Below are 57,671 nucleotides of genomic sequence, written 5' to 3'. Positions count from 1 at the left end.
AATGGAACACGAAGCCGCCGGCAGCTCCATGGAAGCCATCCGGACGCTGACCAATAACTACGAATTACCGGCCGATGCCTGCGCCACTTACCGCGTAGCATTTTCCAAACTTCAGGAGTTCGAGGACGACCTTTTCAACCACATTCACCTGGAAAACAACATTCTCTTTCCGAAAGCAATTGCGCTGGAGAAAGAACTTTTTGTGTAAGGAAAAAAGTAATTGTTTGAGTGAGAGAGAAGTTGGCGGGGCCGGGTGCGGCTGGTCCTGCCTTCTTTCATTACCCGAGTTTTTAACCTGAAAACGATATCGTTATGGAAGCTGCCGTTAAAAAACCTATCAAGCGCGATCCGAACCTGGTACCATTAAGCCGGGAACATCATTTCGGGCTCCTTTTTGCCTGGAAACTGAAACAGGGTTTAGCCAGAAATGCCAGTCCGGAAATCCTGCGCGACTACGTGCTGTATTTCTGGGATGCCGGCTTGCATGAGCATTTCCTGGCCGAAGAAGACCTGCTTTTAAACATTCTGCCCGCTACCGATCTGCACCGGAATAAAGTTCTGAAAGATCATGAAAAAGTGCGCGAACTGATAGACCGGATCGAGACAAAAACCGATTTTTCCGAAGCTGTTTTTAAAACGCTCCAAAGTTATTTAACCGACCATATCCGCTACGAAGAACGCACGTTTTTCCCGTACATGGAGCAGCAAGCCAGTCTGGATCAATTAGCGAAAATCGGCAAGCATTTGGCGGAAGAACACGCCGAAACGGAGGATAATTTTCAGCCGGAATTCTGGGTAACGCCGAAGTAATTATTTGAAGTTTATCAGATAACGCGGTCCTCCCCCTACCCCCTCCAAAGGGGGACTTTTAGCAGATATAATTTTCACATGCCATTGTTGGTGATTTGATCAAAAACTTGAGGCTGCTGAAAAAGGATTGTTGGTGAAGGCGTAAGGCTCAGAAAGTCCCCCTTTGGAGGGGTTAGGGGGAGGTTTTTAGCTGCAGTTCAAAGTTGTTAGTAAAAACACCAACAACGGCGTAAAATGCTGCTCTTCTAATTTACCCGATCAAAATTCAGCGTAACCAAAACAAGAAAACGCTATGAAAATCAGTTCAAAAACGAAGATCTCGGCGCTTATAAAAGAAAACCCGAAAGCCATCGATGCCATTGCGTCCATCAATCCGCATTTTGAAAAATTACGCAACCCTATTCTGCGGAAAGTGCTGGCCAGCCGGGTTACCATTGCCGATGCCGCGCGCATTGGAAATGCCAGCGTTGCCGATTTCTTTGTGAAGCTGCAGCCGCTGGGTTTTGAGCCGGAAAACGATAGTGCTTCGATAGTAAAAATGCAGGAACCAACTCCAGAACCTTCTACCATGAAACCTTCCGATCTGCCGGAGAAGGTAGTGAAACTGGATGTTCGCGAAGATCTCGCAACGGGCAACGATCCGTTCAACCTGATCATGGATGCGCTGGGTAAACTGGAGCCAAACCAGGCGCTGCTCATCCTTAATACCTTCGAGCCAACCCCGCTTTTCAGCATTGTAGCCAAACGCGGTTTTACGCATTACGTGGAAAATTCCGGGCCCGGTTTGGTGCACACGTATTTGTACAAAACGATAAGCAAAACTGAAGAAAAAGTCACAGAAAAACCGGCAGCACCGGCAATTTCAGGTTTAACCTTTCCGGAAGCGTTAGAGCAATTTGAAGGGCGGTTGCAGGAAGTGGATGTACGCGATCTGGAAATGCCCCTGCCCATGATGACTATCCTGGAAACGCTGCCGAAACTTAAGGAAAACGAAGCACTTTTTGTGCATCACCGTCGCGTGCCGCAATACCTGTTGCCGCAGTTAAGCGAACGTGGTTTTGCCTGGTCCGTAAACGAAGCTTCGGCTACCGAGGTGAAACTGCTTATTTATAAAATCTGAAAACACCATGGATACTATCAGCAAAGAACAGCAAACCGGGAAATGGGTAGTGTTGCCGCATTATGCTTTTGCGGCGCTGGCTTTCCTGGCCCTGAACGTGCTTTTGCTGTTTTCTACCGATGCCTTTGGCGGCCATTTTTTCCACCCGAAACTACTTACACTTACGCATTTAGCCGCGCTGGGCTGGGGTACCACCATCATTTTCGGGGCGCTTTACCAACTGCTGCCGGTTATTCTGGAAGTACCGTTGTACAGCAGCAAACTGGCTAAAATTACGTTTGCGTTCCTGAGTTCCGGTACGGTTTTACTTGCCTGGTCTTTCTGGAATTTTCAGGTGGGCTGGCCGCTGCACATTTCGGCGTGTGCATTGGTGCTGGCCTTCCTGCTTTTTAACCTGAACGTAATGCTTACGGTACGACAAGTAAAGAAATGGGCCATCGAATCTGATTTCATTTCCACTTCCGGCATCTGGCTTTTTATAACGGGCCTGATCGGGTTGCTGATGGCAGTAAATTTCCAGTATCCGTTCCTGCCACAAGATCATTTGCACTACTTAAAACTACACGCGCATCTGGGTATGGCCGGCTGGTTTCTGCTGCTCATAATTGGGGTGGGAAGCAAGTTGTTGCCCATGTTTTTGCTGAGTCACCATGTTTCGGTTAAAAAGCTGCATTTCAGTTATTACCTCATTAACGCGGGCCTGCTGCTTTTCGCTGCCGACCATCTTTTCTTCCATTCGCCTTTCCATTATGTATATGGCTTAATGGTGGGCGCCGGCATGCTGCTGTTTGGCCTCTTCGTGCTGGATGCCTACCGGAAACGGGTGCGAAAAAATCAGGATGCCGGCATGCAGCAATCGTTGCTGGCCGTGGTATTAATGGTAGTGCCTATTATACTCGTAGTGGCCGTAAGCGAACTGGTAGATATGCCGGAAAAGCTGCGCCTGCACCTGTACCTGGTTTATGGCATTTCCATATTTATGGGCTTCATTTCGGCCTTAATTCTGGGGCAGACTTTTAAAACCCTTCCTTTCATTATCTGGATGCACAAATACCAGCACCTGGTGGGAAAACAACCGGTACCGCAACCCAAAGACCTTTATTCTGACGGGTTGGTAAAAATGCAGAACTACACGTATCTGGGTGGCTTTACGATCTTGCTGGCTGGTACGGCACTTTTTAACCGGAAACTGATCTTATTTGGCGGCTCGCTGCTGGTCATTACCGCGCTGCTTTATTGTACCCAGGTTTTCCGGCTGCTGTTAATGAGCATTACCAATCAGAACGAAGTAAATAATACACCCGGAACAAACCAGGCGGTAGGTTCTGCAAAAAAGGTTTACCATGAAAAATGAATCTGAAATTTTACAGCAGGTCCACGAACTGCTGAAGCAAATAATTGACCCGGAGATCGGCGTAAATATTGTGGACCTGGGTCTGGTTTACGAACTCAGTTTATCGGAAGATAAAGAGATAAAAGTAACCATGACCCTCACCACGCCCGGCTGCCCCATGAGCAACACCATAACCAACAACGTTACCCAGTTGCTGAACCACCATTTGCCTGAATATTCGGTAAAAGTAAACCTGGTCTGGTTTCCGGCCTGGGAGCCTGAAATGATAACCGAAGAAGGCCAGCGGCAACTGGACGGCGGCTTTTTTGGCAATAAGAAGCAGGATGAAAAACCTACCAGCATCTGGGACCGCTTCTTCAATTAATTTCACCTTAAACCGTAATGCCATGATCCAGATGACCACTCTTACCGAAGTGTTAGACCATTTACAGCGCGAAGGTTACACCACCGATTTCAACCTGAAAGAAAATTGTCTGGAGTGCCACGGCAACCTCCTCCAGATCTTTCCCAACGAGTTTTCGGTAGATAAAACCTATCGTTTCGAAGGCATGACCGACCCCGGCGACGAAGCCATTATTTACGCCGTTTCTTCCTCCAAACACAATATTAAAGGCACGCTGGTAAACGGCTACGGAACCAGCAGCAGTGCGTTAACGCACGAAATGGTGGAAGCGCTGAATAAGAAAACCCTATGATTCTGGGCATAAAAACTCCGTAATCCATTATCTACTGTTTAAGACATCTGTGTCCGGAACTATCCGGTTGCGAACGTCTGTGTCCACAAGAAAGAAAACCGGAACAAAGAATTCCGGAAAATCTTTATAGTTGAGCATTCATGTAATAGTAGATTTTCAGAAATAATCCCGGCTGCATTCCAGAAAAAACGAAGTAATTCCAAACAAAACCCTGCGTAAAATGTCATCTGAGCGGGTGACATTTTGCATTTTCCGCCAACCTGTTTCTCCTGAACTTTGGTAAAGAATAAGCTTACGAAAACAGGTTGGTCTCGCTGAAAACCATGAAAACGCTAGGGTTTCCGGCCACAAAACTCCCGATAAAAAGAAACTGAAGCTTATAAGAAACTGTAGAAAATGCTAACTAAAACCACCGAATATGCCCTTCGCGCCATGATCTACCTTGCGCTGCATGCCTCGCCGGATAAAAAGATCGGCATAAAAGAGGTGGCCCAGGAGCTTGATATTCCCATGGCGTTTATTGGCAAAATTCTGCAGGAACTTGTGCGAAAAGGATTATTGGCCTCCACCAAAGGTCCGCACGGTGGCTTCTTTTTAGAACGCCCGGCCCGCGCCATTACTATTATGGACGTGATCCGGGAAATAGACGGGCTGGAAGCTTTTAAACGCTGTGGCCTTGGTTTGAAAAAATGCTCCGATAACCACCCGTGTCCGCTGCACCAGGATTTTAAAATTTACCGCGATGGCCTGGCCCGGCTTTTCTCCCAGCGCACCATTCAGGACCTCATTGCCAGCATCGAAAACGGCGAAGCCTTCCTGACCAACCTCGATTTTCCCGACTTTAAAAACGCTCCGAAAACTTCTTTATAAAACTACCAATGGCTGAAATCCTTACCGCTACCGAACTCTTCGAAACCAAACTCCGCACCATGCAGGCTCCCGGCGAAGCCGGCCCTTCCGAAGCGCTTTTAACGGCCGTAGAAGAAATTCGCAAACTAAAGAAAGAAAAGAACGCCGTAGTCCTCTCCCACTTTTACATGCCCGCCGAGTTGCAGATAACCGAAGCCGATGGCGGCATTGCCGATTTCGTGGGCGACTCGCTGGGTTTAAGCGTGGCGGCTACCAAAGTGCAGGCCGATAATATCATTTTCTGCGGCGTAAAATTCATGGCTGAAACCGCTAAAATTCTGAACCCAGCCAAGCAGGTATTACTACCCAACATGCTGGCTGGTTGTTCCTTAGCTGAAAGCATTACCGCTGCCGACGTCCGCAAATTGAAAGCCCAATACCCTGGGGTGCCGGTTGTAGCCTACATCAATACTTACGCCGAAACCAAGGCCGAAGTAGATATTTGCTGTACCTCGCGCAACGCCATGGACATTGCCCGCGCCATGGAAGGCGACCAGCTCATTTTCCTGCCGGATGTTTTTATGGGTCGCAATTTACAGGCAAAGATCAAAGCGGAAACCGGCAAGGAACTGATCCTGTGGGATGGTAAATGCGAAGTGCACGAACAATTCAGTCCTCAACGGATCAAAGGCCTGCAGCTCATGTACCCGGAAGCTGATGTTCTAGTGCACTGGGAAGTTCCGGACCAGACTGTTGCCGAAGCCCTGGAGCGTGGCGGCGGCGTGGTAGGCAGCACCTCTGACATTCTCCGCTACGTAGGCGAAAGTAAAAAACGGCAGTTCATTTTAGGGTCCGAATGCGACCTTGGGGCCACCTTGCGCGGCATGTACCCGGAAAAAGAATTCATCGTGCCCTGCATCAAATGCCCGCACATGAAATCGATCACCATCCAGAATACGCTGGAAGCCTTACTTGCCATCGGCAATCCTTCCGAAGCCGCTTACCGCATTGAACTGGAAGAAGAGATCATCCGCAAAGCGTTTACCCCGATAGACCGGATGCTGGCTTTTAGTTAACACATTAAAATCAATTCCTGCGTCAGTAAGATATTTGGTCATTCTGAGCTTGCCGAAGAAACTAACGGGTACTACTATGGCAATTAAGCATTCCTGAGACGAGAGTCGAAAGGACCCAGCGTAGCTGTAAAAATTGCCTATCGTTTGGGCTCGATGTGCGATAGTTTCTTCGGCAAGCTCGGGATGACTTAAACCAAGAAATTCACTTCCCTCTTATCATGCTTTCCTTCGATTTTCTGGTAATTGGCAGCGGCATTGGCGGCCTGGGTTTCGCCCTGAAAGTAGCGGAACACGGCACTGTAGGCGTGATCTGCAAAGGAAAAGCCGACCTGACCAATACCAGCTACGCCCAGGGCGGACTTTCTGCCGTAACTGATCCAAAAGATACGTTCGAAGTTCACGTGCAGGATACTTTAACGGCCGGGGCCGGATTGTGCGATGAAAAAATGGTACGCCTGCTGGCCGAAAAAGCGCCGCTTTGCATCCAGGAATTACAGGAACTGGGCGTAAATTTCACCCGAAGCCCGGAAGGTAATTTAGACTTAGGGCGGGAAGGAGGGCACAGCCAAAACCGCATTGTGCATACCCACGATTACACCGGTTTCAGCATTCAGCAGGCGCTATTAAAAGCAGTTAGTGCAAACAAAAATATTACGCTGCTGGAAGATCATTTTGCCATCGATCTGCTGCTTTCAGAAAATTCAGAAAGTGGTAAAAAATGCATTGGCGTTCAGGCTTTTTCAGCGGAGAAGGAGAGCATTTTCCCCATTTATGCGAAAGCAGTAATGCTGGCCAGCGGCGGTGCCGGTCAGGTTTACCAGCATACCACAAACCCGGAGGTTGCTACCGGCGACGGCCTTGCCATGGCTTACCGGGCTGGGGCAAAAATAAAAGATGTGGAGTTTGTGCAGTTTCACCCTACTTCGCTTTATGACCCCGGCAAACCAACTTTCCTGATCAGCGAAGCAGTGCGGGGTTTTGGCGCCGAGCTGGTGAATGCAGACGGGATTGCCTTCATGAAAAAGCAGCATCCGCTGGGTTCTTTAGCGCCGCGCGATGTGGTTTCCCGGGCTATTCAGAAGGAAATGCAAAAAACCGATTCGCCTTGCGTGTATTTAGACCTCCGGCATTTACCTTCGGAAGAAATAAAAACCCGCTTTCCGAAAATTTATGCGCGTTGCCATGAGAGTAACCTGGACATGGCCACTAACCTGATTCCGGTAGTGCCGGCGGCGCATTATATGTGTGGAGGCGTAGTTACCGATGCTTCAGGAAGAACTTCCATTAAAAACCTCTATTGCTGCGGCGAAACAGCTTGCACGGGCATTCACGGAGCCAACCGGCTGGCCAGCAATTCGCTGCCGGAAGCCTGGATCTTTGCTTCTGCCTCGGCGGAGGCGGCAGTTTTGGAATTCAGGAAGGAAACACTTTCAGATTTTGACAACCCTTTACCGGAAGTACCAGGCCGGGCTACTGATATGCATATTGCCTCAAAAACTCAGGCGCAGAAAGCAGCAATTCAGCAACTGATGTGGGAGCATGTAGGCATTGCGCGAAGCATTCCCGGTTTGCGTTTATGCCTCGGAGAACTGGAACAATTGCTTGCGGAAATCACCCAAACAAAGCAACAGGCTGGTTTTTCATTAGCGCTTCAGGAACTGCAAAACCTGGCCCAGGTAGGATTGCTAATTACCCGGGCAGCTTTAAACAGAAAACAAAATCTGGGTTGTCATTTTATTAATTCCTCCAATCCGAAGTGTTCCGATCTGAACAGTCAGGAACTTGTGGAATACTCATCGAAACACACCTTTAAAAAGGCCGCAAACCACACTGCTTTTCCTATGGCCCACAAATTTTCAAATTGATCCAGTTAAGGCTCGCACTTTCAATTACCATTTCAGCTCCAGCAGCCTGCCACTAATAGTGCCGCTTGAAAATGCTTTTAGTTTCAGGGCTAAAAAGTGCCTTGCTTATTCTTTTCATAAAATAAGCACCAGCGTTCCTGCAATGATCAGTAACGCGCCGATAGCAATCTTCAAGGTTAAGACTTCCTGCAGAAAAACCACCGACAAAACAATGGCAATGGCTACGCTCAGTTTATCTACCGGGGCAACTTGCGAAACCTTGCCGAGTTGCAGGGCTTTAAAATAACAAATCCAGGAAAGGCCGGTGGCAATTCCGGAAAGTACCAGAAAAAGCAGATTTTGCCGCGTGATGGTAGCCAGACCGGTCTGTTCGTTACGGAAGAATACCAGGCCCCAGGCAACAACTAAGATCACCACCGTCCGGATAGCGGTTGCTAAATTTGAATTGACGCCGGTTATGCCAACTTTGGCTAACACTGCGGTAAGGGCTGCAAAAAAAGCTGAAAGTAACGCATAGGTCCACCACATAATTTAATCTTATTAGATTGCTTCAAAATTTTCATTGTCCTATTCCGGAGCTTCCCTTTTCTCCCGGAACAGCAACAGTAAATAAGTAGGATAAACGATCAGCAGTAAGGGCAGGGCAATTACGAAACCGCCGATTACGGCAATGGCTAAAGGCTGGTGCAGCTGCGCGCCGGTTCCAATTTCCAGGGCAATGGGCATAAGCGCGATAATAGCGCCAAAGGCAGTCATTAATTTGGGCCGAAGCCGGGTAGAAATGGCATAAACGATGGAATCGTGCACGTTGCCGGTTTGCTGCGATTTCCGGAACTGAAGAAATGTAAAAATAGCGTTTTCAGCAATGATCCCGATGATCATAATAATGCCGGTGTAACTGCCTACGTTCAGGGCGGTGCCGGTAAAGAACAGCGCCAGCAAACTTCCGGCAATTCCTAAAACGGCAATGCAAATAATGAGGAAGGCAATTCTTATTTCGCGGAACAAAAATAAAATGGAAGCAAAAACCAGCATGGCAGCCGCGATCAGGATCAGGAGGAGTTCGGAAAAAGATTTCTGCTGTTCCTGATAAGCGCCGCCATAAGCAATGTGGTAGCCCTGCGGCAAATGCACCTGCGCATTAATTTTCTGCTGAATTTCGGCAATGGTGCTGCCCAGATCTCTGTTATCGAGGCGGGCCGTTACCGGAATCATCGATTGCAGATTTTCGCGTTCGATTTCGGCGCTGCCGGCTTCAATCTGGATGGAAGCCAATTCGGAAATGGGTTTAAGTTTGCCGTCGGGTAGAAATATTTGTCCGTTCTGCAGGTTATTCAGGGAGGTTCCGGTAGCGTTCGGGTATTTCAGGCGGACATTGGTTTGCTGTTCTTTTTCAAAAATGCTTCCGATCACGTTGCCTTCGAGCTGGGTTTGTAACTGGTACTGAAAATCGGCGGGCGTTAATCTATATTGGGCCAGTCTCTGGTTATCCGGACGCACGTTCACCGACGGCCCGGCAATCACTATGCCGTTGAAAACGTCGGCGGTGCCTTTTACGTGTGAAGTAATGGCGGCTACCTGTTTTGCAATTTTCTGAAGCAGCTGCTGGTTGTTGCCGTAGATCTTTATTTCGATTGGTTGCGTGGAACTCATCAGGTCGCCGAGCATGTCGCCGATCACCTGCCCGAAATCGATTACCAAAGCCGGCTGCGTGCTTTCGATGCCCTTCCTGATCTCGTCGATCACGTCGTTGGTGGTGCGTTGCCGGTCTTTTTTCAGCTGAATCAGATAATCGCCGCTGTTCGGTTCGGTAATAAAAAAGCCCATTTGGGTACCGGTCCGGCGCGAGTAACTCGCTACCTCCGGCACGTTTACAATTATTTTTTCGGCTTCGCGCAGCATGCGGTCCGTTTCGTCCAGAGAAGTTCCCGGTGGTGAGGTATAATCCAGCACGATCGAACCTTCATCCATTTCCGGCAAAAAACCTGTTTCCAATAAAGGCGCTACCAAAACAACCACCACGATCATAATAATAGTAAAGCCGATGCTCAAAATTGGGCGGTGCATGAAAAACGCTATCCAGGCCTCTTTCTTATGACTTTCAGGCGTTTCGGCGGGTTTCACCTTGCCTCTTTTTCCGGATAAAAGCAGGTAAACTACCGGCAGGCCCAGCCAGGTTACCAGGTAAGAACAAACCAGGGTAATGATCATGGTATTGGTCAGAATCTTGAAGTACGCACCCGCCACCCCGGAAAGTAAAACGAAGGGAAAAAAGATGACGATGGTAGTTAAAGAAGAACCCACCATAGCCGGCAGTAAATAACCCACGCTTTTAGAAAGCAGTTCGCGCGTAGGGGTTTCGGGATGTTCTTCGTGCGTGCGGTGAATCTGCTCCACTACCACAATGGCATCGTCTATGATTAAACCAATGGCGGCTGCAATGGCGCCCAAGGTCATGATGTTGAACGTATAGCCAAGCACGAACAGCACGATAAGGGTAAGCGAAAGCGTGAGCGGAATGGTAATAAGAATTACCAGGCTGGCTTTTAGCGAACGAAGGAAAATTACCGTAACGACTATAGCCAGCAGCAAACCGATCAGCAAACTGTCGGTAACGCTCCGGATAGAATCGTGCACAAAATCGGCCTGAATGTAATACGGGGTCAGTTTCACGCCTTTCGGCAAAATGCGGCTGTTCAGGATCTTTACTTTGGCTTCTACCGCATCGGAAATTGCAATCAGGTTAGAGTCCGGCTGTTTTAAGACCGCGATCAGTACCGCTTTTTTCCCGTTGGCATTTATCCGGATGTATTCTACCTGTTCTGCAATTTTCACTTCGCCAATATCTTTCAGCCGAATAATGCGTTTGCCGTCGTTGCTGATCACCAGGTTCTGCAGTTGGTTCAGGTTTTCGATGGCGGCATTGGTGGTAGAAAGGTAGAGCCGGTCGTAGTCCGACAAATAGCCGTTACTGGTCAGGAAATTGGTGGTGCTTAAAGCCGTGGAAATAGCAGCCGGCGTAAGCCCGAGGGCACTCATTTTCTGCTGATCCGGCTCCACTACAAATTCCTTCGTTTTGCCGCCCGTTACCCGTACTTCCGAAACGCCTTCCACCTGCGAGATAAACGGCTTCACGGTATAATTGGCGATCAGGTTCAGGTCGATGTTGCTTCGGCCGGGCCCTTCGATCACGTAACCCATTACCGGCAGAATGCTCGGGTTCATTTTGGCCACCGTAATATCGGTGCCCGGCGGCAGCGCCCCCTTCACTTCCGCAATGGCCGATTCTACCTGTTGCTTGCTCAGGTCCACGTTCACGTTCCAGTCCATAAAGGCGGAAATTTCGCAACTGCCCCGGCTGGTAATGCTCCGGATCTGTTGCAGACCGGGCACCTGTTTAATGGTGTTTTCGAGTGGCTTGGTAACCGTTATCATCATCTTATTTACCGGCTGCAAACCACTGTCGGCAATAATTTTGATCTTCGGAAAGGTAACTTCCGGGAACAGCGACGTTTGCATGCGGACGTAGGCAAATACGCCGCCGGCCAGCAGTATAACCAGGATAACCGTTACCGGATTTTTATACCGAACAAAGAAATCTTTCATGGCTTCGGTTTCAGAACGGTTACCAAAGCGGTATCGGGCAGGCCGTAATTCCCGGTGGTTACCAAGCGGTCGGTGGGTTTAAAACGCGGCGAAAGGATCTCGATTTTTTGTCCTGAAACGATACCCTTTTTTACCGGTACTTTCACGGCCGTAGAATCATTTATGAGCTTCATTACCCAGAAATTTTCCATGGTTTCGTCGGAAAGTACGGCGGCTTTGTCTACCACCTGGCTGTTAGGTTTTTGCTCTTTGGTAAGCTGCACGTTCACTTGTAAATTTTCGGGCAAGCGGCGGTTTGTTAGCGGCACCACCACGTAACGCTGGGTTTGCGAGCCGGTATCTACCACGCCCAGGCTGGACTTTATTTTCCCGGGAATTGAAGTGGAATCAGGCAAAAAAATGGTGCAACCCGTGCCGATGGCGGTATACTTACTGAATTCGAAGGGTACGTTCAGCAGGAATACAAAACTGCTCTCGTCCGCAATTATCGCCAGCTTGTCGCCTTCGTTCACGTAATCGTTCTGCTGAAAATTAATTTGCTGCACGTTGCCCGATGCCGGCGCTTTCACCGTAATGCCGCCGCTGAAAGGAGCCAGAGCCGGATCTTTTTTGGCCAGGTCGCCCAGCACTTCCGCTTCTTTGGTATGAAGCAGGAACATCGGTTTTCCGGCCGTTACAAAATCGCCCAGATTCACGTAAATCTTTTTGATATAGCCTTGTACGTTTGCGTTCAGGATGTTCTTTTTCTGGTAAACAGAAGTGGCAGATAAGGTTAAGGTTTCCGCGATAGGCGCATGCTCCACCGTTATTACCTGCACCGGGGTTTTAACTTTACCGGTCGCCTCTTCCCCTTCTGTACCGGGCGTAGTTTGTTTGCAACCAGCCAGGAAAAACGGTAGTACAAACGAAAAAAAAGTCAGGTATTTTCTCATTTCAGGTAATTGAGTTCGTTTAAGATCTGAAGGCGGTCGTTTTCGGCCTGCACCAGGTTGTTGCGGGTGTTGGTGTAACTGGTAACGTTTATAATGAAGTCGGTAAACCGGACCAGGCCATTTGCAATCTCCACTTTATACATATCCAGCAGCCTTTGCTGGGCGGCAATCTGTTCGCGGATTTCGGCAATCAGTTCATCGGTGGCATTCAGGCGGTCCTGCAACTGGTACAGCCTGGTCTGGTACTGGCTTGAATAAAAATCGCGGTATTTCTGGCGGGTAATTTCCCGAAGCATTAAGCGGTTGTATTCCAGGCGGCGCTGGCGGCCATCGTAAATAACGGCAGTAAAATTTAGGCCGAAACTGGTACCGATATTATGCGGAATGTTGCGCGGATTTATGGCATTTACGCCGGCATCCGCAAAAGCACTCAGCCGGGGCCGGTAATGCAAATCAATCAGTTCGCGGGAGGCGCGCAGCCTCAGACTATCGATCCGGAAACGCTGCATTTGGGGCGAATTCTGAATAAAGAAAGCACTTCTGAGCGGTATCTCCGGTTTCAGTAAAATTACTTCTGAACGGTCGTTTATGCCGCACAAAAGATTCAGCGCGTACAGGTCATCCCGGTACTGAATAGCCGCTTTTTTCAGGGCTATCAACTGGGTTTGAATACTCACGTTCAGGTTCAGGTAATCGGTTTGCAGGTACACGCCATTCTCTACCAGTTTCTTTAAAGCCGGCTGTTCGTCCTGCAAAATCTTCAGCAGATTCCGGTTAAATTCCACCTGGTTAAGATCGGAATAAGCGGTAATGTACTGGGCCGTAATACTCTTTTTCAGGTCTATTTCCGAAAGCTGTACATTCAGGCGCAAGGCCTGGTTCAGCAGCGTAATATTCTGAAACTGCACTTTGCGCGGCCGGCCGTTAAAAAGCTGCTGCTCGGCCGTTACCACGCCCGAATAATTACCCCCGTTCGTAATGGCGCTGTCGTAACCGAATTTACCGATAACCGGCGGCACCGTAATATTTCCCGTAGAGGTAACCTGCGGCCGAAAACCGGCTAAGATCTTAAGACTATCGAGCTGATTGGCTTTAAATTGATTGGTACTGTCGAAGAGCATCGGGCTGTTGGCCAGGCCGGCATTCAGGTAATAATCGAGATCCCGCTGTTGCTGCTGGGCCAGTAGTTCCGGGCTGAGGCTTACGAGCAGGCAAAAGAGCCAGGCAAAAATGGCTGGTCTGCAAACCAATAAATGCCCAAAAACCTTCAAACGCATCAGATTAAGGTTAAAAAGAATCCCTAATCCTGATACGCGGCAGAACCTATCTTGTTAAAATAGCATCCCGACGGCACTTAAAGCCTAGATTCAGCCAAAATAAATTCTAAAGGTGTGACCAGGGTTTGTGAATAATAATGCTGCCTATAAATGCTCAAAGCGTTTTTACTGCAAGTCGTCATTCGCTGCCCCGCGCTCCTTTCTGTATTCAATTTACTTCAGAACCTAAACACAAAAGTTGGCTACCATAGTAAGTTTAAAGTCATTTATAAGCGTAGCCTCTCCACTTTGTCATCCTGAAAGGAACTTGTGATTTTTGTGCTTCTAGCTCATAAGTTTTCCTAAGCATGATAATCCGGGTAGCGTAGTTTAAATAAGTTCTGCTACTTAATTAGCAGAACCTAATTAATTTGAACTATTACGATTGTCATTTTGTGAAAATTTATGGGTTCAAAGCTTAGAATTCACAAGATTCTTCCAGAATGACAGAAAAGAAATGGATATAATTGGGTAAACTAATTTTGTCTACCTACTTAACTTTAAACAAAACCGAAAGCCTGTAAACATTGGTCTACAGGCTTTCAGCATTCATTCAGGTTATCAGTTTACCAATTATTCGCGGATTATCTTAATAACTTTTTGGGTAGCTCCCTGTTGGGCCCGCAGGAAATAAATACCAGCTTTAAGTGAAACCGATTTTGGTAAAGTTATTTGGGCTTTGCCATCCGTCATTTCTACTTTCTGCTGGTAACAGGTGCGGCCAAGGGCATCCGTTAAAGTTAAGGTTGCAGGCTCCCGCTGACCGGTTTCCAAGGTAATATTTAACTCATTCCGGAACGGGTTTGGATACGCGACCAAAAGCGGACCAGTAGCGTTTCGTAATTGATCTGCTATTCCCAATACCGGATCAGTTTCCGTATTAGCAACCCTGGTGGCCACCGCCTGATTTACAACGGAGAAACTAATGGTTAACGGAATTCCGGCGGTACCTTTCCCAACCCCCAGGGAATAAGGCGTTGCGGTAAGGGTATACGTGCCGGCCGTCGGGATCCAGGAATAATAATTGCCATTATTATCGCCAAACAACGAGTAAGGCACGCTTTCATCAGACCGCACTTTCGTTTCCTGCCCGCTCAGGTTAAATACTACGCTGCCAACCGTTGGCTGCAGGGTAAGCGCCTGAATGTTCAGCTTTTTCGAGCCCACCGTGGCCAGGTTTATTACATCGCCATTCTGGAGTTGTTTCAAAGGAAGTTCGGTGGTGGCATCGATCAGGTTGAAGCCCGTTACCTGCAACGAGGCTAACGAAAGGAATACCGCTGTAATACTCTTACTGCTGTTCATCGCCAGCGTCAGCGGGTTACTATTGCCGGTGGCGCTTCCGCTCCAGTGGCTGAAGGCAAAGCCCGAAGCCGGCACTGCTGTTAGCGTTACAAGAGCGCCGTCCGTAAAGCTGGTCTGGTTCGGATCGATGTTTACCGTTCCGCTGCCGGAAGTAGAAACGGTAAGCGTATACATTGTCGGTGCCAGCTTAAAGTTCGCAGTTATGTTCTTGTTAGTGTTCATGGAAACACTTAACGGATTCATGTTCCCGGTGGCAGCTCCGCTCCAGTGGCTGAATACAAAACCTGGGTCTGGAGTTGCAGTTAAGGTTACATTGGAACCACTGGTGTAGGAAGCCTGATTTGGGTCCTTGGTTACAGTCCCGGCCCCGACAGTCGAAACGTTCAGATAGTACTGGGCAACTGCCGGCTGGCTCATTAAAGTAAAGGTAATGGTACGCGAAATTCCGGCAGTACCTTTCCCAACTCCCAGGGTATATGGCGTCGCGGTAAGAGTATACGTGCCGGCCGTCGGGATCCAGGAATAATAATTCCCCTGGTTGTCGCCGAACAACGAGTAAGGCACGCTTTCATCAGACCGCACTTTCGTTTCCTGCCCGCTCAGGTTAAATACAACGCTGCCTACGGTTGGCTGCAGGGTAAGCGCCTGAATGTTCAGTTTCTTCGAGCCCACCGTGGCAAGGTTTATTACATCCCCGTCGTTTATTTGCCGCAAGGGAAGTTCCGTAGTAGCATCGATCAGATTGAAACCGGTAACTTCCAGATTAGAACCAACTACGGTGAAATTAGCAGTAATAAACTTGTCAGCGTTCATGGTAACGGAGAGCGGATTGGTATTGCCACTGGCATCACCTCCCCAGTTGCTGAAAACATAGCCACTGGCCGGAACTGCAGTTATCGTTACCTGAGAGCCATCCGTAAAGCTGCTCTGGTTAGGATCGATGGTAACCGAGCCGTTTCCTGAAGAGGTAACACTCAAATTATAAAGAACCGGAACCGCCGTGAAGTTTGCAGTAATGTTCTTGTCCCCATCCATAGTAATAGTAAGTGGGTTGGCGCTGCCGCTTGCATCGCCGCTCCAGTGGCTGAACATAAAGCCATTAGTTGGTACAGCAGTTAAAGTTGCATTGGAACCACTCTCAAAACTGGTTTGGTTCGGATCCACGGTTACATTTCCGTTGCCGGAAGAAGTAGCGTTCAGGGTATAAACCGTTGGAACAGCTACGAAATTAGCCGCAATGGTTTTGTTGCCGTTCATGATCACTTTCAACGGATTACTGCTACCGGTAGCGTCGCCGCTCCAGTGGCTGAATACATAACCGTTGTCCGGAACTGCTGTTAACATCACGCTATCGCCGCTAATAAAGCTGGATTGATTTGGATTGACCGTTACGCTTCCGTTCACCGGAGCAGTCACAAGCAGACTGTACTGAACCGGATTCACCGTAACCGTAATTTCTTCTTCATCCGAGAGCGCAGGAATTCCGTTGTCCGTTACCTTCACTTTAAAGGTATGCGCCCCGATATCCCCCGAACCTGGCATCCAGCTGAATTCGCCGGAAGAAGCATTGATCGTAGCCGCAGCCGGTGCATTTTCCACCGAATACGTTAAGGTCTGACTACTATCGTTATCAGTGGCTGTGGCTGTGAAAAGGAGTGCCTGCCCCACTGTAACGGATTTGTTGCCGATGGCTGCCAGTTCCGGAGCCTGATTGGCCGGGTTAACCGAAAGGGTGTAAAAGGCAGAATCTGAACAAGCTCCCTGGGTAGCAATAACCTTTATGCTGGCATTAGTAAGTGCAGCTGAAGGCGTTCCGCTGATCGCTCCGGAAACAGCATCCATGGCTAGTCCTGCCGGCAAGCCGGTAGCGGTAAAGCTGTAACCGGAAGGATCACTGCTGATGGTTTGCGAATAAGCTGTTCCTTCTGTAGCAACTGGTAAAACAGTATTGGTTACCGGCGTAAAAGTAACGGCAGGGCAAGTAAAGGTTTCACAACCGATATTGACTTTCTGCAGCTCCGGCGTTACACTGGTATTAGTAGTAGTTAAATCAGCGCGGTACTGGATGTAGCGTGAAGTCCCTCCTACGTTGGTTCCGCTGGCTGGAATGGCTGTGAAAGCCGTCCAGGTGCCGTCCGGCGTGGCGGTATTTCCCTGGCGCTGGAATAACTGAATAGCTGTTCCGGCCGGTAAAGCAGCTTGCCAGCTAGCTTCCTGCCAGTTTTTCTGGCTGCCGCCATCGTAAACGCGGGAAGTATAACTACCGGATGCGGCGTAAGGCGTGATCAGCATTCGGTCTAAACTTACACTCTGACCGCCTACTGCAAAATCACTCATACCTACCCGCATTGGGGTAGTTAAAGTAGCATTTTGCGTGTGTACCAGATTTCCGTCTACATAAAACTCGATGCTGCCAGCTTTCCAGTTGATCTGGTAGCGGTGCGGCGTTCCCAGTAAGTTACCGGCAATGGGTACATCTACCGAAGGACCGCCATTGGCAACGCGGGCCAGCAAACCAGTTCCGGCAGAACCCGTGCTGAACATGGCCCAGGTGCTGGTATTATTGTACATGTCCACGTTATTTCCGGCACCTAATCCGATGTGCTGAAAAGGGGCAGTTCCAAACGTACCGACAAAGTCAATGGAAGTTCCCGGACCGTAAGTGGTTCCAACGGGTTCGGTATTGTAACGGGCTCCGTCCACCACTACCTGGCCATTCACCAGGGTACTTCCTCCGCCGGTTGCCCAGGGGAAGCTTTGCCATTGCGTAGTTGGTGGCAGCACATCAAATTCTTCCGTTAAGAGTGGTTTCAACGTAATGCCATTTGCATTAGCAGCAGTGCTGGCATCCAACGTGCCTGCATTGAAACTGGCAGCGGTTTCATCACTGAAGCAGGCCGGAACCGGAGCTTGCACTGAAAGCGTGTAAGTAGCCGTCTCTGTACAACCTCCCTGAGAAGCCGTTACCGTTATGGCAGCATTTGCTACAGCATTTGTAGGAATACCGCTTATCACCCCGGAAACTGCATCTATGGTAAGCCCCGCCGGCAAACCGGTGGCGGTAAAGCTGTACCCAACCGGATTGGTGCTGATGGTTTGCGAATAAGCAGTTCCCTGGGTAGCGTCCGGTAAAACGCTGGCAGAAACAGGAGAAAAAGTCAGGGTCGGGCAGGTTGGCGAAGCACAACCGAAATTCACTTTTTCCAGAACCGGCGAAACGCTGGCATCCGAAGTAGTCAGGTCAGCCTGGTACTGAATATAACGGGAAGTTCCTCCTACGTTGGTTCCGCTGGCTGGAATGGCGGTGAAAGCCGTCCAGGTGCCGTCCGGCGTGGCGGTATTTCCCTGGCGCTGGAATAACTGAATAGCTGTTCCGGCCGGTAAAGCAGCTTGCCAGCTAGCTTCCTGCCAGTTTTTCTGGCTGCCGCCATCGTAAACGCGGGAAGTGTAACTGCCGGAAGAAGCGTACGGCGAAGCGGTGATCCAGTCAAGCGCAATGCTCGGGCCACCTACCGTAAAGTCGCTCATACCCACCCGCATTGGCGCCGTTAAGGTTGAGTTTTGGGTATGAACCAAAGCACAATCTACATAAAATTCAATTGCATTGGCTTTCCAGCTGATCTTATACCGGTGAGGACTTCCCAGCAGGTTACTGCCAACCGGTATATCCACGGAAGGACCGTTATTGGCAACGCGAGCCAATAATCCGCTTCCGCTAGATCCGGTACTGAACATCGCCCAGGTAGATACGGTATTAAACATGGCTGCATCATCGCCGGAACCGAAACCGATGTGCTGAAAAGGCGCATTGCCGAATGTGCCAACAAACTCGATGGTTGTTCCCGGACCGAAAGCAGCATTTACCGGTTCGGTATTATAACGCGCACCATCTACTACCACTTGTCCGTTGGTAATGGTGCTTGTTCCGCCAGAAGTCCACGGGAAGCTTTGCCATTGCGAAGTTGCTGGTAAGGTGGTAAATTCTTCCGCCAGCTGAGGTTTCAGGGTAACCCCGTTAGGGCTCACAAAAGTACTGGTTCCAATAGTTCCGGCGTTAAAGCTGGCCACTGTTTCGTCGCTGAAGCAGGCTGCTGCCGGTGTAGTAAAGCTTAAAGGTGCCGCTGCTGCATCCGGTTCGGTAAGGTTGTTGCCGGAACTGGTGGCCGAAGTAACCCGGTAGTAATAAGTAGTGGCGGGAGTCAGACCGGTTAAAGTTAAACTGTGAGCTGTAACCGGGTTGGCATCTGCTACATTCAGGTTCAGCTGGTTTGCAGCAGTGCCATACGCTACTTTAGAATCAGCAAGCACGTTGGTGTTCCAGGTAACGGTAGCCGAACCCGGTGCCGTTTGCGAAACATTTACCGCCGAAATTTGCAGCGGGGTAGTGCTGTTGCTGTACGTTGCTGCATAATTACCGCTGTTGGCCGGGAAGAACGCATAGGCCATGCCTTTAATGGTTTCCGTGGTATAGGAAACCGGCTCGCCATTTACGGTAATGCCGGTTAACTGACCGCCGTTGCCATCTATCGGGAGCATGCCTCTTAAATTATGCGAGCCGTCGGCAGCTGTAACCGTAAAATTCAGTACGCCGTTGTTCCAGCTCATCGCCCCGAATGAAGAATTGTTGCGGCCATCCAGCCAGGTCAACATTTGTTTGGCCGAAATAACCGGAACCTGTCTTTGCTGCGCTGCGGCCACAATAATGTTCGATCCGTTGGAGCTGTTGCCGCCGTTTACATCGGTATGCATATTTGCCGTGAAAACGCCATAATATCCGTTCGCCCCAAGCGCATTATCAAGCAAGGAATTAATATGGGTAGAATAAGTGATGTTGGATTCATCGGTCAGTTGGGTAGCCGCCTGGTAGCAATCGATCAGCGTGCCATCCAGATCGGCAAACCGCATCGGAATTCCGGAACCGGTAAACATACCCGGACGGTCGTTTATCCAGGCGCCCGGCCAATAGTAATAATTGGCGTCCAACCGGATACCGCGTTCAGCTTCCGCTTTGGCTTTTGTTGCCCAATCGCTCCACGAAATACAGTGGGTGCGGTGCGTAACGGGCGTTGAAATGCCGGGAAGCTGGGCCGCCAGACTGGCCAGCTGATCGTCGAACATGGTTCTTACCGAGGTCGGGGTCCAGGTAGCGCAATTGGTATTCAGGTGCAGCGAAATTTCGAAGCCCTGCGCCTCGTAAGACATTGCCTGCGCATTGGTAATATTGGTGCCCGGGTAAATGTAGGAGGTGCCCCGGATAGCCGTCCACTCGGCAACCGCCTGTGGCGTATTGGAAGCGCTTTTCGCAACGTAATCGTTGAAGCGCCCTACAGTTCCGCCGCCGGCATGGTCATCGCCGGTCATTACAACGGCCGCTTTTAAACCGCGCGGTAAATACCAGAAACGGGGCAGCGGCTTCTTGTGCAGGTTCGCCTGAATAATGATGTTTGCCAGTAAGCGTTGCTGCTCATCGGCCTGCGGAATGGCTACTTTATTAAAATCGATCCAATCCGGGAAGAACATATCATCTGAACGGATCGGGCCACTTTGGCCATCCCGTTTCTGACCAGCCCAGGCCGGATTTCCCTGGCGGGTGTAAACAATTGAACGCGCCAGATCATAGGCAAAAGCCACTGCCTTGCCGCCGTTACTGCCAACGTTTCGCATGGTTACCGCCGGATTCGTGGTAGCCGTAGTAGCATTGGAATACAAAGTAGCTAAGCTGGCGGCGCCGTTCAGCGCGTACAAATTCGCTGCTCCGTGGTATTGAATGGTCTGGTTCACGATGCCAACGCCTGGTCCGCTGGTAGTATTCACCAGCAGGTAGCGGTCGGAAAGTGTGCCGGTGGCAGCGGAAAGCCCTAGCAGTGAAGCAAGCTGCGGGTCGGGTTTAAACGCGATCAGGGTGCCGCCGGCTTCTACCCAGTTGGTGAGAGAAGTAACGTTGGCTGCGGAAAGCGAAATTTCACCCAGTAAAATAACGTCATAGCTGTTCAGTAAGGCAGTATTTGCCGTTATTTCTGAAATATCTTTGGCTGCAAATTCATTAAAGCCTTCTGCCCTTAAAATTTCCACCGGGTACCGGCTGAACGGATTGGCTGAAGAACTGATCACCAGGATCGGCCCGCCCGGTCCGTCATTCGCGGAAGGCGGTGGCGGCGGAGGTGTAGGTCTCGTAGTAAATGCAAAGGTGTAATCGGCTGCCAGGGCATTCCCGGCGACATCTTTAATTCTCGGATCGGCAGTGCCGCCTCTTACAATTACAGAATAATTAGCATTGAAATTCAGGTTCGAAAGCGGATCGAGGGTAACGGTACGGTTTAGCGCGTCAAAAGTCACGGTGGCCGGTACCGGGGAACTGCCGCTCATTAACGAAATGGTAGCGCTGGAAACCGTGGACGGATCGAGGGCTTCATTGAAGGTAATGCTGATATTCGCCGCTTCATTTACGCCTATGGCATTGCTGACCGGAATGGTGGCAAGTACCACCGGCGGATTGGTATCCGGGCCAACAATAGTATTGAAAACCACATCCACGTAATAATTACTGGCTTGGAAATTGGTAGTCGGGAAGGTAGGCGTAGCGGAGTATTGATACACGCCGTTCGGGCCATTTTCGCCGTTTGCCAACCCTTTTAAAGGACCATTAACCAAAGCCGTGGCAAAACCGATATCATTTACCGAATAAAAGCCGGCGCTGCTGTGGTAAGATATGATGTAAGTAGTATTGGCGTTAATGGCTACCGGATTCGCAAAAGCTTGTTCCTGCCAGCCGGAAGCCGTTTCGTTCGTGAAAGTTGCCTGGGCCAGTAAAGTACCGGTGCTACTGTATAATTGCCCGGTATGCGTGCCGGTATTGCCGCTGTTCTTATAAAAACGCACCCCGGTAATAAATCCATTGGTCGTGGAAGTGAATTTCATTCCCAACTGGATCGGCTGGTTATTATCGTTCTCAAGGCTGGCGCCGGGATTATCGGTAGGCAGAAAAACAGTACAAGGACAATTGGGATTACCCGTGCTGCCAACCGTTACATTTACCGCAACCACGCCACTCAGATTTCCGGAATCGTCAAAAGCCCGGCAACGAATGGTAGCCGGGCCGGTTGCCGAAGGAATCCAGGAAAAAGTCCAGTTCGTAGTTCCGCTTGCCTGTCGCCAGGTTGTTCCGCCATCCACAGAAACTTCAATTCCTGCCACGGTATTGGCGTCCGAAGCGGTGCCGCTGATCGTAACGGCTGCGCCGCTCGGTACATTGGCGCCGTTCGTCGGGGAAGTTACAGCTACCGTTGGGGCAAGATTATCGGCGGAAGCAGTTGCGGCGGTAAGATCGGCCTGTTTGCTCCCCGGTTGCGCAGCCATGTCGGCCAGCAGGTTTAAGGTAGCTTGCTGCATATCGCGGCTTGGGGCATCGCTGCCGCGGTCGTGGTTGCCGTCTAAGCCCCAGGACCACTGCACGGTACCGGCACCGAAAACAAGAGCGCCGCTGTTGTGTTTGTAAAGCGAAGCATTATGCGTTTTGCCGCCGATTACGGTTCGGGAAAGCAAAACCCGGCCGGCCGGATAAGAGGAACGGTAGACTTCCTGGTCGGAATTCCATTCGTAACCCACGGTATTCGGGGTGAAAGTGGCCGTTTGGTTGGTTCCTAAACCAGCAACGCTGGTGTTGCGCCAGAAACGTAAGTTCTGAAAAGTAGCCGGCACCTGCAGGGCACCGTTGGAGTCTTCCCAGCTGATCTGCCCGCTCAGTTCATTTTCGGGCCGGCAACCGTCCGAAGCCGGATATTCGCAACCGCTTCGCCATAGTCCTGTCCATTCAGAACTGGGGTCGCATTTGGTATTACACTGGTTTTCGCCTAAAGTACCTTCCTTGTAGCATACCAGGGTCCGGTGGGTTTTTCCGCTGCCATCGATACTGTTTTCCCAGCGGGTTTTCCAGTAAACTTCGTTGCCGCTGAAAAAAGCCAGGTGCCTACCGGCGTTGCGGGCAGCTTCCACGTTATCGCGCATCCCCTTCGACCAGTATTCATCATGGCCAACCGACAGAAATGCTTTATGATTCTGAATTAAATTCCCTCTGCGATCGGTATCTACATTGGTAGTGTACGTAACATTATAGCCGTTCCTTTCCAGGAAACGGATCATCGGGTATTCGGCATTAAAAAGCCAGTCTTCGGAACCGCCGCCGCCTCCGCCGCTTCGGGTATAGAAAGGCCGGTTGTAACTCACTTTAGAAGCTTTGCCACCGGAGCCGGTGTATAAACTCTTGCCGTTGTTGTTGTCGCCGTAAACATTGTAAGCCTGCCAGGTAGCGTCAGAAGTCTGGAATAGCAGATCGGAAGTACTGGCATCGTCCCTAACCACAAAAGTAATATGGCTCGAACCGCCGGTGTTGGTCCGGGTTAATTTGGCAATGTAAATGCCCGAAACCGCATTGGCCGGAATATTCCAACTCGCCGATTCTGCCCAGTTACCGCAATCAATAAGTCCGGTTGAATTTGTAAGGCAGGTGGGTTGGGTTTGGGGCAAGGTAGCCGTAACGGTAGCGTTGCCCATAAAGCGGGCGCCGTTCCCCTGGTAATACCCTAAGCGGTAGATCCGGATGGTATAGGCGCTGGCATTGGTCTTGATCTTGAAACGGGCCGTTTCGCCTTTATTGTAGCTGATGTCGGTGGCAAAACCCTGTATGGAAAGATCACCGGCACCGGAAATATCCCATTCCGAGGCCGGATTGCCCGGCAGGGCGTTTTCCGTGGCTATAGAATTTTGGGCTGAAGCCGCAAAAAAAAAGAAGCATAATAGCAAAGGCAATAAACCTCTAATTACCTGATCAACAGGCTTAAATCTGTTATAAAAGTACCTGATCTGGTTTTTAGTCCTCTTGCGGGAGGATCGCTGAAAGGGATCTTTATCCACTTTCCTGGGTCTTTGAGCGTAAAGAAGTTCTTTCATGGGATTATGTTTAGATGAGTGATTTTTAAGATTATTGACTTATTCTATTATCAATAAATCCTCGTTCAGGCAAAAGCAGGAAAAAAAAAGGTTTTGCTCTTTATACAAACAGAGCCAAAACCAGGTAACAAATACCAGTCATTCCGTCAATAAGCCTCAACAGCGCGGTAAATTCCTGATTTTTTGATTACTAAAACACTTTTCAGGAATGGAAACAAAAAGCAGTTTATTCTTTTGGGTCTTAAATAATCTGTCTTAAAACAATCCATAGAATATTATTTAAGTATTGGAAACCTTAAAAATCAAGGTCCCATTTATATAATTTTTAAAAGAATACTTAATTAAACTTTGATTTTCTTTTAAGGTTGTTTTATATTATAATATTTAAAGTTTATATTGACCAAAAATAAGAAAACAGCCACGAAAAGATGATTTACATTTAGGGTCCCAAGCGGTTTTATATGGTTAAGTGCTATTGCTTCCCAAATGCATGCCGGTCTGCTAAAACAAAGCTCCCGCTCCATTTAAGAGGAACGGGATCTTTGTTTTAAAGGGAAACTAATTATTTCGGTTGGAATGTCCTTTGAATCCGGAACAAGTACTTCTTAATTTAAGCTGGTTCCTTCGTAGTTCTGCGGCTGAGCGATTGCAATTACCGGATTTCCCCGCCTCAGGTTAGTATCCCTTAAAAAAACTTTCCAGCCTTACCCCCACTTAAATTTCTGGTACTGCTCCATAAAGAAAGCTTCCAGGCCTTTGGCTTGTTCGGCATTGTTCAGGTTGTAAGCGCTCCTGATCAGGTTTTGCAGCAGTAGCATATTCAGCTGAATTTCCCGGTCGAAAAGCTGACTTTTCTCTAAACCCGCATAGTAAGTTACCGACTTTTTTGCCCGCTCGCCTACCGTTTTTATAAGCTGATCCGCTTTTTCCTGCTGACCGGTCCGGGCCAGTAATTCCACGTAAAGCGGTGCGTAAAGGTCGTAGGGATGGGCGGCGTCGGGCAATACTTTCAGGGCCAGAGCGGTTACTGTTTTTGCCTTAGCAGTTTCGCCGTGTTTCAGGAATTCCAGGGCCAGCAAACCGAATTTTTCACGCATGTTCGTTACAAGCTGGGACTGGTAAACGTTGTCGTAATGGATGTCCGGGTTATGGAGGTTGCGGAACTGAAATTTTTGCGTCAGGTTTTGGTACATCAGGTTTCTGGCAATGGCGGTTTCGGCTTGAGGATCCGGATTAAGGGCAGGCAGTACGCGGTAGGTCAGGCCTTCGAGCTGCAGGTAGGGTTTCAGGAATTTCACGTCTTCGGCGTTGGCCGAAGTGGAAAAATAAATGGGCTGCTGCCAGTTATTGGTCGCCAGGATATCGGCAATAAGGAGCTGCTTTTTCTCCATGCCCGAGCCGGAAAAACTCCAGCGCATCTGACTTACCACCTCTTTTCCCCGTTCCTTCGGAATAATTCCGCTTTGCAACACGACTGCTTTGTTTACCTCTAAAAAGAAATTCTTGGTAGGCATCGAAAGAAAGGTGCGGCCATCGTTGGCGGTAACCTGGAGCGCTTCGTGGTTTTGTTTTACCAGCTTTATAAATTGCTTCAGGTCTATGCCGTTTGCCACCTGCGGCCGGGCCACGTAAGGCAGATAATTATTGGCGCTGAATTTAAAGTCTTCTTCTTCCAGCGAAATAGGCAATGGCGCCGATTCATAAGCCGGCCGCTTCATTTGTTCGATGTACCAATCGGTATTCAGGTAACTCAGTACCACTACCCGCACATCGCGACGCAAGCCTTCCACTTCCTGGGCATACCAGAGCGGAAACGTATCATTGTCGCCGTTGGTAAAAAGGATGGCGTTGGGCGCGCAGGATTCGAGCATGTTCCGGGCAAAATCGACAGCATAATAACGGTCCGAACGGTCGTGGTCGTCCCAGCCCTGCTGCGCCATGAGCATAGGCACCGCCAGGCAACAGGCAGCTGCAGAAACGGTTAGAAAAGGATTCTGGAAGTACTTTTTTAACAAGGCCGCAAGAGCCATTACACCTAGTCCGATCCAGATAGCAAAGGCATAAAAAGAACCGGCAAAAGCATAGTCGCGCTCCCGGGGTTCTGCCGGCGGCTGGTTCAGGTAAAAGGCTATGGCCACGCCGGTGAAAAGGAACAACAGGCTCACTACTACGGCATCGGGCTTCCGCTGGCGGAACTGGTAAACTGCGCCGGCCAACCCCAGCAGCAGCGGCAGCAGGTAATAGTTATTGCGCGCCTTATTCGTTTGAATTTCATGAGGCAGATCGTCCGGTTTTTCCCAGGGCCAAAGTACCCCGGCGTGCTGCACATCGCTTTCGCGGCCCGCAAAGTTCCAAAGAAAATAACGCCCGTACATGTGCCCCAACTGGTAGCGAAAAAGAAAGGAAAGGTTCTGGCTCATGGTGGGCTTCTCCCCTTCCCGGATATTCACCCACTTTTTATATTCGTACAGGTGCAGCGGGGAATTACTGTAAAGGCGCGGCAGCAAACTCAGGTCTTTCGGCTTGTAAACCGGTTCAACTTTGTGGTCTACCACTTCGTAGCGGTCTTTTACTCTGGCATATTGGGGCGCACCGCGCTGCTGATCGATCAATTCAGCAGAAAACTGCGGACCGTAAAGCAAGGGCCTTTCGCCGTATTGCTCCCGCCGCAGGTACGAAACAAAACTCAATATTTCCTCGGGGTTATTCTCATCTACCGGTGGGTTGTAGGCTGAACGGATCGGAATAATTAAATAAGAGGAATAACCGATCAGGATATAGACCAGTCCCAGCAAAGCCGTTTGCCACAAGGCGTTCCGTTTAGTTATACTTCGCTTTAAGGCATAAACCAGGAACGCTATAAAAAGCAGCAAAAAAACCAAGATGCCGCTGCCGAAAGGCAAACCGAAGGCATTCACAAAAAACACTTCCAAACTGCCGGCCACTGCCGGTAAACCCGGAATAATGCCCCACATAATCAGGCCGATTATACCTAAGCTGATAAGCAAAGTGAGCAGGGCGCCTTTGTAAGTAAACCTGAAATTCCGGTGGAAATAAATCAAGGCCATGGCGGGAATTGCCAGCAAATTCAGCAGGTGCACCCCGATGGAAAGACCCAGTAAATACGCGATCAGGAGGAGCCAGCGGGAACCGGTTTCCTTTTTTTCGGCGGTTTCCCATTTCAGCATGGCCCAAAAAACGATGGCCGTAAAAAACGAAGACAATGCATACACTTCTGCTTCCACCGTCGAAAACCAGAACGAATCGGAGAACGTGAAACTCAGCGCCCCGACTACCCCGCTGCTCAGGATCAGGATGGTTTGCAGAGGGCTTACTTTTTCAGCCTTCTCCTCTACCAGTTTCCGGGCTAGTAAGGTAATGGTCCAGAACAGGAAAAGTACGGTAAAGGCGCTCGACAAGGCCGACACCATGTTCACCCAATAAGCTACCTGTTTTACGTCGCCCAAAGCCAGCAGCGAAAACATGCGGCCGACCAGCAGAAACAGCGGCGCTCCGGGCGGGTGCGGCACCTGTAATTTATACGCCGACGCAATGAATTCCCCGCAATCCCAGAAACTGGTGGTGGGCTCCAGGGTAAACACGTAAACCGTTAAAGCCAGCGTAAAAACCAGCCAGCCCGTTAGGCGGTTCAGCTTCTGAAATCCGGTCTGGTTTCTGAAATTAATTCCGGAAGAAAAAATAGAGAAAAAAGGCAGGATCAGGCCGAGCAACACGAGGGCCGGCCCTAAGGTTAAGCCTAAAAAACCGAAACCATGGTCTTCTTGGTCGAGAGTCATGGTGAAGAAGCCGGAGGCTAATACCAGCAGGCTTATGCCTAAAAGAAAGAAGTTTCGTTTACCTAAAATGGGTGCCGTTGTTTTCATAAGCGGGAGTTTTTAGCAAACCTACGCCGGAAAGAAAAGCCGCCTGGTTAATGAAATGTTAAAAAAGGTTAAGTGTTTGTAAAAGGATGTTAATGAAATGTTAAATTCCTTTTAGCCTTTGCAAAAAACCTTAATTTTGGATTATGAGCCGTAAAAAGATCCGCATGATTATCGTGCTGGCCACGCTGTCGCTGGCCGGTTTGCTGGGCGTACAGTTAACCTGGCTGCAGAAGGCGTATTCGCTGGAAGAAAAAGAATTTAACCTGGCGGTGAACGTCGCGCTGCAACATATTTCACAGAAGATCCTGGCCGATTCCGGCCTTACTGCGGCCACGCCACCGGTGCAGCAATTATCGTCGAGCTTTTTCCTGGCCCAGGTAAACGCCCCCATCGAAGCAAAGGAATTGGATACCCTGCTGAAAAAGGAATTTTCGAAGCGGCGCCTGGAAGTGAATTATGAATACGGCATTTTAAACGCCTCCGACGACACCCTGGTTTTCGGGAACTATGTACCGGCCACCCACCCAAAAAAAGAAGCGGATAATGCCCCGGAAAGCAGCGCGGAAAACGGTATGGTTACGGGTAAAAAAGCTGCCGGCCGCTATAATTTTGCCGTAGTATTCCCGGGTAAAACCACCTACATTTTCAGCGAAATGACTCTCTGGCTGTATTCCACACTGGCTTTGCTGGTGGTGGTGATCTTTTTTGCCTATACGCTTCTTTCCATTCTGAAAGAAAAAAAGCTTTCAGAAATGAAAGAGAACTTCATCAACAACATGACCCATGAGCTGCAAACCCCGATCACCAACATTGCCATTGCCAGCGAAATGCTGCGCACCCAGGGCAACAGTTTGCCGCCCCACAAAACCGAACGTTACCACCAGATCATTTACCAGGAAAACGAACGCCTGAAAGCCCAGGTGGAACGAGTACTGCAAATGGCGGTGCTGGAAAAAAAAGAACTCGCCCTGCGTAAAACCAGCACCAACGTGCACCAGGTAATTCAGGATACCATGCAAAGCCTGCACCTTCGTTTACAGAAACGTGCCGGCCAGGTTCATTTCAATCTGCAGGCGGAAAATGCCGAGATCCTGGCCGACAGCCTGCACCTGACCAACGTAGTTTATAACCTGCTCGATAACGCCGAAAAGTATTCGCCGCAGGCCCCGGAAATTGAAGTGAGCACCCGTAACCACCAGAACGGCATTCTCATTTCCATTGCCGACAAAGGCCTGGGCATCAGCAAAGAAGTACAGCAGTATGTATTCGATAAATTCTACCGCGTACCTACTGGCAACCTGCACAACGTGAAGGGCTTCGGCCTCGGCTTGAGCTACGTTAAAACCATCATGGAGGCTCACCAGGGAACCATTCAGCTCAACAGCCGGGAAAACCAGGGCAGCCGCTTCGAATTGTATTTTCCGTTTGCGTCCTGAAACCAAAAAGCCTTAAAACAGCAATGCCTTAAAACAGCAATTCTTTTAATAGCAGGCGGAAATGTAATTGTAAAGATCAGAAAAACGCTATTCCTTGCTGCTAAAAAGTAAACCGAATATTCATTCTTAAAGCCACCACAATGTTCCGGATATTACTGGTTGAAGACGACCCGAACTTAGGTTTTCTGGTGCAGGACAGCCTGGAAGCGAAAGGTTATCAGGTAGTTTTATGCGAAGACGGGGCAACCGGCCTGGAAACCTCCGCCCAGGAAACCTTTGACCTCTGTATTCTGGATGTGATGCTGCCGGCGCTGGACGGGTTTACCCTGGCAAAAGAGATCCGGATAAAGAACGCCGTGCTTCCCATCATTTTCCTGACGGCCAAAGCCCGGCAGGAAGACCGCATTTTGGGCCTGACCATCGGCGCCGACGATTACCTGACCAAGCCCTTCAGCCTCGAAGAGCTGCACCTCCGCCTCAAAGCCATTCTGAAACGGGTACAACCCAACGTTCCGCTTCCGGCAGTTAATAATGATCAACAGTTAGTTTTCGGGCAGTCGTCCCTCGACATTGCCAACCAGTTATTAACGGTAAAGGGCGTTTCCCAGACCCTCACGCTGAAGGAAACGGAAGTACTCCGCCTGCTTGCCCAACACAAGAATGCCATTGTAAAACGCGATACCATTTTAAAAACCGTATGGGAAGACAACGGCTATTTCGTAGCCCGTAGCATGGATGTTTTCATTTCCCGCCTCCGCAAATATTTAAAACCCGACGAAAGCCTCCGGATCGCCAGCGTACACGGGGTGGGTTATAAGTTAGAAATTACGCTGAATCGGTGATACACTCCTTCAAATTGCCAGGATTCCTGCAGCTCAATAATCGGAGCTTTCTTCGATTCCATTATGGTGCGATTAAGAGGGCAACCCATTCACCGATACAAACCTGTTGTCTTGTTTTGTTAGGAACAAAAATATCTTTGCTAAGTACTGGAATAAGGATGTGGCGAATGAAATTAAGAGGATTGCCTGTCAGGCTATTAACCGGGATCAGGCATCAAATAAAAAGGCTACTTGTGCAAGTTATTTCTTCCTTTGGGAAAATTCATTGCCGTCTGCTTTAGCTGACGGACTTCAGGCTTTATCCATGATTTTGGCCTAAATCCTTTTCTATAAATGCATTGTTTGGCTAAAGCCGGATTTGCTTTCTTCTTAACCGTCAGCTAAAGCAGACGGCAATGAAATCGAAATGAATCGAATTTTAATAGTGCTTTTTCAAATCTGAAAAGTGCTGGGAGAAAGGATTAGGCCTGAAGGCTGATCATAACGGGCAAAAGTTGCGGACTAATTACTCCGGAATTTCATGGCAACCAAAGCTAAACTTGCAGGATAGTTAAAACTAACCCTGGAAGGTCAGTTACTGTTTACTTTTATCGAACCTGATATTGATGAGTGATTGGTATTCTGGGTGCTTTTTCAGGTAAGATTGCATGTAAGGACAAATGGGGATGAGCTCTAATCTTTCCGCTGCGATCTGCTGGAGCACTTGCCTGGTCATGGAGCTGGCGATGCCGCGGCCTTCGAGCTCTTTGGGCACTTCGGTGTGCATTACTTTTATTACGCCGGGCTTTCGCCGGTAATCGACGAAGGCCGTTTTTCCTTCTACCGTGGCTTCGAAGCGGTGTCTGGCGGGATTATCTTTTACGTTTAGCTCCATTTGCTTATTGGGTTACGTTTTTCTTATCGCCGGGAGGTGCGAGGATCTGGCAGGCCAGGGTTATTTCTTCCTGCAAAATGGTGTGTGGCCTGCCCGGATAGATCTTTTTGGTTACCGATGCGCCCAACCCTTCCATGATTTGCACGGTTTCTTCTACCCGGCTTACCGGTACATGAGCGTCTGGATCGCCGGTGGTAATGAGCACGGGCGTGCCCTGGAAATTCCCTTTATACTTGTCCCGGTTTATATGCTGACCAATGAGCCCTCCCGTGAAAATGCAGAGGCCTCCATATTGCCGGGCATGGCGGGTAGCGTATTCGGCTGTCAGGCAGGCACCCTGGGAAAAGCCGGCCAGGTAGATTTTATCGGCTGAAATCCCCTGTCCGGTAATGCTTTTTACCAGGCCGTTCAATACCGCCAACGCATTATCCAGGTGCGGCTGGTTTTGCGATTCGGGCGCCATAAAGCTGTACGGGTACCAGGTATGGTTGGCAGCCTGCGGGGCAAAAAGGGTAAATTCTGCCACGGGTAAATGCCTGGCTAAGTCCAGAATACTTTCCGCAGATGCGCCCCGGCCGTGCACCAGAATCAGGGCTTTACCGGTTTCGGATAAGGGTTTGCCCTGGGTAATGACCTGCTTTTGAGTTGCGTTCATAATGCTGCTTTATGAAGAATTAAAAACCATTTCTGGTAGACTGTCAAATTAATTTTTAGAAAGTGGGATTACAAATCCCACGGCTCGGTTAAGACGGGATTACAAATCCCGTCAAGCAAATGCTAGTATATTAACTTGAAAGTGTACTAGTTTCATTTCTACTTTCGGGTTTAATCGGCCAGGGTAACAAAAACGGAATTCCGGACAACCGGCTGCAAATTGCGCGTCCGGTGCCCTTTTCCGCTGGTATTTTCTACGAGTAAAATTTCACCTGCTTTGAATTGCCTTTTGTCACCCCGCGAAGTTTCTATTTCAATTTCGCCGTCCAGCAGCATGATGTATTGCCGTGCCGGAGCCTGGTGAAAATCATAGTCGTAGGTGGGCAGCACTTTACGGAATACAATTTCTTTTACTTCTTCCGGTTCCGAAAGAAAACCCAGTTCCCCCTCCGGAATCAAAGGCCTGGAGATATCTTCAAAATGGCTTTCCCCCTTCTCATCGGCATATACCCGGGTAATTGCAAAAGTTTCCATGCAGGTAAGGCTAAGGCGGTGAAGGATATTTACTGGAATTTTGAATTTGTCTTACACTTCGTTTAATCAAGCTTGGGTAAAACGGCTTCTATTTCGGCACGGCGCGGCTCGTATTGCGGCGGCAACAGCAAACCGGAACCTAACTTATCCCAAGGCTCATCGATGCCAAAGCCGGGGTTATCTGTAGCGATCTCAAACAGGATACCGCCGGGCTCACGGAAGTAAAGCGAGTAAAAGTAATTCCGGTCTATTTTATGCGTGATGTTAAACCCGAGCCGGGCGATCTTATCGTGGAATTCCATCAGTACTTCTTCGTTCTTTACCCGGAAAGCAATGTGGTGGTTCGTGCCGGCACCACCTAGGCCGCGGTCCTGGTTTGGAAGTTCTACCAGGTCTATGATATTGGCAGATGCTACCGCATCGGTTGCGTAGCGATGCTGATTGCCTTTTTGTTCCCGGAGTTTATAGCCGAAAATATCGGTTAAAACTAAAGCCGTTGGCCCCTTCTCTTTCACGGTTAGCGTTACGCCCTGAAAACCTTTCAGCGCTACTTTTGTCTGCACGTCGGCGGTTTCCCAGCCTTTGCGCGTGTCCTGTCCGCCGGTTTCCACCAGCTCCAGCTTCAGCCCGTCCGGATCCTGGAAAGCTAAAACCTGCCGCTCGAATTTTTCGGTTGGCTTGCTGTAACGGACCTGGTGTTTGGCGAAGCGGTCTTCCCAGAAACCAAAGCTTCCTTCGGGAACGGCATAAGCAATATCGGTAGCCATGCCCGTGCCGGGCCGGCCTTGCCGCGCGCCTTCGTAGGGGAAAAAAGTCATGATGGTTCCGGCGCTTCCGCGTTCGTCGCCATAATATAAATGGTAGGTACCCGGATCGTCGAAGTTCACGGTTTTTTTGAGCAGGCGGAGGCCTAACACCCGGGTATAAAATTCGAGGTTTTGTCTGGCCTTACCGGCTAGCGCCGTAATATGATGCAGGCCCAGTATTGTGTTTTCCATGGTTTTACTTTACTGGCTGAGCCAGTTCTTTTCAAGCTTTTATTTTCTTACCTGTAGCTAAATCCTTTACTGAATAATAATTTTCTCCTTTACAAAAATTCTGACTTCAGAAAAATAATGTCAGCCAAGCGCCTGGGAGTCTGGTTTTTCAGTTCAATTCGGTAGCGTTTATTTAAAAACCCTCCGGTTTTCGTGCTAAGGGTTTAACCTTATTTTCCGTGATAAGTTTAGATAACCTGGTTTTCAGGATTGGTTAGCAGCATAACGCGGGGTCTGGCCACATTTTAACGCATAAGAATTCATTGCCGTCTGCTTTAGCCGACGGTTTTAAAAAGCTGTTAATGGGCTTTAGCCAGATTTCTCTCCCAGTCAGAAACAGTCTGCTTTCCATCAGCTAAAGCAGACGGCAATGAATTTGGCTTATTATTTCTGCCAGAAAAGGTGCTTACTGAAAGCCGTGCCGAAAACTTCCTGATTCTGGTTTTGTCGCTTTAGCTGTGATTGCGTATTTTTCCGGAATTACAATTGAAGCTCTAATCTACCGGAGATAGATCAGCCTGAGTACAGTTAAAGGTTTCCTGAAAACTAATTCCTGAATAATAGAAAGCGGCAGAAAAAAGATTAACCAAGACTGAACTGAACCGATAAAGACAAACTGAAACACATGGCCACTTACGAAGAAATTTTTGAGAATAACCGCAAATGGGTCGCACAAAAGACCGGCAGCAACCCCGACTTTTTCGCGCAACTTGCCAAAGAACAAAACCCCGACTACCTCTACATCGGCTGCAGCGACAGCCGGGTTACGGCCGAGGAATTGATGGGATTAGGCCCGGGCGAGGTTTTTGTGCACCGCAACATTGCCAACCTGGTAAACAACGTAGACCTGAACGTTATGGCGGTTATTAATTACGCCGTGCGGCACCTGCAGGTAAAGCATATTATTGTTTGCGGCCATTACGAATGCGGCGGGGTGAAAGCGGCCATGGTGCCCAAAGATTTAGGCCTTTTAAACCCCTGGCTGCGCAATATCCGCGATGTATACCGGTTTCACAAAGCGGAACTGGATGCGATTTCGGATGAGCACGAACGCTATAACCGGCTGGTGGAGCTGAACGTGCGGGAGCAGTGCGTAAACATTCTGAAAACCGCAGCTGTACAACTCAGCTATGAAACCAACGGCTTCCCGGAGGTACACGGCTGGGTGTTCGATATTCACAACGGAAGAATTAAGGATCTGGAGATCAATTTCCGGCAGATCCTGGAGGAGATCAAGGATATTTACAACCTGACTGGCAGCAATCTTAAGAGTTAAACACCAATACCGGATTTATATCCCATCCAGGTAAGTTGCTTTTGACTTAAGCCCTAATTCCGCCGAAGTTTTAAAAAGAAAAACTTCATTGCCGTCTGCTTTAGCTGACGGTTTCGGAAAAACAAATTATTGGCTTTGGCCTAATCTATCGTTCTGCAAATGTATCGTTTGGCTAAAGCCGGATTTAGTAACCTATTCTACCGCCAGCTAAAGCAGACGGCAATGAATTTGCAGCATTAGTATCTGGATTGGTAGCAATTCAGAAGTTTATTTGATTTCTGAATTACCTTACTTTAAATAAAACAAAACCCCAGCTTCAGCAAATGAAGCTGGGGTTCTGTTTTTAATATGCTGGAAGTTAATTCATTTTCCCGGTCCGTACGGTTAACTGAATTTTACCACTAAACCAGAAACTGTTTCATAATTACTATCATTATGCCTGCTCCGGAGCATTTTGAGAAACACAAGTGAAGGGCCTCTTTTACACCTGGTAGCAACGATTCTGCTAAGAGCCGATGAGTTGTTTCGCTAGCGCTCAACATGACAATTGGTTATAATCTAGTTTCCATCGATAACCATTTTACCCGGCAAGGTTAAACCCTCTCAAGGATCATAGCATACCCCTGCCCTACGCCTACGCATAAGGTAGCCAGGGCGTACCTTTTCTTTTGCCGCTGCAAACTTAAGGCGGCGGTGTGTACAATGCGGGTGCCGGAAATGCCCAGCGGGTGACCGAAAGCGATTGCGCCGCCATTCACGTTTATCCGCGGATCGTCGTCTTCCAGCCCAAGCTCGCGGATACAGGCTAAGCTTTGGGCGGCGAAGGCTTCGTTCAGTTCTATAATGTCCATATCATCCAGGGTAAGGCCGGTTTTCTGCAGCACTTTTTTAGTAGCCGGCACCGGTCCGATGCCCATGATGCGGGGCTCTACGCCAACTACCGCTGAGCCCAGGATCCGGGCCAAAGGTTTTAGGTTGTATTCTTTTACGGCATCTTCCGAAACAATAATGGTGGCAGCGGCGCCGTCGTTGAGGCCGGCGGCATTTCCGGCCGTAACCGTACCGTTTTGCTTGAAGACCGGTTTTAGTTTGGCCAGCACTTCCAGCGTAGTATCGGGCTTTACAAATTCATCTTCGGAAAATATCTCCGGATCGCCTTTTTTTTGGGGAATGAGTACCGGCATAATTTCTTCGTCCAGAATTCCGTTTTTCTGTGCTTTAGCAGCTTTCATCTGCGAACGGTAGGCAAACAGATCCTGGTCTTCCCGCGAGATCTGGTACATTTCGGCCAGGTTCTCCGCCGTTACGCCCATGGGGTCTACGCCGTACATTTCCTTCATTTTCGGGTTTACGAATCGCCAGCCAAAACTGGAATCTTCCATTTTCGCATCGTTGCCGAAAGCTTTCGATACCTTGGAAATTACAAACGGTCCCCGGGTCATGTGCTCAATGCCGCCGCTGATGAAAATATCGCCGTCTCCTGCCCTTATGGCCCGCAAAGCATGGACAATGGTAGACATACCCGATGAACAAAGGCGGTTTATGGTTTCGCCGGGTACCGTTACCGGCAAGCCGGCCAATAGCAGCGCCATCCGGGCCACGTTGCGGTTATCTTCGCCGGCCTGATTATGGCAACCCAGCATTACGTCGTCGTAGGCATCCGCGGGAATTTCCGGGTTCCGGCGAACTATTTCCCTGATCACCATAGCCGCCAGATCATCGGCGCGTACCGGTCCGAGTTTGCCGCCAAAACTGCCGATCGGCGTTCTGATGCCGTCGAGGAGATATGCTTCTTTCATAGTGAATTTCTTTATTCAATATTAAGCTTGTCCTTTATAAACCTGATTATAAAACCCGTTACATAGGTTACCGAAAGTCCGATCAGACAACCCAAAGCCACCGAGGCAAAACGTTCTACCGCCACCCAGTACGACAATTCGGACTGCTCATGAATGACTACAATAAATAACGCTACAACGGCGGTTCGGGCCACATTCATCAGCTTGAAAAAGTGACAGATCAGGCTTGTAAGAATAATTCCCAGCAGGATCATGTACACCTGCCGGACCAGGAGAATATAACAAACCAACCCCACGCTGGAACCGATCAAGTTAGCCTTGAAACGCTCTCCGGTAAGCCGGCGGGCATCTTTTTCTTCCGGCGAAATAACCAGGATGATCGAGATGATGGTCCAGAAAAGTTCGTATTGCGGAAAATGCAGGTAAAGTTCATAGCCGATCAGAAAACCTATGATGCAGCGCACGCAATAAATTACCAGATCGGAATTGCAGCAATATCGGAGAAGCTTGTTCGGCACCGGCAGCTTGCTTACGCTAATCTTTCCTCAAACTTCGCTTCCGTTTTTTCCCGAACTTCTTCTAAGGTTGCGCCGGGCATCAGTTCGATGAGCGTAAGTTTATTTTCTATGTACCGGAATACGGCCAAGTCGGTAATGACCATGTCCACCGCCCGCAAAGCTGTGAGGGGTAGTTTACAAACAGGCACAACTTTAGGGCTTCCGTCTTTGTTCGTATGGGTCATGGTAATGATGAGGGTCTTCGCGCCGGAAGCCAGGTCCATGGCGCCGCCTACGCCTAGTAAAGGCTGACCGGGCACGGCCCAATTAGCTAAATTCGCTTCTTCGTCTACTTCCAGGCCACCCATTACCGCTACGTCCACGTGTTTGCCCCGGATCATGCCAAAGGATTCAGCGCTGTCGAAATAACTGGTTCCGGGAAGGGCGGTTACGGGAATCTTGCCGGCATTTACCGGGTATTCGAGGGCGCCACCTTCATCTTCCGGGGCCGGGCCTACGCCCAGCATGCCGTTTTCCGAATGCAGGATAATGCCGTGCTCCGGCGTAATCAGGTCTGCCACCAAAGTAGGAATGCCAATGCCCAAATTCACCACGTCGCCCTTTTTGAGTTCGGCCAGTGCGCGCCGGGCCATGTGCATGCGGTCTTCGTTTACCTTCTTGTTTTTCCCCACCGAAGCCGAACTTCCCAAGTCTTCCGGTTTCAGCGTAGCCTGCACCAGGTAATCGACAAAGCAGCCAGGGGTATGAATAATATTCGGGTCGAGGCTGCCTTCGGGCACAATTTCTTCCACTTCGGCAATTACCAGGTCGGCGGCGGTGGCCATGGCGCGGTTAAAGTTCTGCTCCGTCATGCGGTAAACCAGGTTTCCGGCGGTATCGGCCTGCCAGGCGCGGATAAACGCTACATTTCCCCGGATCCCCTTCACAAAAAGCTGTTCCACGCCGTCGATGATCTTGGTTTCCTGCCCGGCAGCAATAGGCGTTCCTATAGCTGTAGGCGTGTAAAAACCGCCGATTCCCGCTCCGCCCGCGCGTAAAGCTTCGGCCAGAGAACCTTGCGGAATAAGCTCGTATTCAACAATACCATCCTGGGCCGCTTTTACGGCTTCGGGGTTACTGGTAAAAAAAGAACCGATCATTTTCTTCAGCTGCCCGTTGCGCAAAAGCCGTCCGCCACCCAGCCCAACTTCGCCCACATTATTGCCGACAAAGGTCAGGTTTTTGGTAGCGGTTTCGGCCAGGGCATGCATTAAGTGCACGGGGTTGCCGGTCATGCCGAAGCCGCCCTGCAAAAGGATGTCGCCGTCTTTTACGTAGGCTGCGGCCTGTTCCGGCGTTATTTGGGGAACCGTTTTCATAAGCGGGTTTCTTTATTACGATGAACAAAAATTGATAAGCAGGCGGGAAAAATCGGCCGCGGCCTCGATGTTGGAAATATGGGCTGCTTTTAAATTAACCTGCCGGGCATCCGGAATATTTTCGGCCAACAGGCCGCCGTCCTCCACGGTGCAAACCTTATCTTCGGTGCCGGCAATTACCAGCGTGGGCGCCTGGATACGGGAAATATCCTGGCGAAAATCGGCATCCCGCACGGCCGCACAGCAACTGCAATACCCTTCCGGATCGGTTTGCACAAAAACCCGGAGCACTTCCTCCACCAGTTCCGGATTAGCGGCCACAAATTCCGGGGTAAACCATCGCTGGCGGGTAGCTTCCTCAATACTGGCCAAGCCATTTTTCCGGACCGAATCGATGCGTTCGTTCCACCCTTCGGTAGTCCCGATCTTCGCGGCAGAATTGGCAATGATCAATTTATCGATCCGTTCGGGCGCGTGAATTCCGAGCCATTGCCCCGTTAAGCCGCCAATGGAAATGCCACAGAAGTTTGCTTTTTCGAGTTCCAAATGATCCAGCAGCTCGAGTACATCGTTGGCCAGCAGTTTGATAGAATAAGGACCCGACGTGGTTTCGCTCTGGCCGTGGCCGCGCACATCGTAACGGAGCACCCGGAATTGTTTCAGCACCTCCGGTACCTGGAGGTTCCACAGGGAATGGTCGGTGCCGAGGGAATTGGAGAACACCAGCACTTCTTTCCCGGCTTCGCCTTCCAGTTCGTAAAATAAGCGTCCATTATTGCTGTTCAGGTATGCCATTGTGGTTTGCCGGTTTCAGGAGATTTAATTTTATGCTAATAAGAACTCAGGCCGCTGCACCAGCTGCTTTACTTTCAGCCCACCATTTCAACTGGAAAATGGTAGGGATTTACCTGAAAAAGCCGGTAACCGCTTAGAAAGATGGACGCCTCAGTTCTGCTAAAATTTACCTTGGACTGTACACTCTCTAAACACTGCAGCTAAGGAAATCTTATTCTTTCAAGGAAGCAGCAGTAGCCGTTTTGAGGCTGTCACCTCACTGAAGTTGAAAACTTCAGGTTATTTGTAGGTTCAAGTTTCCGCTTCGCTCAAACTTGAACCAGCTATTACTTAGTATGAAGTGACTTTAGTAGTTTAAAGACCATAAACTGTAGGCTTCAGCCCTTCGCCGTTTTTGCGTGTTTTCACCATAGCCGTCAGGCTAAGCTAATTTATTACGTCATCCCGAGCGCCAGTCGAGGGAACTTATGGTGCCGTATATCTAAAATTTAACAGTAAGACAAACCTTGCTACGCTCGCTTTGTCATTGTAATCTCCATAAGTTTCTTCGACAAGCTCAGAATGACCGCCTTTTTTAATTAGCCTGACGGCTATGGTGAAAACACACAACAACGGCGAACGGCAGAACCAGACAATTTAAACTTAATAAAGCACTAGCTAAAAAGCCTTTACACAAACTCCAACCGGCTTACCCTACGGCGCGTACACGGGCTATTTCGGTTGGCGGCAGGTCTCTGTTTTCATGATGCAGGGTGAAGTCGAAATCGATGGAAGCAAACGAATGGTCGAGGCCTTTTTCTTTGATCTTTTCAGGATCGTTGATGCGATTGATGTGGGGTACCAGTCCCTGACGGGTGGCAAAGGCAAAATCATCCCATAAATACGGATCGCCTTCGATGTTGATCTGGGTGGTTAATTTACGGTAGCCGGGGGCTGAAATAAAAAAGTGAATGTGCGCCGGACGGTTGCCGTGGCGGCCCAGAGCCTTGAGCAAAATATCGGTAGAGCCGTTGGGCGGAACGCTGTAACCCACCGGAATGATGCTCTGAAACTGGTATTTTCCGTCGGGGCCGGTGCGGATGCCGCGCCGGAGGTGAAAAGGCGGCTGGCTTTTATCGAAGTAAGAATAATTCCCTTTCAGGTTAGCGTGCCAGACCTCTACCAGGGCATTGTTTATGGGCATTCCCTCTTCGGTTAAAACCCGGCCTTGCATAAAGAGCGTTTCGCCGCCAGTTTCGGAGCCATCGTCGAGGCGGGCGAACCCGTTTTCTACCGGTGCCCCGGCCACGTACAAGGGGCCTTCAATGGTGCGGGGCGTTCCACCCGTAATGCCAGCTTTGGCCTCTGCTTCGTCCATTCGCATGTCCAGAAAGTGCTCAAACCCCAGACCCGCTGCCACTAGTCCGAATTCATTGTTCATGCCGGTTTCGGTAAGCCAGTTCACTGCCGTCCAGAATTCCGGTTCGGTTACGTCGAGGTCTTCGATGGTGTAAAACAGGTCCCGGACAATGCGGTTTACAATTTCCTTTACCCGGTCACTGCCATTCTGCCCTTCCGTTTTTTTTATTTGTTTAAGGAATTCGTCGATCTGGTCTCTGGTCATGGTTTGCTGGTTTTATAGGTTCCTGAATTGCTGATGGTATTCTTTATGAGGGTTTTTCTGTCTTTCCTGGCTGCCTACCAATCCGTCAGCTAAAGCAGACGGCAATGAAGAAGTCGCTTTTAAATTTACTGTTGATTTTTTAGTAGCGTAGGGTTTAAACCCAATGCCGTCAACTTAAGGAATTATTGCTCTTTCAGACATCTATGTCTGAAAGTAAACTGCCGGGGACATCCTTGTCCCCGTATCCATACACGCGAACAAGGATGTCCGCATCAGATTTCGTTTCGGACACAGATGTCCGAAACAGCGATTCCAGTTAATAAAAATGCTTAAATTGACGGCATTGGGTTTAAACCCTACGCTACTAAAAAATCCGTTTTCGGTTTGTTTTTCTGCTTCATTGTAATTGGGTTTTTAGCTGTAAAACTCTAGCATTTTCAAGCTGACAAAGTTTTCTGGCTAGAAGCTACCTTAAATGAATTTGTCAGGTTGAGTGTTAGCGAAACAACTGGTCAGAGTTTAACAAAAGCCCTATTTCTGGCTTTTCTACCGGGAGCCAACGAGGTCCTTCGCTCGCGCTCCCCGATATGCATCGGGACAGGCTGGATGACCGCATTATTTATGAGATCACCTCTTTTAAATCTCACCTTCCTTAATAGATGAATAGTGCCGGCATAAGGCTTTTACTTCGATCTGCATGAAAGGGAAAAGCGGCAGGTTGGTTAAGATCTCGTGCAGTTCGGCGGGGCTTTCCACGTTAAAAAGACTGACGTTGGCGTATTTCCCGACGATGCGCCAGATGTTTACCCATTTTCCGCTTCGTTGCAAGTCCTGGCACATGGCTTTTTCTTTGGCTTTGAGGGCGTCGGCAATGGCACCATCCAAGTCGTGGGGCAGGTTAACGGTCATTTCTACGTGGAAAAGCATAGCGTTTTACTTTCGTTTGTATTGTTCCAGTTTGTCTAAATCCAACTCCAGGCCTAAGCCGGGGCCGGGCGGTAGGTGCATCACATTGTCGGCGTAGTTTACCTTGGTTTTAATAATATCGTCGGTGAGCAGCAGCGGCCCGAAAAGCTCGGTACCCCAGTTCAGTTTTTTGAGGGTGCAGAAAGCGTGGGCCGAAGCTACGGAGCCGATCGTACCTTCCAGCAGGGTGCCGCCGTACAAACCAATATCAGCCGCTTCGGCAATGGCAGCTACCTTCAGCACGTTGTACAAACCTCCGGATTTGGCAATTTTCACGGCAAATACGCTGCCGCCCCGGATTTGAGCCAGTTTAAAAGCATCGGTCGTGTCCTGTAAGGCTTCGTCGGCCATAATGGGCACCTGAAAGTAGGCTGTAAGCCGGGCCAGGCCATCGAAGTTCTCCCGAACTAAAGGTTGCTCGATCAGGTCGACGCCGGCTTTTTCGAACTTCGCAATACCGGTTTTAGCCGTTGCTTCGTCCCAGGCCTGGTTTACATCTACGGTTACCCGTGCACGGCTGCCGAGCGCTTCTTTTATGGCAATTACATGGGCAATGTCGGTTTCCGGCGGGTTACGGCCTATTTTCAGCTTAAAGGTGTTGTGCCTTCCCTGGCTCAGCAATTCCCCGGCCTCGATTATGTCTTTATCGGTGTTGCCGCTGGCCAGGGTCCAGAGCACCGGCAGGGTTTCCGAAACGGCGCCTCCGAGCAAAGCCGCAACCGAAATGCCCAATCTTTTGCCTTGCGCATCTAATAGCGCGGTTTCGATCCCGGATTTTGCAATGCGGTTGCCTTTTATGCTTTTATCGACCAGAGCCATGACTTTGTGAATATTGCCGGCCTCCTGCCCCACCAACAGCGGCGAAAAGTAGGTATCGATGTTCAGCTTCATGCTTTCCGGCGATTCTTCGCCGTAGCTCAGGCCCCCGATCGTGGTCGATTCGCCGATTCCTTCTACCCCATCGGAGCAAAACAGCCGGATAATGACCATGGTCTGCTGTCTCATTACGGCCATGGATAAATGGTGCGGCCGGATGGTAGGCAGGTCTACAATTACCGCTTCAATTTTCTCTATGGTTGGGGGTTGCGCCATTGTCGGTTTTACAGAATTCCTGATCCGCTTTCGAATGAAAAAACTGTTTCTGCTAAGTAGTTTTAAAAATCACAGCCAATCGGTTCCTTTTCAGAAAGTGGATATGATTCAGAACAAGCGGATAGAGAAACTGTTTAAAAAACGGAAGATTTATCAGGAGACGCTAGCTGACAGGAAGTATCCGGCAGCCAGCTTTTCGCAAAGGAGTAACTGACCTGTATTGCACCTAAAAGACAACCCATGGAAAACCCGAATTTAAGACATACCAGCCGCTACTGGTACCTGCAATTAATTTTAGGCATTTTTCTGATCCTGGTAGGCATCTGGGTATTTATGACGCCGCTGGCCTCCTACGTAACGCTGGCCATTTTCTTCGCATTTGCCTTCCTAATTACCGGGGTTCTGGAAATTATTTATGCCGTTTCGAACCGGAAAGAATCGGAAAACTGGGGCTGGTCGCTGGTGGCGGGCATCATTGACTTGGTTATTGGTATTTTGCTGATTTCCCGGCCCCAGATGTCGATGATCGTACTGCCTTTTTACATTGGTTTCGGTATCCTATTCCGGTCTATTATGGCTGTTGGCTGGTCGCTTTTTCTAAAAAGGCAGGGCATACCGGATTGGGGAAATTTGCTGGCCATAGGAATTCTGGGTATTATCTTCGCCTTTATTATGCTGTGGAACCCAATTTTTGCCGGTTTCACGATCGTTTTCTACACGGCCTTCGCTTTTATAATTATCGGCGTTTTCCAGATCTACCTGGCTTTCAGGCTTCGGAAATTCCATAAGCGGCTTGAGTAAATTAGCCAGGTTCCGGCTTTTTTAGCTGAAAATGATAGCATTTTAAGGCCTGTTAGGTGAAACACGACTTCTACGTTTATTCCTTTAGGCTAAAGCCATTGCCGCCTGCTTTATCCGGCAGCGAAAGCAGACGGCGGCTTTTTCCAGCGCAGCCACCACTTCGGGGAACCTTTCTTCGCCATTAATGGGCATTTTTACTTTACTGCCTGCCGTTAAAGCACCTGCTGTATTGTGCAGCAACATTTTGGCAATCTTTTTATAGGCCCACCAGGGAGGCATTCCTTTCAAAAACCGCTATCGATTGCAGAAAGAACAGCTTTCTGAGCCGTTCCGATAAAGCGGCGACCCGAATCAGTTTTTTACTGAATATCTTCCGTTAATTAATAGCAAACGAAAAATAGAAGATGATATCGATTACGGAAAAAAAATAACCAGTAAAATATAGGCCAGAGCCTAGGTAATATCCGGCGTATCATTGATGAGGTGGAGGGAGGCAGCACCACAACCACATAATAAACAATATCCGGAAGCTGAAACCAATCCATGGTCTTTTAATTTCTACCGGCAGAATATATTTCAGGTAAAGCTCCCAGCGGCAGCCATGAAACAAAAAGGTTACATCCGGTTCTTGAATCTGAGGCCTGGAAACTGCTATTACTTTATATATAAAATCACGTTTTCAACCATTATACTTTTAAATACATTAGCAAAACCCTGTATTTTAACGCTTTACAAAGCACCGCTTCTTCCCTTTTTATAAAAACTTTTTCAAGATTATAATTTAACTTTTCCCAGATTTAAAGCATTTAAACCCACATTTAGAAAAAGGCGCCCCTGCCGGCCCCCTGGAAAAAACCAGCCCGACTGAACCATTCCGGAATGGATTACTGTTTACTAATTGCAACTGATAATCAAGTAGTTAATATTTAAAAATTAGAATTAAATACTTAATAAAGTGCAAGCGGCTACTGCCTGGCAACTTGAAAAAAAATATTAGAAAGGCAGAACTAAAATAATATTTTATTAGTTGTTATACTTTAAATTTTCAAGCCATTTGCAGTCTGATTGCTGATCCTTAAATAAATATCAACCGGATCGATTTAACCGCAATTCAGTTCTCGCTTTCAACCAATTTTTCAGGGCCTTAAATCTTTTCTGAACGCACCATAACGTGCGCTTCGGCAAGTGAATTGTTTTAACCCGGGCCTGAAAGCAGCTTGAATACTTTAATCAAAGACCAGGAATTAAAGCACCTTACCGCAAATTCCTCCACTTTAAACACCAATTATGAAAAATTTAATTAAGCCATTCTTACCTATTGCCTTATTTGGAGTTTTAGCAACATCCTGCGATAAAAATGAAATGGACGAAATGACCCCTGCAACTCAGGAAACAACAATGGGTAATCCCGAAGCCGGTGAAGAATTTGGTGAATCCGGTGCGGATTCCTCTTTAGCGGGTGAAGCAGCAGATATGGGTGCCCCGGAAATGGGTGGCCAGGAAACAGGATTTACTGAAAACAACGCTGATACGGATATAACGCCGATGGGTACAACCACAGCCCGTACTGCCAACGGCCTGATCTATGAAGAAACCATGGAAGGAGCGAATCCTTTTGCTACGGCCCATGAGGTAGAGAAAGGTTCCATGCCATACGGTATTACCTATGTAACGAACCCGGCCTTTAAAGGCAGAAAAGCTGCCCGTTTCGAATTAAGAGAAACCGACCCGCTGGAAAGCACCGGTAAACGGGTAGAGGTTACCGTGGTAAAAGGTTCAGAAGGCCATATTACCAAAAATACCTGGTATTCCTTCTCCCAGTTCCTTCCAACGGATTATGCCAAAGACAATCAGCCGGAAATCATTAACCAGTGGTTCCAGGGAAATAGCCCGGCAACGGCTATCCGGATCAAGAATGACAGATACTACCTGCATACCGGTAACTCCTTGTCACCAGACAACAGAAAGTACGTCGATTTAGGCCCGGTAAAGAAGGGCCAGTGGACCCAGTTTGTGCTGCACTTCAACCACTCGAACGGCCCGGATGGCTTGATCGAAGTTTGGAAGGATGGCCAGAAGGTTCTAACCCACAGAGGGGGTAACATGTACCCAGGCATCCTGCCGAAATGGAAAGTTGGGGTTTACAAACATGCCTTTAAAAATAATTCATCAGCTGTAGACAAGCGGGTGCTGTATTATGATGATATCCGTGTAGGTGGACCAAACGCCACCCTGGCCCAGATGATGGGACGTTAATTTCCTTCTGAACTCAGAGGTAATTAAAACAGACGCATAACCGGTTTAAGAGCCGGATAAATACAAAAGGAGCAGCTAACATTTAGCTGCTCCTTTTTTTGTGTTCAGACCATTCCTGACCATACGCTTTGCGGGCCCATTTCCGGGATTTTCACCAATCCAGCCATAGAAAAAACCTGTTTGGGAAATTTCCTTTCCTCTAAAAACCACCAGCCTTCCATCAGCCCCGGAGTAGCTGCAGGAGCAAGCAGAATAATGCGGTTTAAAAGCCGTTGATTTTTGCTATCCGAAGTAAATTGGATAGCCTGAAACGGTACTTTCCGGAAGCAAAAAAGTGATCCTCACCAAAAGACCTGGTTCTTATTTTCTGATGTGCTTCAATTCCTGCGAAAGCCCGTTCCGGTTTATAATTCTTCAGAAGTTTACTTCTGCCCCTAACGAACAGTCACTGAATTATTCGTAAGTGATTCTAAAAGTATGCATGACTTGAACCAACTAAGTAAGGACATTGGTATCCGGATATTAGCATCTGGATCAAAACACGCAAACCACTATATTTCACCAGATTATACAGCTACAATTCCTTTAAGTTTTGCAGCCATTTTAGACTGCCACTAAGAGTAGTTTGTAACTACATTTAAAATATTAAAAGTGGTAACCTAATTAAATGAAGGCTCATAATATTTGGGTGTAAGCAACAGGACAAATTTATTTTAAACTACTACGAATGTCACTCGGTTAAAAAATCAGGGATTCGAAGCCCGGAAATTAAAAGATTCCCCGAAATAAATCGGGATCATCAACTTCCAGAATGACAGAAAGGAAAAATTCTCATTGTTTAAGTTAATCTTGTCCCCCTGCTTAGTTACAAACTACACACAGGTTTTATCAAATTAGAATGAACCAGCTCTCGGTAAGATGGGAGTAAAAGTCATTCGCATTTGGTATTCTTCAGAAAGTAAACTTCCCGGTTCAGCATGTTCAAAAGAAAGGCCGGACCGGGAGGTTGAATTTGCTTATAAATAGAGACGGTACATTAAATTGGGGAACAAACCGAACTGGGTGGTATACCCTACTGAATTCGGCTGAGTTTCATCGTAGAATTCGGTGAGTTTTCCCTGGGAATTGGTGACATTATCCAGGTTCAGGAAAAGCTCGTGCGTGGTTTTAAGTTTATTCCATTTGTAACTGGCCGAAACGGTAACCATATAAACACTTCCCAACGATTTATCATACGCCTTATCATAATCCCAGTACTGGTTGCCGGACGGATTTACCGCAATATTGCCATTACTGTCTCTTAACAGCGGAATAATTTTCTTACCTCCATCGAGCAAGGCTCTTACATTTAACCCGAGTGTCTGGTTCTGTTTTTTCCCCAGCTTCACAAACTCATTACCTACCAGCATATTGGCCAGATAATTATTATTAAAAGCCGTGTTTCTTTCCTTACCGTCTAAGGCCGTATATTTGGAAGTGTACACCGAGCCGTTAACCAGGTAGTAATAATTATTACTGAAGTATTTTTCCAGCGAAACTTCCACTCCGTAGTTCCTCCCTTTGCCTTTATTTACCAGGTCGGTATATTTGAAATCCAGGTTTTCGTTGATCGTGGCAAAAGCGCTGTTCAGATCATTTTCGACCGGTAAATTGTATAATTTCTGACAATACACTTCTCCCTTCAGCACCAGCTGGTCAGTCAACAGCTTTTCGTAGCCAATTACAAAGTGATGGGCTTTCAGCAGCTCCAGGTCTTTGTTCGGTTCCATTACCCTGCCGTCGGTTTGGGGCACTTTTGCAAAGTAATTGTGAATGCTTTCCATGGTGCTGTGCAAACCGTAACCTGCATGAAAAGCGTTGCCGTTGGTTAAGCGCCATTTAACGGCGACCCGCGGCTCCAGGGTGCTGTTCTTATTGAGCAGCACATTCATATTATGGAGGCCGGAAACTACGGTAACGTGTTCATTTAACCGAAGCTTCCAGGAAACAAAACTGCCCAGCGTGCCTACATTTTCCTTAAAATCCATCAGGGTAAACCGATTGGCGGCATCGTCGGCGAACTGGCTTTGGTTGTAATTGTAAGCAAAGAGGTTGTAATTGGCCCCTAGCACAATTTTGTTTCTCGCATTAAGCTTGTTGGTATAAGAAACCGCCCCCCTGTAAACCGATTTCATCAGCCGGCTATTAAAGTTCAGCATGTTGTTTACTACCGAATCCCGGACTACGCCCCCTTCTCCGTTCAATACCTGAATTCTTTTCGATTCAAATACCTGGTCATTTATTCCTTCTTTTGAATACGTAATATTGGTCTGGATAAAACTTTCCGACGTGATGGGCATGGTATGGTTTACCCCGACATTGAGCAAGTGGGCTCCGCTTTTCATATCTTCCGAAATATCCCCGCGCATGGTCCGGTCGCCGGGCGTATTTATATCTATGGGTGAAACATCTTCCGCCTCAAAGCCACTTTTTCCGCCTAAACTGAAAAGAGAGAAGGTTCCGAATCTGGCCGTTGGCAGCACCACTTTCAGGGTGGCATCCTGGAACTTCGGGATCCCCTTTGCTTCAATCACACCTACGTCTTTTAAAACCGAGGCGGTGGAATACCGGTAATTGAGTAAATAAGACCCACCATATCCTTTCCGGAACGGGCCTTCTACCGTAAGGTCAGTACCAATAATCCCAATCCCCAGGGCTGCTTCAAATTTTTCATTATTACCGGCCCTTAGTTTCAGATCATACACGCCGGAAAGAACGTTCCCGTATTCGGGAGAAAAGGCCCCTGTATAAAAATCAGAAGTGGCCAGCAAAGAATTGTTTAAAGCATTCACGCCTCCTCCCATTCCACCCTGGTCCGCAAAATGGTTCGGATTAGTAATCTGAACCCCTTCCAGGCGCCATTGCACGTATTTCGGGGAATTCCCTCTTACAATAATGTCGTTGTTTCTTCCGTCCTGGGTTCTGGCCACGCCGGCAAAATTGGATAAGATCTTAGACGGATCGTTAAACCCGCCGGCATACCGGTTCGATTCTTCCATGGAAATGGAGCGGGAGCTTACCAGGGCCATATCGTTTACCGGCTCGCCGTTCTTTTTGGTATTGGTTACTACCACTTCGTCAAAACTCAGGGCCGATTCCTGCATCGTTAAATTCAGGATCGCCTCTTTCCCCGAATTAACCACTACATCCGGAACCGTAATAGCCTCATAGCCCAGATAAGATAATTGCAGCGTGATCCGGCCGGTAGGAATATTTTCCAGCCGGTATTTCCCCTCGGCATCGGTAATGGTGCCTTTAACCGGACCGGCGCTTTTTACCAGCACGGTTACGCCCGTTAAAGGGGTACCGGTGTCGGCATCGGAAATGGTACCTCTTACGGTTTGGGTTAGTTGGCTGTAGGCGGCTGTAAAAGAAAAAGCAGCGAGCAGGATAGTCAGTAAAAATTGTTTCATATCGTTTTTGGTTTTAAAGCTGAAAGCAATGGCGTGCCCAGCTATTATTTATTTGGAAATGGTATTAAAATCAGGCAAAAAACCCGGGCAGGAATTTAATTTCAGGGCATGGCCTGCTCTTATTCTTCGCAACTGTTTATGGAAATAATTGGCAGGTTCAGATCCCTGATCCAGTTCAGGATCCCGTGCAGATGGCTTTCATCTTTCAGCTGAACCGTAAGAATGGTAAAGCCGCCTTCATGCATAACTTCCATACCATCAAAGCAATCCGTCCATTTTGTATCCAAATGGTCCTGAATTTTTATCCTGGTTTTGCCTTTCATCTTTGTCTTTTTGTTCGGGTCAAAGGTAGAGGCGCCCTAAAACAAAAAAATCACCCGTTGGGGTGATTTTAAGGGTGAACCGGCAAGATTCCTGAAAACGATAAAACCTGAAGAACCTATATCAATTGAAGGGCTTTCCCTTTTTCAATGGCTTTTTTACGGTTGTCTACTTCCAGTTTCGCGTAAATATTTTTCACGTGCGTTTTAACCGTATTCAGGGAAACAAATAACTTATCGGCTATTTCCTGGTTCGAAAGCTCGAGGGCAATTAACTGCAGGGTATCTACTTCCCGGCTGCTCAGGTTTTCCGGGATAATTACTTTCGCCTGTTTTTCTCTTTTCGCTATGGTCAGCTTCAGTTTACGGAGCAAGCTATCCGGGATCTTCGTTTTCCCGGTTTTCTGAACTTTATATACCTCCAGAAGCAGATCGTTTATCAGCGCCAGGTAATTCACATGGTTCATGATGATCTCATTGTCGGCGGCATATTCCAGCGATTGGACCAGGTTTAAAACGGCCTTTTCTTTCTCTCCGGTAAACTTATAAATAACGGCGTAAATGATCTTGATCTCAATTATCCGCTCGACCCGGTTTTGAGCTGCCGCCATTTCATACAATCTGGCAAGCAGCGTGAATGCCTGTTCAACCTTATGCTCCGATACCAGCAAAAGCGCATAAGCCACGTAACCGTGTTCATCGGCGTAAGTAATCTTCTTATCCGGATCTAACCCGTTCGTTTCGAAAAAGCTCCGCGCCTTTTCAGGCTGGTTTAGTAATACCAACATGCCGCCTTTCAGGGCAACATACATCGCTTTCAAATTCGGATTAACAGCATTGGCTTTTACAACTTCATCTAATTCCTTTAGTTTCATTTCGGAAGCAGCCATATCGCCCCGGCCGTGCAAAACCAGGCAGTAAACCAGCACCACAATAGCTTTGGTAGTAACATCTGCCTCCGTTTGGCACAAGGAATAGGCCTTCTGAATATTCTCCAGAGCATTGTCCAGATCGGCCCAGAAGTATTCGATGGCCGCCATATTGCCGTAAAGCACTGCAAAGCTCCACTCCGATTTTAACATTTCCGAATAGCCTTGCTCCTGCAAAAGCTGTAAAAGATTGGCACACCTTTTATGCGATAATTTAAAGAGCCCTAACCTGGTTTCGCTGTAAGCCAGGGAAATGGCAATGGAAGTGATAAGGTAGTTATTACCGGCTTTTTTTCCATACTCCATGGCTTTCTTTTGCGCTTCAATGCTTTCGAGAATGTTCTCGGCGGCCTGTTGCGCCATTCCCGTTAAGTACCATCCCCAGCTAAACCAGAGCGGATCATCTTCCGACAGATTCTCCATGGCAATTTTGCAGTAAGAAAAGATCTTCTCCGGATTGCCCAGAAAGGTATATTTATAGCCCAATGCAACCGCTATTTTACCGAACAGTTTTTTGTCTCCGCATACTTCTTCTTCGGTAGCAGTGGGGTCCTTCAGGCGCTCCCTTACATTTTCTTCGGCGGCAATTAAGAACGGGGCTGCTTTCTGGACCTGACCGGATGCAATTAAGGTCCAGGAATAAAATAAACTGAGGGTCGCATTCTTTTTAACCAGGTCAGCGGGAAGCAGGTCCCCGTATTTCATGATAGCCGAATGGTTTCCGCCTTCCCACATTTTCTCGATTATCTCGCCTAAATACGCGGCGCTCTTTTCCGGATTTCCGGCTTCCAGGGAATGCTCGATGGCAGCAAACGGAAACGCATTATTTTTAAACCAATCAGCCGCTTTCTTATGCAGTTCCGTAACGGCTTCCTTGTCCCTGACCGAAAGCCTTTGCTTTAGTAAACGGGCAAAAAGATGATGATAGCGGTACCATTTCCTTTCGGAATCTAAGGGAATGATGAACATGTTGTTTTGCTCCAGCGCCTCCAGAATCGCCTGGCTGTCGTTGCGGTTTAATAGCGAATTGCAAAGCGGCGCTGAAAGCTGTTCTAAAACGGCGGTTTGTAACAGGAATTCTTTTACATCTTCGGTCTGTATCTTAAGGACTTCCTCGAGGAGATAATCCATAATATACCGGTTATCGCCCTTAAAGTCTCTTACAAATTGCGATATATCTTCCCGGCCTTGTAAAGAAAGTGCCAGCAATTGCAAGCCGGCAATCCAGCCTTCGGTTTTGGCGTGCAGGGATATTACTTCTTCAGAAGATAATTTCAGTTTAAGCTTTTTATTAAATAAGTAATGAATATCGTTTGCCGAAAAACCAAGATCAAGAGCGCGCAATTCAACCAGCTGTTGCTGGCTTCGCAACCTTGCCAGCGGTAAAGCCGGATCGGAGCGGGTTAAAATTACCACATGAATATTGGCCGGAAGTCGCTCTAAAAAATGAGCCGTAAACTTTACGATCTCCGGGTTCCTGATCACATGAAAGTCGTCCAGCACCAATAAAAACTGCTTCGGAATTTCTATGATCTCATTAATTAAAAGGGCTGAAACCGATTCGGCAGAAGGGAGGTTGGGCGATTGTAAAAGTGCTACGGTTTTTAGTCCGAAATCCTTCTTAATGGTTTGAATGGCAGCACAGATATAATTTACAAAACTGGCGAAATCGTTATCGCCGTTGTCTATTGAAAACCAGGCAGTGGGAATTATATGCTGCAAGCTCCAGTCACTGACCAGCATACTTTTGCCAAAACCCGCCGGCGCCGAAATCAAAATCAGTTTGCGTTCAAGACCTAAATTTAGCTGCTCAAATAAAGCGGAACGGTGCACAATATTATTTCCCGCCGGAGGTCGGTGAAGTTTTGTTAAAAGCATTCCTAAAAGTATACTTTTATTTTCAGTCTGTCACTTTTTAAAGCATTGGCGCTAAAGGACTATAGGGCAACCCGGTTACTTTTTCAAGCAAAATAATAGCGTTTGCCGCGTTAAGACTTTCAATATTCCGGAATTTTTGAAAAGATAGTTACTTCAATTAATAGATTACATTTTCTGTCATGCAACTACGCTACAGCCCTTTTACTTTAGTTTATAATTAAAAGGCACTTAGGAGATAATGGCTGAATCTTCAGCGGTTAAGAGGAATATGAGTTTATTGTGTTATTATTTCTGCTAAGCATTTATGCTCTATTAATTAACAGGTTTATGAGCCTAAAATACGCTGCCGGTAACCGGCACTAAATCAATTCATCATGATAAGCGAACTTCTACCTGTGCAACCATAAGAAACTTATGCTCATAATTCTTATCATGTTAAAAAATCACCCATTCAATATAACAATTAACATGTTTTAAATACAATTTTTATATATTAATTCCGGCAACTAAAATCGAAAACTTTTGCATTTTTTTTCTGGCCGTATTTTCCGCATTTCCAGCAAATAATGGCCATTTCCGCACTTGTTCTTCCTTATTTCCTATAAACTTCCCGGATTTTTCCTGAACCTTTTTCAAAAGCCTGGGTGTTAGGCATTTGTATTCGACAAAAACAAAGCAGAGTAGCTGCAGATTTATCGAGTCCTGAATTAAGATTACATTAACAAAGTACTATTTAATTTGTCCCTACTTTTAATATTTTAAATCAAGGCCTGCGCGGCGGAGTTTCTGATCAAAACTCAGACGGCAGGAAAAATTTAAAGGCTAAAATACAGGTCTTCCAAAGGCAAATTATCTAACTGATCCCCCTTGATTTTCTAATAATCTACGCCTTAAACGGCAACTTGCCTCACCCTCTTTACTGGTTTAAACCAGCGCTGCTTAAGTGCTGAAAAGAAGACCGGGGGCGGCCCATTAGAAAATACCATATTACACTGATTATCACACACACACAGCTTTTCGCTTTAAACACACACAATGAACACGAAATTAAAGCCCTTTTTAGCACTCGCCTTATTTGGAGTGTTAGCCACATCCTGCGACAAAAAGGAAATCGACGAGGCCGCAAAACCCTCAGAAACTTCGGCCAGCAGCGCCAAATCAGCCAACCTGATCTACGAAGAAACCATGGAAGGCTCCAGCCCTTTCTCTACGGCTCACGGCATAGAAGCCGGCTCCATGAGCTATGGTTTAACGTATGTAACCAATCCGGTATTTACCGGTAAAAAAGCAGCCCGTTTCGAATTAAGAGAAACCGACCCGCTGGAAAGCACCGGCAAGCGCGTGGAGGTTACCATTGTAAAAGGGTCCGAAGGCGATATCCAGAAAGATACCTGGTATTCCTTCTCCCAGTACCTGCCAACCGATTATGCCAAAGACAAAGAGCCCGAAGTAATTAACCAGTGGTTCCAGGGAAGCAGCCCGGCTACAGCCCTGCGTATCAAAGACGACACGTATCACCTGCATACCGGTAATTCCCTTTCTCCCGATAACCGGCAATATATCAGCTTAGGCCCGGTGGCTAAAGGCCAGTGGACCCAGTTCGTGCTGCACTTTATTCACTCCAATGGCTCCGATGGCTTAATTGAGGTTTGGAGAAACGGCACCAAGATCCTGACTCATAAAGGCGGTAACATGTACAGCGGCGAATTGCCGAAATGGAAGGTAGGCGTTTACAAATCGGCCTTTAAATACGGTACTTCCGATGTAGACAAGCGGGTGCTTTACTACGACGATATCCGGGTAGGTAATGCTAATGCTACCTTGGCCGAAATGATGGGTTCTGCTACAACTGCTCCGGCACCAGCTCCTACCGAACCGGCACCTGCACCAGCTCCAACGGAGCCCGCTCCGGCACCAGCTCCAACGGAGCCTGCTCCAGCCCCGGCCCCAACCGGTCAGCAGGTAGTAAGCTTTACCCTGGTAAATGCTGAAACCAACAAAGATATCATGACCATTGCCAATGGTGCTGCCATCAGCCTGAGCACTATTAAGACCAGCAAAGTAAATATCCGCGCCAATACTTCTCCTTCTACAGTAGGCAGCGTGTACTTTGCCCTGAGCGGCGCCGGTAGCAAAACCAGATCCGATGAGTCTTTCCCTTACTCGTTAATGGGCGATTCGAAAGGCGACTATTACAACTGGACTCCGGCAGCAGGCACTTACACCTTGAAAGGTACAGCTTACACCGGCGGCAACAAGACCGGAACGGCTGGCACCACCCTGAGCATCAACTTCACGGTTAAAAAGTAAATCCCTCACCCGAGGAATCCGGCAGGATCAAAATTGCAACAACTCCGAAAAGGGCAGCTAAGTTAGCTGCCCTTTTCTTTTTTCCTGGATAGCTGTAAAGGAATATCTTTTAATTAGCTGAAAACCGATCCGGTTCTTTTAGCCAGTAGTTTTTCAAGGAGTTTAGTTCCTAAATAAAAATCGGTATCTTTTTTTCCGAAAAAACCCTTCTCTCCTTTTCCGGTTAATTTAAATGGCCACTTTAAAAAGGAAGTTTATAGCATGAAACAGGATCAGGTAGTACGGGAGCAATTGGTTAAGCTGTTGCAGGGAAATCTGGCTTATCAGCCTATTGGCGAACTGCTGAAAGGAATAAAAGCAGAAGATGCCGGCAAACCAATCGAACACCTGCCTTACACGCTTTGGAAACTGATCGAACACATGCGCCTTACCCTTTACGATATCCTGGAATTCTGCCGAAACCCGGACTACAAATACCTGAACTGGCCCGAAGATTACTGGCCGAAAGAAAATGCGCCAGCCGATCAGGCTGCCCTTGACAAGAGCATAAACGCTATCCTGAAAGGCGTAGAAACCATGGTTGAACTGATACAGGACCCGGCCAATGATTTGTATAAACCCTTGGCGCACGGCGAAGGTCAGAACCTGTTCCGCGAAGCGCTTCTGGTAGCCGAACACAATGCCTACCACATTGGCGAAATAATTATATTGCGAAGATTGCTGGGTACCTGGAAGTAGCTTTTGAAGCCAGCCTTGCCGGTTCTTTCGCCCCTTTATTTCCCATTAGGTTAAAGCGTATTCTTTTCAGCAAAAAAATAAAAGAAGCCGCTCCCTGCACCGGAAGCGGCTTCTTTTACTTAATGAATGGGTATTATTAGGATGAAATGGCTTTAGTGTTTCATAAAGAAGTAATTATCGGGTAAAAGCAGGCTGAAGTATGGTTGCTGAAGAAAACACCATAGCCGTCAGGCTAAGCTAATTTATTACGTCATCCCGAGCGCCAGTCGAGGGAACTTATGGTGCCGTATATCTAAAATTTAACAGTAAGACAAACCTTGCTACGCTCGCTTTGTCATTGTAATCTCCATAAGTTTCTTCGACAAGCTCAGAATGACCGCCTTTTATAATTAGCCTGACGGCTATAATGAAAACACCAACAACGGCAGGAAGGAAATTTATTATGATTTCGGACTGTAGAGACGTAATATATTACGTCTCCTTTCGGGGTACAAACAGCGGCATTAAGTTGCAAATGCAACTAGCACCGGTTGAGACCAGATATGATAATTTGTCGCAATGCTGTGAAAGACGTAGAATACTGTCACAATGCTGTGAAAGACGTAATATATTACGTCTCTACGGGGGCTCCGGTATTTAACCTTACTGCTATAGTAAAAACACGCAACACCGGCGAAAGGTAGTACCGCCGGTTCATAATTTATAGCGCACCAATAATTTGTTTTCAGACAATTATTCCTGCACGTTCTTTTTAAGTGCGCTGAAAATTACCGGGCTGAAATACTGAAGGTTTTCCAGAATGCAGACCATGCTGAAGAACTTCTCCGGATCAATTTCCGGGCTTTCGGCCATGGCACAAACGGCAGCATCCAGGGCTCCGGTCCACTTTTCGTTAAATTCTTCTTCGTTCAAGTGCATGGCGTAAGATTTACCAAAGGTATAACTTAAACCGAAGCTATTTAATTTCGCTGTCGCTTAATTATTCTTTACCGGCCCTTTAATTAAAATCGGATTACCCTCCTTTTTGAGTCAACTAATGGTAAATGAACTACTCCGAGAAAGCCCCGTATACCCGCAAAAAGATCCAACCAAAACCATACCGGTAAGTAGCAAAGCTGTGATGAAAAACAGCGCTCTAAAAATTTTTAAGCGTACCTTTTATTCTTTGATTTGAAATTTAAAACGGTACCTTTAGAACTAATAGCTTACAAACCCTCGTTCTATTATTTACTACCCTGCCCGCGTTTACAGCTTTCCCGGTTTATACCCGAACCTACCTGTAAGCAAATGACAGAAACAATTGCAATAAAGCTAAGCAGCCTGCCAGGCGTTACCTTATTTTGCCAGGTAACGCGTCCTTAATCAATTCGCCTTATCTATTTAATTATTCAAATCTTAAAGCGTCCGCAAGTTCATCCTTTAAGATCCACAAGGTGCCCGACCCGGCAATTTAAAACCGGCCTTGGGCACACGAAACAGCATTTATGGCATTTATTGATGAAATCCTGCAGGAACCGGCATACGGCTGGAAAAACGCTGAAGGTAAATTAGTTACCCCCTCCATTAAACAACTGTATTCCGAAGCCTTTTCCCGGATCAACATATTTAAAGACAAACGCAACTGGATCTCGCTCATCAGCTGGGTGATGGCCGTGTGCATGCTTCCATTTGTATTCGTTTTCCTGTTCCACTACTTTTCGTTCTGGCTTTTAGGAGCTGCCGTGCTTTACAGCATGGTTATTATGAGCACGCACGGCACCATCTGGTTCCACCGGTATTGCACCCACAAAGCATTCACATTCAGCCACCCGGTATGGCGTTTTATTACCCAGAACCTGGTGCTCCGCACGTTTCCGGAAGAAATGTACGTGGTTTCCCACCACGTGCACCACGTAAAAGTGGAAGAACCCGGCGACCCGTATAATGCGCATGCCGGCATTATGTACTGCATGCTTTCGGATGTAAATCACCACAGTATTTCCAAGAACCTGAGCGAAGAGAACTATAAAAAAGCCACGCACTTTCTCAGCCATTCCGGGGTAAAGATCAACAGCTATAAGCAATACCAGAAATGGGGTTCCATAGCTTCCCCGTTGTACACTATTGGCCTCTGGCTGTTGAACTGGTCGTTCTGGTACGGGGCTTTTTACTTAATGGGCGGCCACGGCCTGGCCTGTGCCTTATTCGGCGGCGCTTTATTCTGGTTCGTACTGGTGCGGGCTTTTAATTACACCGGCCATGGCAATGGTCAGGCAAAACACCAGGACGGGATCGATTTCGACCGGAGCAACCTTTCCGTTAACCAGACGCGGCCCGGCTATTTTTCCGGCGAATGGCACAACAACCACCACCTTTACCCGGGAAGCGCCCGCGCCGGTTTCCTGCCTTACCAGATAGACCTGGCCTGGAATTATATTTACCTGCTGCACAAGGTCGGAGCCGTTT

Annotated in this window: 41 protein-coding genes (2 of these 41 cut by a window edge); 18 read left to right on the top strand and 23 right to left on the bottom strand. The window is 48.1% G+C overall.

Annotation, left to right across the window (positions count from 1 at the left end; all coding sequences use genetic code 11):
• From ric to nadB, 9 genes are all read left to right on the top strand, one after another.
• Positions 1-208 carry the final stretch of an iron-sulfur cluster repair di-iron protein gene (ric, locus tag F0P94_RS17240; protein ID WP_150905363.1) on the top strand. Its footprint begins 746 nt before the window's first position, so 208 of the gene's 954 nt are visible here — the last part of the coding sequence; its start codon lies beyond the left edge, outside the window; it ends in the stop codon at positions 206-208.
• 104 nt (positions 209-312) lie between these two features.
• Positions 313-810 (top strand): hemerythrin domain-containing protein, encoded by a 498-nt coding sequence (locus F0P94_RS17235; protein WP_150905361.1) that lies wholly within the window; start codon positions 313-315, stop codon positions 808-810.
• 292 nt (positions 811-1,102) lie between these two features.
• A complete protein-coding gene (locus F0P94_RS17230) occupies positions 1,103-1,930 on the top strand; it encodes a DUF2249 domain-containing protein (protein ID WP_150905359.1) in 828 nt (275 codons plus the stop codon).
• A 7-nt stretch (positions 1,931-1,937) separates the two neighbouring features.
• On the top strand, positions 1,938-3,284 hold the full coding sequence (locus tag F0P94_RS17225; protein WP_150905357.1) for a hypothetical protein: 1,347 nt from the start codon (positions 1,938-1,940) through the stop codon (positions 3,282-3,284).
• Positions 3,274-3,648, top strand: coding sequence for a metal-sulfur cluster assembly factor (locus F0P94_RS17220; protein WP_150905355.1), 375 nt, complete (start codon positions 3,274-3,276; stop codon positions 3,646-3,648). The genes F0P94_RS17225 and F0P94_RS17220 overlap by 11 nt, the downstream gene beginning before the upstream one ends.
• Positions 3,649-3,670: 22 nt before the next feature.
• On the top strand, positions 3,671-3,979 hold the full coding sequence (locus F0P94_RS17215) for a phosphoribosylpyrophosphate synthetase (RefSeq protein ID WP_225307264.1): 309 nt from the start codon (positions 3,671-3,673) through the stop codon (positions 3,977-3,979).
• 396 nt (positions 3,980-4,375) lie between these two features.
• Positions 4,376-4,849: an RrF2 family transcriptional regulator gene (locus F0P94_RS17210; RefSeq protein WP_150905353.1), complete on the top strand. Its 474-nt coding sequence runs from the start codon at positions 4,376-4,378 to the stop codon at positions 4,847-4,849.
• 8 nt (positions 4,850-4,857) lie between these two features.
• A complete protein-coding gene (gene nadA / locus F0P94_RS17205) occupies positions 4,858-5,904 on the top strand; it encodes a quinolinate synthase NadA (protein ID WP_225307263.1) in 1,047 nt (348 codons plus the stop codon).
• Positions 5,905-6,122: 218 nt separating this feature from the next.
• The gene (gene nadB, locus F0P94_RS17200) at positions 6,123-7,769 is read left to right on the top strand and encodes an L-aspartate oxidase (protein WP_150905351.1); all 1,647 of its coding nucleotides are present in this window, start codon (positions 6,123-6,125) and stop codon (positions 7,767-7,769) included.
• Positions 7,770-7,883: 114 nt separating this feature from the next.
• On the opposite strand, the gene F0P94_RS17195 is transcribed toward nadB, so the two are convergent.
• The 6 genes from F0P94_RS17195 to F0P94_RS17170 form a co-directional block, all read right to left on the bottom strand.
• Entirely contained in the window at positions 7,884-8,297 is a 414-nt protein-coding gene (locus tag F0P94_RS17195) for an EamA family transporter (protein ID WP_150905349.1), read from the bottom strand.
• Between the two features lie 39 nt (positions 8,298-8,336).
• On the bottom strand, positions 8,337-11,375 hold the full coding sequence (locus F0P94_RS17190) for an efflux RND transporter permease subunit (RefSeq protein WP_150905347.1): 3,039 nt from the start codon (positions 11,373-11,375) through the stop codon (positions 8,337-8,339).
• Entirely contained in the window at positions 11,372-12,307 is a 936-nt protein-coding gene (locus F0P94_RS17185; protein WP_150905345.1) for an efflux RND transporter periplasmic adaptor subunit, read from the bottom strand. The genes F0P94_RS17190 and F0P94_RS17185 overlap by 4 nt, the downstream gene beginning before the upstream one ends.
• The gene (locus F0P94_RS17180) at positions 12,304-13,584 is read right to left on the bottom strand and encodes a TolC family protein (RefSeq protein ID WP_150905344.1); all 1,281 of its coding nucleotides are present in this window, start codon (positions 13,582-13,584) and stop codon (positions 12,304-12,306) included. Before F0P94_RS17180 ends, F0P94_RS17185 begins: the two co-directional genes overlap by 4 nt.
• 612 nt (positions 13,585-14,196) lie before the next feature.
• Positions 14,197-23,727, bottom strand: a complete 9,531-nt coding sequence (locus tag F0P94_RS17175; protein ID WP_225307262.1) for a N,N-dimethylformamidase beta subunit family domain-containing protein — start codon at positions 23,725-23,727, stop codon at positions 14,197-14,199.
• Between the two features lie 851 nt (positions 23,728-24,578).
• Positions 24,579-27,758, bottom strand: coding sequence for a protein O-mannosyl-transferase family (locus F0P94_RS17170; protein ID WP_225307261.1), 3,180 nt, complete (start codon positions 27,756-27,758; stop codon positions 24,579-24,581).
• A gap of 143 nt (positions 27,759-27,901) precedes the next feature.
• On the opposite strand from F0P94_RS17170, the gene F0P94_RS17165 reads away from it, so the two are divergent.
• From F0P94_RS17165 to F0P94_RS19750, 3 genes are all read left to right on the top strand, one after another.
• Positions 27,902-29,194, top strand: a complete 1,293-nt coding sequence (locus F0P94_RS17165) for a sensor histidine kinase (protein WP_150905341.1) — start codon at positions 27,902-27,904, stop codon at positions 29,192-29,194.
• Between the two features lie 140 nt (positions 29,195-29,334).
• On the top strand, positions 29,335-30,036 hold the full coding sequence (locus F0P94_RS17160; protein WP_150905339.1) for a response regulator transcription factor: 702 nt from the start codon (positions 29,335-29,337) through the stop codon (positions 30,034-30,036).
• A gap of 106 nt (positions 30,037-30,142) precedes the next feature.
• The gene (locus tag F0P94_RS19750; protein WP_191907086.1) at positions 30,143-30,355 is read left to right on the top strand and encodes a hypothetical protein; all 213 of its coding nucleotides are present in this window, start codon (positions 30,143-30,145) and stop codon (positions 30,353-30,355) included.
• 255 nt (positions 30,356-30,610) lie between these two features.
• Here the strand turns inward: F0P94_RS19750 and F0P94_RS17155 are convergent, their stop codons facing one another.
• The 4 genes from F0P94_RS17155 to F0P94_RS17140 form a co-directional block, all read right to left on the bottom strand.
• Positions 30,611-30,910 (bottom strand): GNAT family N-acetyltransferase, encoded by a 300-nt coding sequence (locus tag F0P94_RS17155; protein ID WP_150905338.1) that lies wholly within the window; start codon positions 30,908-30,910, stop codon positions 30,611-30,613.
• Positions 30,911-30,914: 4 nt separating this feature from the next.
• Positions 30,915-31,565, bottom strand: a complete 651-nt coding sequence (locus F0P94_RS17150) for an alpha/beta hydrolase (protein WP_150905336.1) — start codon at positions 31,563-31,565, stop codon at positions 30,915-30,917.
• Positions 31,566-31,735: 170 nt separating this feature from the next.
• Positions 31,736-32,098, bottom strand: coding sequence for a cupin domain-containing protein (locus tag F0P94_RS17145; RefSeq protein WP_150905334.1), 363 nt, complete (start codon positions 32,096-32,098; stop codon positions 31,736-31,738).
• A gap of 62 nt (positions 32,099-32,160) precedes the next feature.
• The gene (locus F0P94_RS17140; RefSeq protein WP_150905332.1) at positions 32,161-33,096 is read right to left on the bottom strand and encodes a ring-cleaving dioxygenase; all 936 of its coding nucleotides are present in this window, start codon (positions 33,094-33,096) and stop codon (positions 32,161-32,163) included.
• A 664-nt stretch (positions 33,097-33,760) separates the two neighbouring features.
• Here F0P94_RS17140 and F0P94_RS17135 point away from each other — a divergent pair.
• Complete coding sequence (locus F0P94_RS17135; protein WP_150905330.1) at positions 33,761-34,411, top strand: carbonic anhydrase; 651 nt, start codon at positions 33,761-33,763, stop codon at positions 34,409-34,411.
• Positions 34,412-35,004: 593 nt separating this feature from the next.
• Here the strand turns inward: F0P94_RS17135 and pcaF are convergent.
• From pcaF to F0P94_RS17100, 7 genes are all read right to left on the bottom strand, one after another.
• A complete protein-coding gene (gene pcaF / locus F0P94_RS17130; protein WP_150905328.1) occupies positions 35,005-36,210 on the bottom strand; it encodes a 3-oxoadipyl-CoA thiolase in 1,206 nt (401 codons plus the stop codon).
• Positions 36,211-36,221: 11 nt separating this feature from the next.
• On the bottom strand, positions 36,222-36,728 hold the full coding sequence (locus F0P94_RS17125; RefSeq protein WP_150905326.1) for an FUSC family protein: 507 nt from the start codon (positions 36,726-36,728) through the stop codon (positions 36,222-36,224).
• A gap of 11 nt (positions 36,729-36,739) precedes the next feature.
• Positions 36,740-38,086 carry a 3-oxoacid CoA-transferase gene (locus F0P94_RS17120; RefSeq protein ID WP_150905324.1) on the bottom strand — a complete coding sequence of 449 codons (1,347 nt, stop codon included), beginning with the start codon at positions 38,084-38,086 and terminating at the stop codon, positions 36,740-36,742.
• A gap of 15 nt (positions 38,087-38,101) precedes the next feature.
• A complete protein-coding gene (gene pcaD, locus F0P94_RS17115) occupies positions 38,102-38,881 on the bottom strand; it encodes a 3-oxoadipate enol-lactonase (protein ID WP_150905322.1) in 780 nt (259 codons plus the stop codon).
• Positions 38,882-39,569: 688 nt separating this feature from the next.
• A complete protein-coding gene (gene catA, locus F0P94_RS17110; RefSeq protein WP_150905320.1) occupies positions 39,570-40,484 on the bottom strand; it encodes a catechol 1,2-dioxygenase in 915 nt (304 codons plus the stop codon).
• A gap of 636 nt (positions 40,485-41,120) precedes the next feature.
• Positions 41,121-41,411 (bottom strand): muconolactone Delta-isomerase, encoded by a 291-nt coding sequence (catC, locus tag F0P94_RS17105; RefSeq protein WP_150905318.1) that lies wholly within the window; start codon positions 41,409-41,411, stop codon positions 41,121-41,123.
• Between the two features lie 6 nt (positions 41,412-41,417).
• Positions 41,418-42,542, bottom strand: coding sequence for a muconate/chloromuconate family cycloisomerase (locus F0P94_RS17100; RefSeq protein WP_150905316.1), 1,125 nt, complete (start codon positions 42,540-42,542; stop codon positions 41,418-41,420).
• Positions 42,543-42,782: 240 nt separating this feature from the next.
• Here F0P94_RS17100 and F0P94_RS17095 point away from each other — a divergent pair, with 240 nt between their 5' ends.
• Positions 42,783-43,343, top strand: coding sequence for an HdeD family acid-resistance protein (locus F0P94_RS17095; RefSeq protein ID WP_150905314.1), 561 nt, complete (start codon positions 42,783-42,785; stop codon positions 43,341-43,343).
• Positions 43,344-43,427: 84 nt separating this feature from the next.
• Here F0P94_RS17095 and F0P94_RS17090 read toward each other — a convergent pair whose 3' ends face one another.
• Positions 43,428-43,622, bottom strand: a complete 195-nt coding sequence (locus F0P94_RS17090; RefSeq protein WP_150905312.1) for a hypothetical protein — start codon at positions 43,620-43,622, stop codon at positions 43,428-43,430.
• Positions 43,623-44,630: 1,008 nt separating this feature from the next.
• Between F0P94_RS17090 and F0P94_RS17085 the strand changes: the two genes are divergently transcribed.
• Positions 44,631-45,599 carry a polysaccharide lyase gene (locus F0P94_RS17085; protein ID WP_150905310.1) on the top strand — a complete coding sequence of 323 codons (969 nt, stop codon included), beginning with the start codon at positions 44,631-44,633 and terminating at the stop codon, positions 45,597-45,599.
• A gap of 1,016 nt (positions 45,600-46,615) precedes the next feature.
• Here the strand turns inward: F0P94_RS17085 and F0P94_RS17080 are convergent.
• The 4 genes from F0P94_RS17080 to F0P94_RS19745 form a co-directional block, all read right to left on the bottom strand.
• Entirely contained in the window at positions 46,616-49,051 is a 2,436-nt protein-coding gene (locus F0P94_RS17080) for a TonB-dependent receptor (protein ID WP_150905308.1), read from the bottom strand.
• 119 nt (positions 49,052-49,170) lie between these two features.
• Entirely contained in the window at positions 49,171-49,374 is a 204-nt protein-coding gene (locus tag F0P94_RS17075; RefSeq protein ID WP_150905306.1) for a hypothetical protein, read from the bottom strand.
• Between the two features lie 116 nt (positions 49,375-49,490).
• The gene (locus F0P94_RS17070; RefSeq protein WP_150905304.1) at positions 49,491-52,178 is read right to left on the bottom strand and encodes a LuxR C-terminal-related transcriptional regulator; all 2,688 of its coding nucleotides are present in this window, start codon (positions 52,176-52,178) and stop codon (positions 49,491-49,493) included.
• 486 nt (positions 52,179-52,664) lie between these two features.
• The gene (locus tag F0P94_RS19745) at positions 52,665-52,814 is read right to left on the bottom strand and encodes a hypothetical protein (protein ID WP_191907085.1); all 150 of its coding nucleotides are present in this window, start codon (positions 52,812-52,814) and stop codon (positions 52,665-52,667) included.
• Between the two features lie 399 nt (positions 52,815-53,213).
• Here F0P94_RS19745 and F0P94_RS17065 point away from each other — a divergent pair, with 399 nt between their 5' ends.
• Positions 53,214-54,488 carry a polysaccharide lyase gene (locus F0P94_RS17065; protein ID WP_150905302.1) on the top strand — a complete coding sequence of 425 codons (1,275 nt, stop codon included), beginning with the start codon at positions 53,214-53,216 and terminating at the stop codon, positions 54,486-54,488.
• Positions 54,489-54,749: 261 nt separating this feature from the next.
• Positions 54,750-55,226, top strand: coding sequence for a DinB family protein (locus tag F0P94_RS17060; RefSeq protein ID WP_150905300.1), 477 nt, complete (start codon positions 54,750-54,752; stop codon positions 55,224-55,226).
• A gap of 732 nt (positions 55,227-55,958) precedes the next feature.
• Here the strand turns inward: F0P94_RS17060 and F0P94_RS17055 are convergent.
• Positions 55,959-56,144, bottom strand: a complete 186-nt coding sequence (locus F0P94_RS17055) for a hypothetical protein (protein WP_150905298.1) — start codon at positions 56,142-56,144, stop codon at positions 55,959-55,961.
• Between the two features lie 566 nt (positions 56,145-56,710).
• On the opposite strand from F0P94_RS17055, the gene F0P94_RS17050 reads away from it, so the two are divergent.
• Positions 56,711-57,671: the 5' portion of a fatty acid desaturase gene (locus tag F0P94_RS17050; RefSeq protein WP_150905296.1), read on the top strand. Its footprint extends 113 nt past the window's final position; only the first 961 of its 1,074 coding nucleotides appear in the window; its start codon is at positions 56,711-56,713; the stop codon falls past the right edge of the window.

The organism is Adhaeribacter soli (assembly GCF_008727925.1).
GTDB classification, from domain to species: Bacteria; Bacteroidota; Bacteroidia; order Cytophagales; family Hymenobacteraceae; genus Adhaeribacter_A; species Adhaeribacter_A soli.
The sequence above is the reverse complement of the archived record's forward strand: the minus strand, read 5'-3'. Positions and strand labels throughout refer to the sequence as shown.

Bases quoted from the DNA above. Each gene is read 5' to 3' on its own strand.
- F0P94_RS17235 (WP_150905361.1), top strand. From the start codon at position 313: ATGGAAGCTGCCGTTAAAAAACCTATCAAGCGCGATCCGAACCTGGTA.
- F0P94_RS17230 (WP_150905359.1), top strand. From the start codon at position 1,103: ATGAAAATCAGTTCAAAAACGAAGATCTCGGCGCTTATAAAAGAAAAC.
- F0P94_RS17225 (WP_150905357.1), top strand. From the start codon at position 1,938: ATGGATACTATCAGCAAAGAACAGCAAACCGGGAAATGGGTAGTGTTG.
- F0P94_RS17220 (WP_150905355.1), top strand. From the start codon at position 3,274: ATGAAAAATGAATCTGAAATTTTACAGCAGGTCCACGAACTGCTGAAG.
- F0P94_RS17215 (WP_225307264.1), top strand. From the start codon at position 3,671: ATGATCCAGATGACCACTCTTACCGAAGTGTTAGACCATTTACAGCGC.
- F0P94_RS17210 (WP_150905353.1), top strand. From the start codon at position 4,376: ATGCTAACTAAAACCACCGAATATGCCCTTCGCGCCATGATCTACCTT.
- nadA (WP_225307263.1), top strand. From the start codon at position 4,858: ATGGCTGAAATCCTTACCGCTACCGAACTCTTCGAAACCAAACTCCGC.
- nadB (WP_150905351.1), top strand. From the start codon at position 6,123: ATGCTTTCCTTCGATTTTCTGGTAATTGGCAGCGGCATTGGCGGCCTG.
- F0P94_RS17195 (WP_150905349.1), bottom strand. From the start codon at position 8,297: ATGTGGTGGACCTATGCGTTACTTTCAGCTTTTTTTGCAGCCCTTACC.
- F0P94_RS17190 (WP_150905347.1), bottom strand. From the start codon at position 11,375: ATGAAAGATTTCTTTGTTCGGTATAAAAATCCGGTAACGGTTATCCTG.
- F0P94_RS17185 (WP_150905345.1), bottom strand. From the start codon at position 12,307: ATGAGAAAATACCTGACTTTTTTTTCGTTTGTACTACCGTTTTTCCTG.
- F0P94_RS17180 (WP_150905344.1), bottom strand. From the start codon at position 13,584: ATGCGTTTGAAGGTTTTTGGGCATTTATTGGTTTGCAGACCAGCCATT.
- F0P94_RS17170 (WP_225307261.1), bottom strand. From the start codon at position 27,758: ATGAAAACAACGGCACCCATTTTAGGTAAACGAAACTTCTTTCTTTTA.
- F0P94_RS17165 (WP_150905341.1), top strand. From the start codon at position 27,902: ATGAGCCGTAAAAAGATCCGCATGATTATCGTGCTGGCCACGCTGTCG.
- F0P94_RS17160 (WP_150905339.1), top strand. From the start codon at position 29,335: ATGTTCCGGATATTACTGGTTGAAGACGACCCGAACTTAGGTTTTCTG.
- F0P94_RS17155 (WP_150905338.1), bottom strand. From the start codon at position 30,910: ATGGAGCTAAACGTAAAAGATAATCCCGCCAGACACCGCTTCGAAGCC.
- F0P94_RS17150 (WP_150905336.1), bottom strand. From the start codon at position 31,565: ATGAACGCAACTCAAAAGCAGGTCATTACCCAGGGCAAACCCTTATCC.
- F0P94_RS17145 (WP_150905334.1), bottom strand. From the start codon at position 32,098: ATGGAAACTTTTGCAATTACCCGGGTATATGCCGATGAGAAGGGGGAA.
- F0P94_RS17140 (WP_150905332.1), bottom strand. From the start codon at position 33,096: ATGGAAAACACAATACTGGGCCTGCATCATATTACGGCGCTAGCCGGT.
- F0P94_RS17135 (WP_150905330.1), top strand. From the start codon at position 33,761: ATGGCCACTTACGAAGAAATTTTTGAGAATAACCGCAAATGGGTCGCA.
- pcaF (WP_150905328.1), bottom strand. From the start codon at position 36,210: ATGAAAGAAGCATATCTCCTCGACGGCATCAGAACGCCGATCGGCAGT.
- F0P94_RS17120 (WP_150905324.1), bottom strand. From the start codon at position 38,086: ATGAAAACGGTTCCCCAAATAACGCCGGAACAGGCCGCAGCCTACGTA.
- pcaD (WP_150905322.1), bottom strand. From the start codon at position 38,881: ATGGCATACCTGAACAGCAATAATGGACGCTTATTTTACGAACTGGAA.
- catA (WP_150905320.1), bottom strand. From the start codon at position 40,484: ATGACCAGAGACCAGATCGACGAATTCCTTAAACAAATAAAAAAAACG.
- catC (WP_150905318.1), bottom strand. From the start codon at position 41,411: ATGCTTTTCCACGTAGAAATGACCGTTAACCTGCCCCACGACTTGGAT.
- F0P94_RS17100 (WP_150905316.1), bottom strand. From the start codon at position 42,542: ATGGCGCAACCCCCAACCATAGAGAAAATTGAAGCGGTAATTGTAGAC.
- F0P94_RS17095 (WP_150905314.1), top strand. From the start codon at position 42,783: ATGGAAAACCCGAATTTAAGACATACCAGCCGCTACTGGTACCTGCAA.
- F0P94_RS17090 (WP_150905312.1), bottom strand. From the start codon at position 43,622: ATGCCTCCCTGGTGGGCCTATAAAAAGATTGCCAAAATGTTGCTGCAC.
- F0P94_RS17085 (WP_150905310.1), top strand. From the start codon at position 44,631: ATGAAAAATTTAATTAAGCCATTCTTACCTATTGCCTTATTTGGAGTT.
- F0P94_RS17080 (WP_150905308.1), bottom strand. From the start codon at position 49,051: ATGAAACAATTTTTACTGACTATCCTGCTCGCTGCTTTTTCTTTTACA.
- F0P94_RS17075 (WP_150905306.1), bottom strand. From the start codon at position 49,374: ATGAAAGGCAAAACCAGGATAAAAATTCAGGACCATTTGGATACAAAA.
- F0P94_RS17070 (WP_150905304.1), bottom strand. From the start codon at position 52,178: ATGCTTTTAACAAAACTTCACCGACCTCCGGCGGGAAATAATATTGTG.
- F0P94_RS17065 (WP_150905302.1), top strand. From the start codon at position 53,214: ATGAACACGAAATTAAAGCCCTTTTTAGCACTCGCCTTATTTGGAGTG.
- F0P94_RS17060 (WP_150905300.1), top strand. From the start codon at position 54,750: ATGAAACAGGATCAGGTAGTACGGGAGCAATTGGTTAAGCTGTTGCAG.
- F0P94_RS17055 (WP_150905298.1), bottom strand. From the start codon at position 56,144: ATGCACTTGAACGAAGAAGAATTTAACGAAAAGTGGACCGGAGCCCTG.